The sequence below is a fragment of the Clostridium frigidicarnis genome, assembly GCF_900111985.1.
Classification (GTDB): Bacteria; Bacillota; Clostridia; order Clostridiales; family Clostridiaceae; genus Clostridium_Z; species Clostridium_Z frigidicarnis.
Window position 1 is genome coordinate 1 of sequence record NZ_FOKI01000022.1, and the last position, 56,824, is coordinate 56,824.

The window sequence follows — 56,824 nt, forward strand, 5'->3', positions numbered from 1 at the left end:
TTCCACAATCATCTTCATGTTTTCCGCACTCATCTTCATGTTTTCCATATTCATCTTCAGTTCTGTCTTCATTTCCGTCAAATTTATTATAAAAACCATTATTACACATAGTTTATCTCTCCTTTGTTAATTTATAATATATCCCCATCTAATATAATAATATACATAGTTATAGGTTAATGTGACATTTTATTTTATTTTTCATTGTTATATTTATATATTAATTGTAATTCATTAAACTTTTTTAGTACTATAATTATTTTTCTACTTGTTTTTGTGTTAATATATATATATTTGTATAAATATCTATTTATTGTAATCAATATTTTGTATAAATTATATTTTATCTCCTTTTAAAATATAATTTATTTATTTGTCGAATAATTATTATTTACAAATAATAATTATTGTTATATACTTATATTATCAAATAATTTTTAATTTCTTATTTAATTTTCTATATACAACCTATTATGTAAATGAAGTTATTAAATTATTAGATATTATTTTAAAAATTTGTGGGTTGTTAATTAAAGTAATTCATAATTTTACATTAGTATAAGTTAAAAATAGTATGTAACTTTATTTAAATTTAAAATAAATTAATGGAGATGATTAAATGTCAATTTACGATTTCAAAGTTAAAAACATAGACGGTGAAGAAGTTTCTTTAGAGGAATTTAAAGGAAAAGTTATAATAATAGTGAATACAGCTAGCAAATGTGGATTTACTCCTCAATTTGCAGATTTAGAAAAACTTTACGAAAAATATAATGATAAAGGATTAGTAATTTTAGGATTCCCATCTAACCAATTTTTAGAGCAAGAACCTGGTTCCAACTCTGATGTTAAAAGTTTTTGTATGTTAAATTATGGGGTAAACTTCCCAATGTTTGAGAAAGTAGATGTCCGTGGTAAGAATGCTTTACCTTTGTTCAACTTCCTAACTGTTGCTAAAGGGTTTAAGGGGTTTGATTTAACTAAACCTCAAGAAAAATTATTACATTCAATAACAAGTGAAAACTATCCTGAGTATCTTGTTGATGATTCAATAAAATGGAACTTCACAAAATTCCTTATTGATAGATCTGGTAATATTGTTGAAAGATTTGAGTCTATTGTTGACCCTATGTCTATGGAAGAATCCATAAAATCTTTATTATCACTATAATAAAGATTTTCATCTAAACAGAAAAGAGAGGTGTAATCAACACAAACTTACACCTCTCTTTTCTTTATAGAATTCTTTATATTAGAAAATGTATTGTAGTTTAAAAAGTATAATATATAAACATGAAAATACAATTACAGCCACCCTCAACAATCAAAGTTCACATAATGTTGTAAAGCAAAAAAACTTGTGAATTTTCTAACCCACAAGTTTATATGATTAACTCACTTTTATATAAAGTTAAATATTTTTATCACATAAGAGGTGCAAATACCCTTAATATAGATCTTATAAACCTATTTGACCATTTAACATTTTTACATTCTTCTAAAGTTATGTTCTGGCTTAATTCTAATGTCTTTGAAAAATCTTCTTTAATTTCAAATACTGATTTTGTTTTGTACAACCAAACTCCGCATTCAAAATGTAAATATAAACTTCTATAATCCATGTTAATAGTTCCAACTACCCCTACTTCATCATCTGCTACAAAGGTTTTTGAATGCATAAATCCGGGAATATATTCATATATTTTCACTCCTGCTTCTATAAGTTGATAATAGTAAGCTCTCGTAACTATATGTGCATACCACTTATCCTCTATATGAGGTGTTATTATCCTTACATCCACACCACTTTTAGCGGCTAATATAAGAGCTGTTATTAGTTCATTATCTACTATCAAATAAGGTGTAGTTATGTACACATAATTTTTTGCTCTATTTATTATATTTAAATATACACTTTCACCAACCATTTCATTATCTAAGGGACTATCACCATAAGGTTGAACATATCCATCACCATGAAACTTCTCTGTACTGTGGATATGTGGTCTATATTTTTCGTAGTTTTCTCTTATTCCTTTATTAAAATCCCATGCCTGTAAAAACATCATTGTTAAGTTCCATACAGCTTCCCCTTTTATCATAATGGAGGCATCCTTCCAATGACCAAATCTTTCTATTTCATTTATATATTCATCTGCTAAATTTATTCCTCCAGTAAATGCTGTATGTCCATCTATAACAGTTATTTTCCTATGATCACGATTGTTCATTATTAATGAAAGAAATGGAACAAATTTATTGAATACTATACACTGAATACCTTTACTTTCTAGTATTTTATAATATTTATTTGGCAATGTTCTTAAACATCCCACATCATCATATATTATTCTTACATCTATCCCCTCTTTAACCTTGTCCTCCAGTATATCCAATATACTATTCCACATTAAACCTTCTTGCATTATAAAATATTCCATAAATATATAATGTCTAGCCTTTTTAAGCTCTTTTTTTAATTTATAAAAAAACACTTCTCCTGGAGATAAATATTCTGTTTCCGTATTTTTATGTATAGGATAAGTTGAAAATTTAGCTATATACTTTGATTGATTAGCTATGGATTTATCTTTTTTCTCAAGTTCATCTATAATACTTTTATCTTGTTGTAATAATGGTTCTGTATAATAAGAAACTCTAGCTATTTGTTTTTTTAATGTTTTACTTATTCTTTTTCCTCCGAATAAAAGATAAAATAGCCCCCCAAATACTGGTAATAACAAAACAGGTATTGTCCAAGCAAGCTTATATGATGGGTTGTCTGTTCTACTAATAATATATATAACAACAGCAACACTTATTATTATTAATAACACATATAAATATACAAATGTTTCAGATAATTTCCATATTGCAGTAATTAAAAATACTAGTTGAATACAAATAAGAAATCCTACTACAACCATTCTACTAAGTAACAAATCTAAAATTTTCCTCATATTATACCGCCTTAATTTTTACTATATCAGTTCTAAAATTCATAACATATTATAATTCATAACCTGAATATGCTACCCTTAAGTTAGAATTTTAGGATTATGTAGATCTTATTTTACTTAAGTTTACTGATTTTATAACACTTAAATCTATTTTAATACTTAATTTTATAAAATTATAGTATTTAACTTTAATTTCTAAACTTAAATACTCTTCTTCATTCCATATTATCTCAAGTGATTTCTAGGTTTAACCGAGGTTTGCTTATGAAAAAATATCTCTATCCACCTAGTCATCAGACTAAATAAAGAAGCTATAGATATGGTTTTTCACTTTATCTATAGCCCTAATCTGATACTATAAGAATTAAAACCTAAAATACTAAGGATAGTACTAATGCTCACCGTTATCAATCATTCTTTGTTTTGTTTTTGTTAAATTTAAGAGTTCCCCAACGATAAAAATAACTATTATAATATTAGCAATTAAAATTGTCATTTCTATCTTACTAACTCCTTCAAATGAATTAGCTATATACTCTTTTAATATACCATTATCAATAATAATTTTAAGAGTTATTCCTTCCATAACAAATACACTTAGTATAAGAGTAAATCTAAAATAATGTTTTCCTAGAAAGGTCATATACTTTTTTCTTTTATCATCATCATTAAAATTAATTCTATCCTTAAAGAAATTCAAATTAAATTCTGTAAACTTATTCTTCTTATCAAAATAATAATTAAAAGCAACAAATGTAAAATAAATTATTATAGAAATCATACTTACTATAAAAATTGTACCCTCCATAATTCACCTCCTCATATCCCACTTGAAAATTTCTACTTATATATATTTAATTCCATACTATAGAACAAATCTTCATTCAGTGTTTTTCTTAAAAAGCATTTCTTATTTCACAAAGTTATTCACAAGAAGATTTATCCGCAACTTGTCACTTGCCACTTGTAATTTTTCACTCATTAAAGTTTTCAACTAAAAAATCTATATATTTTAATAGTCATCAAAGTTATCCACAGATTTGAACTTTTATAGTATCCTATAAAGTAAAAAAATAGTATAATGCTATTTATATAATAACATTATACTATTTATGATGTTTTATGTTAATACTTACATATATATAATTCCATATTACTCTTTACCTCAATATAGCTTTTCTTCCCTTATCAGTAAGCTTCCATATTACTAAATCTATATTACTACTATCTCCACAACAACCACATTTTTTTGAGCATGTCCCACATCCTGAAGAACATGTATCCATAGTATCTTTTTCTATATAGTTTAAGTTTTTAAGTTGTTCAATCATTTGTTCAACTAAAGATTCATCTACACCTAATTCCTTAGCAACTAGTTTATTTGAATATATTCCGCCCTCAGCTAATCTTTTTAGTATTTTAATCAACACCTCTTAATCATTCCCTTCTATTAATTATTTTTACTTATCTTATCTTTTATCTCATATATTTTCTCAACAGTATTTAATACATCAAATGACATCTCTGTAACCCTATCAGAAGAACCATTAATTGTTGTTGATACATGATTTACAACTTTAGTTAATCCCTCTATCGATGTGCTTATCTCTTCTGTAGAAGAACTTATTTCATTCATAACACTATGAATTTTTTCTGTATTCTCATCATATCTTTCGCATGTATGTATAATATTGTCGTAATCCTTATTTACAACTTCTGATAAATATTCAACTACTTCTTGTGAACACCTATTTAGTTTATTAAATGAAGAACTTACATTATTTATTATTGTGTCTATATTTTTTACAACTTTACTTGATTCCTCTGCAAGCTTTCTTACCTCACCTGCAACCACTGCAAATCCCTTGCCTGCTTCTCCAGCTCTTGCAGCTTCAATTGATGCATTAAGAGCTAAAAGGTTAGTTTGTTTTGCTATATCCATAATAGCATGAGAAAATCCATATATTTTTTCTACTTCCTTTGATCCTTCTATTGCTTCATTTAGTTCTAACTCTATTTTTCCTAACATTTTTTTAGAGTTATTTATTGATTCTACCATTTTATCTTTAATACCATTGGATCTCTTACTAAATACTTCAGTTTCTTTAAAGCTTTCTAGAGTCCTTTCCGCTATAATACCTGTAGAACTCTGTATCTCCTTTATTGAAAGATACATTTCTTTTCCTTTGTCAGATATGCTTTCCATTTCCTCCATTAACTTTTCAGATACATTTAAATTGTTATTAGCCGATACCTGAACTTCATCAATTAATTCTTCTATATCATTAAAATTCTTTTCAATATGTTTTTCTTCTTCCTCAGTATTGTTTAGATTTTCTTCTATATTATATTCATAAAGATTAATGCTTTTTTTATCATCATACTCTTTACATCTATCTTTAATAAACAAAGATCTTATTCTTCTTCCAATACCATTACTCTTAAGTAACATTTAAAAATTCCCCCGATAACATGTAATGTTGTACATTAATGAATTATTTATTTGTGTTCTAATTTTTTATAGATATTAATTCTCTCATAAATTGCAAATTATCTTGTATATACTCAACTATAACTGGATCAAACATTAGTCCCTTATTTAATAATACTTCTTTTATACATTCCTCAAAGCTCATGGCATCTCTATATGGTCTATTTGATGTCATAGCATCTATAGAATCACATACAGCAATTATTCTAGAACCTAAAGGTATACTAGTTGATGCTATCCCACTTGGATATCCCTTACCATCCCAACGTTCATGGTGATAATATACAATCCTACTTATACTTTTCAATTTTTTTGATTTACTCAAAATATCAAAACCTATTTTAGGATGCATTTTTATATATTCCCACTCATGTGGTAAAAGTTCATCTTTTTTATTTAAAATTATATCTGGTACGCCTATTTTACCTATATCATGTAAATGAGCTGCTATATGAATGTTCTCCAATTCTCTTCCCTTAATACCTAGTTCTTTTGATATTTCATGACTCATAAATGCAACTCTTTCAGAATGCCCTTTTGTGTAAAAATCCTTTGCCTCTAAAGCTGTTATCAAGCTTTCTATTATGTCATGATACATCTCTTTTTCTATAGATCTAAATAGTAATTCCCTTATTGACATTTATTTTTTCAATTGCTCCTCTACATATCTTTTAACAGGCTCTTCCATACAAGACCAACATCTTTTAGAGAAAACAACTTTTTTATCACACTTCTTTGATTCTTCTTTTATAAGTTCAACCACTCTGTGACCTACATAATCAGTCAAAACTAATACTAAATCAGTTTTATAAGGTATCTTAACCTTTTTATCACTTTTCTTTCTTCCACTAACATGTTCTATTATGTCAAAACCACTTTCCCTTAATTTGTCTTTTATGTTTTGAATTCTATCTCCACCTATGACTAAAACACTCATAAAAATTCTCCTTTTTGATTTAATTTTCTAATTATTATTAATGTAATTTTAGCTGAAGCCTAAATTTCTTTATTAACTTCAGCTAAAACAACTTCAAAGAAATCAATAATCATTATCAATTAAAATTCATAATTATCCTTAATTAAATCCCATTAATCTTCCTACTTGATAAACTATAACTGCTGCTCCCCAACCAATTAAACATGTGTATCCAACTGTTATGGCTGCCCATTTTCTTGAATTTGTTTCTCTTCTTATAGCTCCTATAGTTGCTGCACATGGACAATATAGAAGTGTCATTACCATAAATGAAAGAGCTGATAATGGTGTAAATATTTGTTGTATAGCACCAGTTAAATCTGGACCCTCTGCTACTCCGTATACTGTTGCCAATGTTCCTACAACAGCCTCTTTAGCTCCAAGACCAGTTATAAGTGCTACTGATGATTGCCAATTATCAAATCCTGCCCATGTAAATATTGGTGCTATAGATGATCCAATTATCCCAATTAAACTTTCTGAGCTTCCTGGTTCAACTCCACCTGGTAAGTTTGAAAGAACCCAAACAACAACAACTGTTCCTAATATAATAGTACCTGCTTTCTTTAAGAACGCTTCTGATTTTTCCCACATATGAATTATAATACTCTTAACTGTTGGTATACGATAAGGTGGTAATTCCATTATGAAATAAGACTCTTCCCCTTTAAATACCCTCTTACTAAAGAATTTTCCCATTAATATAGCTACTACTATTCCTAATACATAAAGCGAAAATACAACTATTCCACTTGCATCAAAAATACCTATTCTTCTTCCTTCAAAGAATGCCCCTGCAAACAAAGCATATACTGGTAGCCTTGCTCCACATGAAACAAATGGATTTATAAGTATAGCTATCATTCTATCTTTCTTACTATCTAAAGTTCTAGTTGACATTATTCCCGCAACATTACAACCACTAGATATTATAAGTGATACAGCTGTTTTTCCATGAAGTCCTATGTAATTCATAAACTTATCCATTACATATGCTGCTCTAGCCATATAACCAGTATCTTCAAGTATAGATATAAGAATATACATAACAAACAACATTGGAACAAATACCATTACTGCTCCTAATCCACCAATTAATCCGTCAACAATAAAGGATGTTAGTAACTCTGATGTTCCTATAGTTTCTAGCAACGGCTCTACCCATTCACCTAATGCTGTAAAGGCATCACCTACATATCCACCTAAAAATTCATTACCAAAAGTCATTGTTACTTGATATATTAAAAACATTATTATTGCAAATATAGGAATTCCAAACCACTTATGAGTAACAACTTTATCAATTTTATCAGATGTACTTTCTTTTCTAACAACTTGTTTCTTTACACTCTTTTGAATTATTTCACTGATTAATTCATATCTTTTATCTATTATAAATGTATCTGGTTCATACCCTATTATGTCCGTTAAATTATTTATACTTTTTTCTATTTTGTTATTAACACTTTTATCTTGATTATATTCTTCCATAAGTTTCTTTATATATTCATCATTTTCTAAAAGTTTTATTGCTGTCCATTTAGGCGGATATTCTAATGATGCACAACTCTGTGCCAGTGTTTCTTCTAGTATATCTACCTCTCTTTCAATATCATCACCATAATTTATATTAAAAGATTTAACTTGTTTCTTATCCCCTAGCCTTATAGCTTCATCTATAAGTTCCTCCATACCTTGTCCCTTTGTTGCTACTGTAGTAATAACAGGAATATTTAAAAGCTGTGCTAATTTCTTTGTATTTATCTCAATGTTTTTGTTTTTAGCTTCATCCATCATATTAAGAGCTAAAACAACATTAGCACCAGTTTCTAGAATTTGCATTGTTAAATATAGATTTCTTTCTATATTGCTAGAATCAATTACATTTATAACTACATCAGGATTATCTTTTAAGATAAAGTTTCTTGCAACTACTTCATCCTCTGAATATGCTCCTAAACTATAAGTTCCTGGTAAATCCACTACAGTTATTTCTTTGCCTCCAGCCTTTAATTTACCTTCTTTTTTCTCAACTGTAACACCTGGCCAGTTCCCAACATGTTGCTTTGAACCTGTTAATGCATTAAATATTGTTGTTTTTCCACAATTGGGATTACCCGCTAGTGCTATTACTAAATTCTTATTCATTTTACCCCTCCAAATTAAACTTCCCTAACCATTACTTTTTGTGCCATACCTCTTCCTAACACAAGTCTTGTTTCTCCTACTTTAATAATTAAAGGACCTGCATCATTTCTTATTATTTCTAGTATGGCTCCTTTGTTTACGCCCATTTCCATAAGCTTTTTTCCCATAAGTTCGCCACCATCTAAATTGTTTACTTCTGCATATTTACCAATTCCAATAGCGTTTAAAGGCATACAACTACAGGTCATAATCTCATCCTCCCTTTTCTGATCGAAAACTATAGCAAAAAGTGGCTATGCCACGTTATAATTGAGAATTAACAGTTGTTGTTGAAAATCACAGATTTTCTTTAATAATATTTTTTTATTTCAGAAATCTTCTCAACAAGATTTCAACCAACATTGTCACTTATCAGTTTTCAATCGTCAATTAACATAAGCTTTTAACTATTTCAATTGTCAATTTTTCTAAATGACCTCTACAAGAACATGTTGAGCTTCACTTTTTCTAAGGCTTAGGTTGTAACCTCTAACTGATATCTCTATAGGATCACCCATTGGTGCCTTTCCTTCTACTATTATCTCCGTACCTTTTGTTATACCCATGTCCATAATTCTTCTTCTGACTTTACTTTCATGAGCTATTTCCGAAACTTTAGCTTTTGATTTAACAGCCACTTCATTTAACCCTATTAATTTAGTCATAATTACACTTCCTTATTTAATATTGATACTCATTATCACCATTACACTAAAAAAATAAGCCCACATAATATAGACTTAAAATTCAATTGATAATGACTTTCATTTATATTGTAACTTATAATTCCTTATCTGTAAATAGACTATTAGTTTTTTATACAAATTTATTTTATTTATCCTTTATTTTCCTATGATTTTCTTTATTTTACATATAAATGATACTACATAAATAAATAGAATAAAATCTAAATAATACACATCCATAATAAAAGTTCCAAGTTTACTTGACAAATAAAAGTCAGAACAACATGATTTTAAAAAAATAAGTACCACTGAATTTTCTATGAGTGCCCCAAGGAAAATGCCTATTGCTAAGTGGTATTTTCCAATTGTTTGTAATTCTGTTTTACTTATAGCTCCTTTAGATTTCTTACTCCAAAATAAATCGTATTTTAAAATTTCTTTTTTATTATTGAAATAACATTTGTACCCTAGTATAAACTCATAAGCTACCAGTACCATTACAAAAACTGTAAGACCAATTAGCCATGAATAGTTCATAAAATTCCACACCTCATTCTTTATTAATACTTTAAAGTACGGTTTAGCTTTAAACCACAACTTATATACCTATTTATCCATTCTCTAACATACTTAACCAACATATTAGTATTTACATATGATAGACCTTAAATGAAAACCAAGTACTAATTTATACTTATGATTAATTATATGCAATTATGAGCACTTCTGTGTATTTAGGTGTATCTCCACAATATTATTCATCTTATGGATATGCCACACTTTAATTAAAAATTGAGAGTGGAAAGTTATAGTAATAAAATGTACTCTATAGCGTAGCCATTAAAAAAGACTACCTTATAGAGTACATTTTAATTATAAAACCTCTTTTTATTTAAATTCATTGCAATTGTTTATTAAAATCATAAATTTCTTTTAAAAAGCTTGTGCCATTTTCTGGTAAACCAACATTAAAAAATTCTGCAACTGTTGCACCGACATCTGAAAGAGTGTCTCTCTCACCAATATTAATACCACTTTTTACTTTCTTTCCTTTAATCATTAAAGGAACCATTTCCCTTGTATGCTTACTGTGTCCAATAGTTGGATCATTACCATGGTCAGCCATTACAATAAGTATATCTTCTTCATTTAATATACTTATAAGCTTTCCAATTAATTCATCTGCAATCTTTAACTTTTGCCCATATCTTTCTACATTTTCACTATGTCCTGCTAAATCTGTTTCTTGAACATTGCAGCAGATAAAGCCATTTTCTGTTTCTTTTGCAACTTCAATAGTTTTTTCTAAAACACCTTTTGTATCAACCATAGGTATACTTACACCTTTTTCATTTATAACTACATCTGCAACCTTACCTAAAAGATATACTGGAATTCCTTCAGTTGATAAAATTGTTGTTACTTGAGTATCTGGATTAACACCATAGCCTAAATGTATACATTCATATCCCTTATCATACACACCTGACTTTGGAGCATTTATTCCTATAAAACTTCCATCTTTTTCTTCTACTGCATCTAATATATTATCAAGGGTTATATCCTTACCACCAAAAGTTATAACTCTTGGTACCTTAGCTATCTTTCTTGTTATATTACCTATTTCTAAAGCTTTTGAAAAAGGTATAATATCTAATGCAGCTGTAATATTAAAAGCTTGTCCTAAATCGCATTCTATATTATCTGCTATAGTTAATGCTTCTTCAACAATAAGGAACCTTTCTTTATATCCTTCTGAATACCTTACCTGGTATCCTTTATTTATCAATGCTTCATATATATCTTCAATCTTATTTTTAATAGGCTCTGTAAAAGGTTTTTTAGGCTTTGTTCCCATTATTTCTTGATGTCCAAAAAATGTATCTGCTCCAAAATGGGTTAATTTACCCTTACCCCAGGTTGCTTTCTCATTAAATTTCATGCCATTTACTTCTTTTGATAATATATTCATAAGCCCCATAGACTCTAAATTTTTTAACACTAAATTTTTTTCTTTATCTAGTATATGCAAGCAAGTATTTGAACCTATATCTTTTGGTCTACAGTATTTAGCATCATCCATTTCACCAATACCAAATCCATCTAATACAACAACAATAAATTTTTTCATTTTTTCACTTCCTACATTAGTTTATTTTCATACCTAAAGAATTATATAAACCAACAACCTCAGGAGTATTTGATGATATTCCTTTAACTACTGCTACATTGCTTCTCGTAACAAAAATTTGGGCTCTAAAAGCCATTACAACTGTATCACCAACATTGCAGTTATCCTTCAACTCAATGTGATAATCTATACTTTCATCAGTAGGTGGAACTACCTTTACCAACTTAGAATTCTCCATATTTTTACCCACTATAGCATTATCCATATGAGATCTTCTATAATGTCCTCCACCATAGCAATAAGAATTTTCATTTAAATTATGTGAAACTTCTGATACATAAACTATTGATGGTATTTCAACAGCATCATTGTATTTATGATAAGGTGTTGTCCCTATTAATCCATGTCCTGGTTCACCATGAGTCCCACCATTTTCACTTATTAGCTTAATTGATTCTGTGCAAGTTGCCGATGGCATATTTAATTGTTCAATCTTTATAGAAAACTTTTCTTCAATAATATCTTTAGCTTTTTTTATAGTAGAAATATTGTTTGTAGGTTCTATTTTATTAGTTTCTTCTTTATATAAGAAACAAGGAAAAGATGCTACACCTGCAATTACTAAATAATCTAGTTTAATTAATTCAGCTACCTTTTCTTCAAGTTCTTCAATAAAGAACCCACCATATTGTCCTGAATAAAGATTATCATTATTATCTAATACTCTTAACATTATTTTTTGTTTAATTCCCAATTCTTTACATGCATCATTTATTTCTTTTGCCTTTTCTATAGAATAAACAGTTATATAATCTGGTTTACTGCTTACCACTTTTTTTACTAATTTGCTTGGAATTTGAACAAGATGTCCAACGTGTCCTATCTTTATTCCGTTATCAATCATAATTTCTGCTTCTTTGAAGTCTACTACTACTGCTCCTTCATAGCCAAGTTTCATAATTTCTTTGCAAATAAGAGGGTTTCTTCCAAACTGCTTTGACATAAAATATAGCTTTATTCCATATTTATCTGCTTCTTTTTTTATATTTCTTGAGTTTTCTATTGTTTTATCTAAATCTATAACATATGTGTCTGGCTCTATTATTCCTTTTTCATGTAGACTAAAAGCAGTATTAATTAATCCTTTATTCTTCTCAATTGTCTTCTCTAAAAACACTTTACCACCTCATCTTATTGCTACTTTTTTGCATCATTTATTGCATTTTTTAGTATTCTAATTATCGTATCCGCTCCACTTCTCATTGGATTTATTCTAATCATTCTCTTTTCTAACGTTGGATCTGATGCCCTAAATGTCCCTGATACTCTATACATCATTGGTGCAAATTCATATTTTGATTCAGATCCAACTGGATGAGCTGCTGCTCCATAATTAGGTGTTATTTCTAATACTTTTTCTGCAATATTTTCTGTTAGCTCTACAATCAAAACCTTGGATTGTGCATTTACTAGAAAAGCATCTTTTATTTCTGGTATCTCACCATTTTTCAATCTTTTCACAAGTTCTTCATTAACTTGTGATTGTATAGCTAATGATACTGGAGCATAGATTAATCCTCTTAAAGCTTCCATAGCCTCAAAACCTTGAACTTGACTTCCACCTGAATAATTTAAAGAATATACTTTATCAATAAGTTCCTTTTTACCAATAAGTATTCCTACACCTTCTGGACCTAAAATTTTAAAACAAGAAAAACTACTTAACTCTGCTCCACATTGATTTCCAATCTTTTCAACCTTTAATGCTGCATAATTATCATCTGTAATAATATTTATATTTGGGTTTTCCTTTTTTATTGTTTGAATTACTTCTTCTAAATCATAACAATCCTCTAGTTGTTGTCTTGTATTTTGAACTAGTGAACCTTTTATATCTGGATTTTCAGAAACAATCTTTTTTATGCTTTCTAAATCATTGAAATTTACTTTTACCACCTTAAGCCCCATTGTTTCAATGGTTACCTTTGATGTTGGGTAAATTGGTGCATCATGGACTAATATTTTATCTCCGCAATTCATGAAACTTATTAATCCCCATCTTATAGCACCTGTGCCTGCCCCTCTAACTAAAATAGCAGATTCTGCATTAAAAACATCTGCAAACACTTTTTCTACTTTTTGAGTATAAGTTGGTTTATTTAATCCCTTTACCACACCTAAATCTCCAAGTGAAAGGACTTCTATGCCATTAAAATATTTTGTAACTGTATCTATAATTTTAAATTGCAAATTCATCGCTTCTTGCAATGAAATTGAATGTAAAGGAAATGTCTTCATATGTGTCCCTCCCAAATTATAATTTATAAATCCTTTTTATATTATTAACTATCATATTTTCAACATGTTCATCTTTGATCTCTGTCTTATATAACATTGGTAGGAATTTATCAATTAAATATGAATATCCTAGTCCTCCATTTTCTTTAAAATGAGACTTTCTAGTTATATCCATTGACATAACTATTTGATCCGAATATCCTAAAGAACATAATTCCTTTAACCATTCCACTCTATTTTCATCTGACTGATAGTTATTTTTACCTACTGTGTCAAAAGCAATATTGATCCCTTTATCCAAGAGTGATTTCATATATTCTATATCTCCACTTAGATCTATATGACTTAAGATAACTTTGCTTAAATCAATATTAAATTTATTGAAAGTTTTTATTTGCTCATGTCCTAACTTTCCTAAAGTTGTATGTGTAACTATTGGTACTCCTGTTTCAATTTGAGCTTTACATCCGGCTTGTAAAACTTTTTCTTCCATAGGCTCAATTTTCTTTAAACTAGTTCCAATTTCTCCAATTACAGAAGCTTTTATTCCTGTATCTTCAACACCATAGATTATGTCTGCTACCATTATTTTTGCAAGTTCATTTTCATCTAATTCATAAACTTCTTTAGGTAGAAAAGGTTCTTTATAATATCCTGTTGCATTTAAAATCTTCACTCCGCTTTTTTCACTTACTTCATTTACGTACTGAACATTTCTAGCTATACCTCTATTTGTCATATCTATAATAGTTGATACACCTTTAGATAAGAGCTCTTTAAACTCCTCAATAGTTTGATCTTTATTATTTAAGTTACAATCACTATCTTTTTTAACTCCAGATAAATCTATAGTAGTATGTTCATGAGCATATATAATTTCTTTTATATCTTTCATATAGGACCTCCATTATTGAAATTGAGTTATCTATAGAAGCAATCTTTATTTAGGTGAGCTTAACACCCATTATCCATCATCTCTTGTAAGAGAATGAAGTGTTACAGGTGGTAGCCATCATATATACTTATAGAAATTCAACAATTTAAACTATCCTGGTATATTCATCAAATTTAACATTACTAATATATTAGAGATTATCCCTACTAATATTGCTCCAACAGGTCCAATTGCAAGACTAACTATCTTCTTCTTAAATGTATTATTTAACACATATAACCCAACTACAAACATTGCTCCCCAAGTTGGTGCAATTGCAGCAGCAGCTGTGATACCACCAACTAATAATGCTACTTCAAGAACTTTAGTTATAGCTGTACGTATTTGATCTCCACAATCCTTAACCCCTGGGAACTTATCTAATACTTTTGCAAATGAATCAAGTAAGAATACTTCCATAGTCATCCAACATGCTCCAAAGATTAAAGCTAATATTGGATTTCCAGCTAATGCTGATAAAGATCCAATAACAAATACCATCTTTACTCCTGCTGGTGAATATACTCCAGTTGCTATACCTGTTGTAACTACTAAAGGAATAAAACCTATAACACGAGCTATCTCAGTAATTGCTGCTGAATTAAAGTCTCCTGATTGATATAAAGGTGCGGACATTGGTGATTCAGCTGTTATAATTAATGCTGATGATAATGCTATTAAACCACCTGAAAGTGCAAATAAATACCAGTTTTTCTTTATATGTTTTATTCTTTCAGCGAAAAGTGATACTAAAGTTGCCTGGGTATTGGTAGCTTCCCTCTTATCTCTTATAGCGAAGAAGATCATTACAACCATTCCTGCAAATAGTGCCATTGCATTAGCATTTATAACTATTTTTTGACCATTATTCAGTGTAAATATACCAAACTGCGAAACTAAAATTTGGGCTAAAATTGTAATACCAAATGTTGTAACACCTTTTTTCCATCCATACTGTAGTGATACAACTAAACATGGGAATACAGCAAAAGCTACTAATATTACGCTTGAAACTTGTCCAAGTTGTGTTAAAAAGTTGTATGGTAACATATCAAATAACTTTTCAATTACTGGGATACCAAAGGCCATAACAACTCCATATGCAGCACCTGCAACTAATGAAATTGGTGTTTGATATTTATTTTCTGGTATGTATGCTCCTATAATATCTGTTCCAAGTAAAACAACATGAATTATAATTACTCCTGTTGCAATTGATTGTGGAATAAATCCTAATATATATCCAATCCCAAAAGCAAATGCAGAAGTACCAAGCGCTGAACGAGTTAATCTTTTTTCTCTATGTTCTAACACCATAGGACGAGTTGCATCATTAAATACAGCTATACCTTTTGATGCCATAAGAGTAGTTACTGCACATAACGCCATCATTACAAACATTGGCAAAAAATTATTCATTATAATTCCTCCTCATATGTGATTAAAATTTATTTAAATAGCTCATTAATTATGATAGGAAGTACTACATCAGCATCATTTGGTATCAATCCAAAAGCAATCTTTCCTAAATTTATTTCACTAATAATCTCTTCCTTTGATTTAATATTACCTGGCATAGAAACTGTACAACATTTATCTGCACCTGCTAATGCTATAGCAAGGGCTAGTGCACCGCCACCACCAGTATTACAAGCTCCAAAGTAGTAGTCTGCTTCTCCACTCTTTATTGCCATTGCAGCATCAATATCACCTTTTATTACTACAGTTGCTTTGTCTCCTACTAATTCTGTAACCATATCAGCTATCATTTGTTTTTCAATTTGTCCACCTATAACTATTTTTTTCATTTCAATTCCTCCTAATAATTAATTATTTGTTTAATAGAGTGCATATGTGCATCTCAATAAAGTCTCTTTCTTCTCTTGGTAACTTTCCTATTGTTTCTTCCATGTCATCTGTAATTTCTACAACTTTTTTATAGTTTATGTCTTTTTTAATTTCTTCAAATATTATTTCCTCAATGCTGTTCACTAACTCATTTTTTTCAATTCTTGCCAGTGCAGAAGATAAATGTGTTATTAACATAGCCCCATTTTCTTCCGTTAATTCAATATTTCTTTTTTCTTTAAAGTACCTAATTACTTTTAATAATTGGTTATACGTTTTCTCTGATACTTGACCTGCATCTCTTAAAATGTTTAATCTCACTATTAAATCCATCTTTACACCTCAATGTACAAAATTTTGTATATTAATCTATAAACATGCCTTAATAATTTGGCATGATTATTCCTTCTAAAACTTCCTTTTGGAACCTTAATACTTTTCCTCTATCTAAGTTCTTAGAGAACAACTTAGGTAAAATTGTGTTCTTATTTGCAGTTATTATTACTGCTTCAGTATCAGATATACCAATATGCTTTTTACTTATATCTATGGTTTTTATTTCATTACCATCAATATCATCTTTATTCCATATAGCTGCATCCACTTTTCTTGTTTTTATTGCAGTTTTAAATGAACTATATGACATATCAATATATTCTACTTCGTAATTCTTAAAATACGAAAGTGTTAACAATGCTTGGTCTATAGAAGATCTATCTATACCAACCTTCATTCCCTTATTAATTTGCCCATTATATTCTTCTCTTACTACAAGAACGTGCTCATTAACATATGAGAAATCTCCAAAACCTACTACTATTTCTATAGGCTCATGATTTTTTATATAATAATCAGCTGTAAGTCTTGAAGTAACAGCAAAATCATATCTTCCATCTAATAAGGCCTTTAATCTATGGTTAGAGCCTCTCATAAAAGCTAGATTAACTGCTAGACCTCTATGATTTAATGTATTGAATATTCCTGTAGCTAACCCTTCATATCTTTTTGAATATGGAAGTGGCATAACACCTACAAGTGACTTTATTCCTGCAATTTCTAATAACTTTAGGTAGTCTATATAAGTTATAAACGTACCTAAATGACCTCTAGATTCTAATTTTATAGCATTATAGTCTTGAAGTAATTTTAAAGCACTTTGAACTGTACCCCTAGCTGTCTGATATTTTTCTGATAGTAATGCAACTGTTGGAATTCTATCGTCTACATCAAGTTGAATAAATTCTGTTGAAAGATTTGCTGACATAATACCAATTTTTTGCATTAACTTACTTTTTATATCCATACTTTAGCCCCTTCAATGTACAATATTTTGTATATTCATAATAACATATTGTGTTTTCGTTTTCAACTATTTATTTTTAATTTTGAAAAAATTTTTAAAGAAATAAATGGAAGAATCAATATACCAAAGGTAAAACCCTATTCAATCTACACACTGAATAGGGTTTTGCCTTTAAACTTATACTAAAAACTCAACTTAAAAACACTTAGTTTTTTAAGCCAAACATAACTAACGCTCAATAACCTAATAATAAAAAATTCAATAAATAAATTAAAATTTATTATCTTTAACTGAAATATTATTAATTAGTGAGATCCAACGTTACATTTTAATCCTATATCTTCTACTATCTTTTTAAGTTCTAACATAACATCTTCACTTGGTGTTTTAATATTATCATTTACATTATACTTTCTTCCTAAACATTCATATTTGTTTAATCCAAACTTATGATATGGCAATAAATGAATTTCTTTTACATTACCTAATGCTTTTGTAAACTCAGCTATATTATAAATACTTTCTTTATCACAATTAAATTCAGGAATAACTGGTACTCTAACAATAGTGTTTATTCCTAAGTCTGAGATTCTTTTTGCATTTTCTAAAATTCTTTTATTACTTGCACCTATATATTTCAAATGTTTCTCTTCATCCATTGTCTTAATATCTAAAAGTACTAAATCAACCCAAGGCACTATTTCCTCTACTATTTTTCTATTTATATATCCAGTAGTTTCTATAGTAGTATGAAATCCCATGGTTTTACATCCTTTTAACAGTTCTAAAGCAAATTCTTCTTGCAGTAGTGGTTCTCCTCCTGAAAGAGTAACTCCCCCATTTGAATGTCTAAATTGAACAGAATCCTTGTTTAATTCATCTAAAATTTCTTTAACACTCATTTCTTCTCCTGAAATAACAAGTGCTCCTGGATAACAGCTTTCTACACACTCTCCACAATTAACACACTTGTCTTTATCTATTCTATTATCAAGGTTGAAATTAATGGCATCCATTTTACACATAGTTTCACATTTATGACATGCTGTACAATTTTTAACATTGAAAAGCAATTCTTTATTTCTATTTTGAGATTCTGGATTGCTACACCAACTGCAAGATAATGGACATCCTTTTAGAAACACTATAGTACGTATACCAGGACCATCGTTTACTGAAAATCTTTGAATGTTAAAGACAGTTCCTTTTTTTTTAAAATCCACTTGGTTTTTTAGCATAGCTTTTTCCTTTCATTTTAAAGAGTATTTATTTCATATCTTAGTTCTGTTTTAAAGAAAATAATAAATTAAATATACTAGCATACTGACTAGTTATTTTTTTGAATATGACTAATTCTATTAAAACAGAACCTTACTATGATCTAGCTATTATAAACTTTGTTCTGTTCTCTTAATAATATCTTCTTGAACACCCTTGTCTAAACAAATAAATTGTGCACTGTATCCTGCAACACGCACTATTAAATCTCTGTATTGTTCTGGATGTTTTTGAGCTTCAATAAGAATCTTCCTATCTACTACATTAAATTGTATGTGCATACCCTTTTTATCAAAATAACTTCTTATTAAAGAACCTAGATTTTTTAATCCATTATCTCCTTGTAAAGAACTTGGATTAAATTTTTGATTAAATAAAGTACCACTTGGTGCAGAAAAATGATCTAACTTTGCTACGGAATTTGCAGCAGCGGTTGGTCCTTTAATATCTGCTCCTCTAGTTGGAGATACCCCATCTGCTAAAGGTTCATATGCATTTCTACCATCTGGAGTTGCTCCAACTAAGCTTCCTAAATGCACATTATTTGAAACTGGATACAATCCTGGAATAAATTTTCCACCACGTTGATTTGTGTATTTTTCAACTTCTTTACAATAAATAAGTGCTCCTTCACATGTAAATTCATCAACCTCATCTATATCATTACCAAACTTAGGTGCTCTGTGAAGGATTAATTGTTTTATATCTTCATATTCAGATTTTTTACTTAAATCATTTTCCTCTTCTCCAAAATTACTGTTAATAGCTTCTTTTAGCTTATCTAAAGTAATTTTATGTTCATCAAATATAAGCTTTTTAATAGCCATAAATGAATCCCCTACATTTGCAATTCCAACCCCTAAAGGTCCTGAGAAACGATAATGTCCGCCACCCTCTTGAATTGATTTACCTTTACTTATACAATCATCAAGCATACAAGATAAGAATGGAAGAGGTGCTCTTTCAGCATGCGCAATATCAACACAATTGTCAGCTGCAACCATTTGAGATACAAAATATTCAGTTTGTTTTTTATATGCTTCTATAAATTCATCTATATTAGTAAATGAATTAAAGTCACCTGTCTTAGGACCAATTTGATTTCCATAAGCCTTACCATTATTTATGCATAGTTCTAAAATTTTTGCTAAATTAAAGAATGCTGCATCATACCATCCATCGGTTTTTCCTGGTTTTTGTGGCTCAACACATCCTACAATTGCATAGTCTCTTGCATCTTCTAATGTTAATCCTTGATTAACTAACATAGGGATAACAACTTCATCATTATAAAATGCTGGAAGCCCTGTTCCTAAACGAGTTAATTCACAGGTTCTAATTAAAAATTCCTCTGGGGTCTTACTCCATATTCTAACTGAAAGTGAAGGTTGAGGTAACTTTAAGCTTCCAGTAGCTTCGAGACACATATAAGATAGTTCATTAGTAGCATCTCTTCCCTCTGGCGTTTGACCACCTACAATTAAATTTTGAAACATTGAATATCCACTAAAAGCTTTTGTTGTTGTTTCATCACGAACCTTAGTAAGGTCATTAAACTTAACCCATAAACAATGAAGTATTTCTCTGTTTACTTCTTTATTTTCCATTTTAGTGTCTATATCATTTTTATAATAAGGATACATATATTGATCAAAACGTGCTGGAGATATAGCATGTCCATTAGATTCTAAACTAATAATTATTTGTACAAACCAAAATGACTGACATGCTTCATGAAATGTCTGTGCTGGATTTTCTGGAACATTATCACATACTCTAGCAATATTTAACAATTCATTTTTTCTAGTATTATCTGTTGTTTTTTCTGCCAATTCCCTAGCTAATTTGGCATATCTTTTAGCATAGTTTATTGCAGCATTACAAGAAATGATTATTGAATCCCAGAATATTTTCTTTTTAACATACTCCGGATTAGTTGTATCTGCATTTTTTATAGCTTCTTCAGTTTCTTTAATAATTCCTCTAAAACCCTTTTCTAATACTTTAGAGTAATCTACTGAAACATGTCCTAAACCATTAAAATGATAATTTGCAACTGTAAATACTTTTGCTCCCATGGCATTAATAGTTTCATCTGACATATAAGATGAAGCTAATTCGCTTACAGTTTTACCTTTCCAATATTTAAAAACTTCTTTAAGTTTAGATTTTGTATCTTCTGAGATCTTAAATAAATCTGATGTTCTTTTTTCAAGTGTATCAAACTCATCTACCAACCATTGATTTGAAAATTCAGGGAACACTTGAGATGATCTAGGATTTTTAGTTAAACTACCCACTATAAGTTCATCATCTCTAATTATTATAGGTAACTCATTTAACATCTTTTCAAGTGCTTTAGCCTTACGGATAATAACAGGTTGATTTTCAGTTTCCTTAAATGATTCAGTTAATATTATGGCTCTATCTGCCTCAATACACGGAACTGCTGAAAGTATTTCATCTTTTAGTTTCCTTACTCTTTTACTAGGTTCCATAAATCCTTTTGCTAATATATCCATTTTTATCCCCCTTGTCTTATAATATATTTTTATAATTAGGCACATGAAAGAAAATAACAAGTATATTTTTTTGAATGTGCCTTAAACAAGCATCTAGGCTATATTAGGAATACGTTTACCAGTTTCCAATAGTCTTATCTACTTCTTATATATTATAATACAGGTTAATTTGCATATTTTTTTAATACTTATCTGTCCACTTCTGTTATATTATTTTTCCAAATACTATAATAATTAATATTTTTCATGATTATTATAGTAAATTTTTAATCTTCGACTATACTTTTATGCCAAATTTCTCTCTATACTCTGAAGGAGTAATTCCCTCCATTTTCTTAAATACTTTACAAAAATAGTTTGGTTCATTATATCCCATATCAAATGCTAAATCATTTATACTAATACTAGTTTTTTCTAGCAATCTTTTTGCTTCCTTTATCCTTATTTCTGTTATATATTTATTAAAATTAACCCCTACATATTTTTTAAAACTTTTACTGAAATATGTGTTGCTAAAATTCATATAGTCAGCTACATCCTTCAATGTTATATTGTTTTTAAAGTTTTTTTCTATATACCTTACTGCATGTTTTAACTTATCTTCATTAGATAAATCTTTTCTTAAAAAATATTCTTCATTACTTTTAATATACTCATCTAATATTTCTATTACTTTCTCTGGTTTAATTGGTTTTAACAAATAGTCATCAACCTTTATTTTTAATGCCCTTTGTAAAAATTCAAAATTATCATAAATACTCATCAATATTATTTTTTTATCTTTATCTTGTTTCTTTATAATTTTGGCTGCTTCGAATCCATCTATGCCAGGCATTATTGCATCCATAAAAATTATATCTGGATTTAAAGTATCATTCATTTTAATAACTTCATCACCATTATGTGCTACTCCAACAACACTAACATTCTTAATTTTTTTATCTATAATCATTTTTAAAGCTTCAAGTTCTAACTCTTCATCATCAGCAATTATAACCTTACACATATCTTGCCCCCCTATTTACATTAATTAAATAAAAATCAAACTTGTCACTTGCAATATATCACTACTATAAACTTATATCTCTAATATAAAGTGATTCTTAGGTTCAGATATAGTTTAAGAACTTATCCTTAGATGTGGTTACTGTTCATCAGCACCTAAACATCAGATAAAGGAATTTTTAAAATAATTGTAGTTCCTACATTAATCTCACTTGTTATTTGAGCTTTATAATTTTCCCCATAATAATCAATTAATAGTTTATTAGAATTATATATTCCTGCTTCTAAAGAACCTCTTTTACATTTTCCATTTAATATTAAAAATAATTCATCTTTAGATATTCCTATTCCATTATCTTCAATGGAAATAAAGGCATTATTTTCATTACAATATCCTTTAATCTTAATAGTTCCGCCTTCTCTTTTAGGGCATAAACCATTTAATACAGCATATTCTATAAATGGTAGTAAAACCATAGTAGGTATTTTAAGTTTATTTAGTGTATCATCTATGTTAATCTCATAGTGTATTCTTTCTCCAAATCTTGTTGATTGTATCTTTAAATACACACTAATGTTTTCTATAACTTTTTCTAGAGAAACTAAATTCTCTATATTTTTAGAGTTATATCTAAATAATTCTGATAATAAACAAATCATTTCTTGGGTTTTAGGTGCATCTTCTATTAATGCAAGACTAGATATTACGTTTAATGTATTAAGTACAAAATCATCATTTATAGGAGTTTGTAAAGAATTTAATTCGGAAACTTTAAGCTGTTGTTCCAATTTTGTTTTTTCTTCTTTTTCTCTAAGCAATTTAAGATTATTAAAACTTAACTCCTCTTGTATTGAACTTAATTCTGACTTTTCAACTAATAGTTTTACTACTATATCAACTAAAGAATAAATAGATTTAATTTTAGAATAATCAACATACTTAGTTTCGTTAAAATCATTCAATAATTCAGGATTTATTTTGCACATCTTAGAATAATAATTTGATTTTTTAATAGGTTCAAGGTTATTTTTATTGGTTCTAACCTGACCAAAAAAAACAGCACCAAGGTAGTTATTATTAACGATAATAGGAGTCGCAACATCTACTAATCCTGCTGGACACTTAAAAACATATGGTTCTTGCCTTATGGCGGCTTCTAGCCCTGCATGGGCATTTGCGTCATAACATATTTTCATTCCCTCTGGAGTGCTTCTCATTTTATTACAAAAACTACAAAAGTTTGAATAGCTATTAATAGGATTACCTTTAAAATCAACTATATTATAAGCAAGACCTGTAATTTCTGCCAGCCTATCTTGTATACACTGTAACAATTTAACATCTATTATTTCATTTAAATTTTTACTATTAACCACTATAAATCAACTACTTTCTATAAAGTATAATTATTATTCTAACATACTATACAACAAAAAAATTGACTTTTAGAGAGCTTTAAAAATCCTCTAAAAGTCAACTTTCATTGTGTTATTTATAAAAATTTTCTATAACATTATACCAGTGGCAATTATAGCACCTACTTACCAAGTTTTTACCACCATCTCCACCCCTCCATCTTGTAATGTTAGGGTTATCACATCCACATATAGGTAATGCTAATGTTTTCACCGGTTTCATAAAAGTGCACATTCCTAATGCTAAAGCTACTACTATTAAAACAGTTGATACTCTTTTAGTTATTTTTTTCATAACTTCGCCTCCTTAATATTTATCCATATTTAACTATATAAGTAATTATATTTCAAAATAATTAAGTTTATGTACATTTTAAAGATTATTCACCTAAAAATTCCATTAATTTGTTATATAAATTTTTAGCATCATCATATCCTTGTTCATAAGCATTATTTAATTTTTCTGTATTTCTTTCAAGTCTACCTATATTTAACGGTTCACTTGGTCTTATTATAAAACACTTTCCTTCTTTCTCTAATTCATCTAAAAGTTCCAATGTTTCATTATAAACCTCATGTCTTTTCTCTAAAGCTTCTATAAGTTTTGGGAACCTCTTATATTTTCTTCTTATAAAGGATAATGCTTTATTTTTTCCTTTTGTATAGCCTTTATGTTGGGTAAGAACAATTACATGTTTTTCATTTCCATCCTCTATAGATTTTTTTATTGGGATAGGATCTGTTATACCACCATCTAATAATTTTTTACCTTCATATTCCACAATAGGAGCTACTAAAGGTAATGATATTGTAGCTCTTAATGCATCGAAGCCATTATCTAAATCATTTAAGTTATAATATTCTGGCCTTCCTGTTTCACAATTTGTTACTCCTACAACTAAAGTTGCATCATGTTCTTTAAACTCTTTATAATCAAATGGATCTAGCTTATTTGGTATAATATCAAATAACATATCCATGCCAAAAATAGATCCCGTTTTCATTAAATTTCTAAAACTCAAATATCTCTTATCTCTTATATAATCTATATTTACTCTATAATTTCTTTTATACTGCTTAGACAGATATGAAACTGTTTGGGTTGCTCCTGCTGAAACCCCTATACAATATTTCATATCAATATCCTTCTCTAAAAACAGATCTAATACTCCTGCTGTATAAACTCCTCTCATTCCCCCACCTTCAAGGACAAGTGCTTTTTTATCCATACCTATTCCTCCATTTTATTCCTCTTTTATCTATATAATTATATCACTTAGGCATCTTAATACAAAATCACTAAACCCTATATAGCCATATCTTTTACTAAACAAAACAAGCTCACTCTAAAACGAAAGAATAAGCTTGTTTCAATTTTTTAATATATATAAATGACTACGCCATTCTTTAACCCTATCTTTATATACGAAAAAAACCTATAAGAGAAACCCTTATAGGTTTGAAGTTACAAATATTATCTATCGTATCTTCTGTTGTTGTTTTGTTGTTTTCTTGCTCTTCTGCAATCAACACATCTAGTTGGCTCGTTATCGAATCCTTTTTCTTTGTAAAACTCTTGTTCTCCTTCAGTGAATACGAACTCTTTTCCACAATCTCTACATACTAAAGTTTTATCTGTCATATTAAATTCCTCCAATTAAAGACTTATTTATATTAACCAATCCTTAAATGGAGAGAGTTAGTATCAATTAAATCTTTATTTCTTATTTTTTTTTTGTATTGCTACCCACTTAGTATATCACAGGCCCAAATTATGTGCAAGAATATTTTACAATAATTTTGATTAAAATTATTGAGTATCCATAGGTACTTCAAAAACCTCTAAAACGAATATAAATAGCGGTATTCCAAATAATAATCCCCATACCCCTGCAAAGTGTTCTGAAATTATAAGAACCACAAAAGTATAAAATACAGGCAGTTTTGTTTTAGATGCCATAAGTTTTGGATTTAATACATAACTTTCAAATGCATGTACTATGATTATCATAATAAACACATATGCCACGTACACAAACCCTCCAAAATTAAATGCAACCAAAGATAAAGGAACTAAGGATATCATTACCCCTGCAACAGGTATAAGCCCTAGAATCATTATCATTATCCCAAAACCCAGTAAATTAGGGAATCCTATAATACTTAGAAATATAGTAGATATTATCCCATTAACGAGTGCTATTATTACCTGGACCTCTATAACCTTTCCAAAAGAAGATAGAAATTTAACACCGAAAAATTCAACTTCTTTATATAAAGGATACATTTTGCTTTGCTTCATTCTTAAAGTAAACCTAATCACTGTATCTTTTCCCAACAAGAAAAATAAAGTTAAAATCAATGACAATATAAAGTCTACTCCAAATTTACTTATATATGTAATAGATGTTGTAATATAATTCAAGCCTTGAGCTGAGAATATAGATTCATATGCATTATCTATTATCTTTTGAAAATACTTGATAATTGCACTGCTACTTCCACTTACATACAGCCCATTTATCTCTTCTACTATTTGTTTAGTTTGTTCAATAATCAGTGGTAAAAAATCCACCATTATAAAAACAATAGTAGCCACAAAGAAAATAAATATTAGTATAATCTTAATCTTTGAATTTATTCTTATATTTTTCCGTTCTAAGAAGTTTGTTAAAATATTTTCACATCTATTTATAAAATATATAAACACAAATGTCATAAGTATTAGGTTTAACATACCTTTCATTAAAAACAGTAATATAATAACTCCCAATAACACTAAAAGTCTGTTAAAACTTTGTTTTTTAAAGAATTGAACAATACTATTCAACCTAGTCATCTCCCTATGTAAAAAATTACTTTATAACTTTAAATATACAAATTTTTTATAGTATTAGCAATTCAAATTTCAAATTTAATGATTTATATTTAATTAATTCATAAATTTCTCTCTTTTTTAAAATAAATCTTTATAAATACTTAATTATTTTTAAGTTTAATGTTAGAATGTACTTGTACATAGAACTTATTGAATGTTACAACAATTTTAAAATTTAGTTGTATAATGTATATGTACTTATTTCATATATTTTTAGGAGGGTTTTATTGATGAGTAAAAATGTTAATATCGATTGGGGTAATCTTGGTTTTAATTACATTAAAACAGACCTACGTTATGTTTCAACTTGGAAAGACGGAAACTGGGATAATGGAAATCTTGTAGAAGATAATAAGCTTGCTATTAGCGAAGCTTCAACTGCACTACATTATGGACAACAATGCTTTGAAGGCTTAAAAGCTTATAGAACTAAAGAAAATAAAATCCAATTATTTAGACCAGATCAAAACTCAAAAAGATTAAACAACAGCTGTAAACGTTTATTAATGCCTGAAGTTCCTGAAGAAAAATTCATAGATGCTTGTAAACAAGTTGTTAAAGCAAATGAACACTTTGTACCACCTTATGGAACTGGTGCTACACTATACTTAAGACCAATGGTTATAGGTGTAGGGGATAACATGGGTGTTAAACCTGCTCCAGAATATATATTCTGTGTATTCTGTGTGCCTGTTGGACCATACTTCAAAGGAAAAATGGCACCTGTAAACTTTATGATAGCTGATTACGATAGAGCTGCTCCTCAAGGAACTGGAGCTCAAAAAGTTGGTGGAAACTACGCTGCAAGTCTTTACCCTCACTTATTAGCAGTTAAAAGAGGATTTGCTGATTGTATTTACTTAGATCCAGCTACTCATACAAAAATAGAAGAAGTAGGAGCTGCAAACTTCTTTGGAATAACTAAAGACAATAAATTTATTACTCCAAAATCACCTTCTATACTTCCAAGTATAACTAAGTATTCATTATTATATATTGCTAAAGAATACTTAAAAATGGATGTTGAAGAAAGAGATGTTTTAATCGATAATATCTCTGAATTCAAAGAAGCTGGTGCTTGTGGTACTGCTGCTGTTATAACTGCAATAGGAGGAATTGAATATAAAGAAAACCTTCATGTGTTCCATAGTGAAACAGAAGTTGGCCCTATAACTAAGAAACTTTATGATACACTTTGTGGTATTCAAATTGGGGAAGTTGAAGCTCCAGAAGGATGGATATACGAGGTATAAATTTAATATACATTAATAAGAAATGTGAAGCACTTAGGGTCTTCACATTTTTTTCTTATCATATAATTCTTTATATTGAAAAATCATGTAAACTTAAATTGCAAATTTTTTCACTAAGAATACTTACGGTTTATCTAATGGCTAGCACCTATAACCCTCTGTCCTCTTACAATGCGTGGGATAAACAATAAACTTATATGGCTTCAATACCTCAATGATGATAAAGAAATAATTATAACTAAAAATATCTTAATGCATGGTACAATTCCATTTGTATACACTAAATTTAAGAATTATAAGATAAATATGGCTATATTTATTTAGTATTAATCATAATGAAGAACTATTAATTAAGTTTTAGTACAACCTATTTACATTCAATTACATATTTAATACAATTTATATAGAGGAATGCATATATGATAGTTGTATCCTTTTATACAAAATTGTAACAGGAGTTGGTTTTATGAAAAGTTTTATAAATGGAGATAAGGTGGTTTATTACTTAAATTAAATTTACAGGTATTAATCCACCTTTATTTCTATAAGTAATTTTTTATATTGAAAGGTGGAAAATAAGATGAATTTAAAAAATATACACACAAATAGGTTAATATTAATACCTATAACATTGGAAATAACTAAATCTTTAATAAATGGAAGTAGTAAAGAAATTGAGAAACTTGGAATTAAATGTGATAAAAAATGGCCTACAAAAGATACAATGGATATTTTACCCATCATAAATAATTCATTAGAAAAGAGTAAAATATCAACTGGATTTGAAACTTGGATGATAGTAGACAAAAATAATAAGAGAATAATTGGAGATATAGGTTTTCATGGAAGACCTAATGAAAATGGCGAAGTTGAGGTTGGATTTGGATTAGTAGAGCATGAAAGAGGAAAAGGTTTTGGTTCTGAATCCTTAAATGCCATTATGGATTGGTTAAACTTTCAAGAAAGTGTTAAAGTTATTAATGCTGAGTGTTTGATTAGCAACAAGCCTTCTGCTCGAATATTAAAAAAGGCTGGATTGAAAGAAGTTAATAGAGATAATGAATTAATTTACTGGGAATTTATTAAATCAGTATGCTAATAACCTGATTTAATAAAATTTTTGAGTATACGAACAAATAGATAATCCGTTTTCGGATTACCTATTTTAAATGCGTAAATCAACAATTTAGTCTAACAGAGCCCAAAATTAAAAGTGAGGCACAAGCTTTAATCGGTTTTATTTTCCAAGTATTTCTTCAGCAATTATTTTCTCAAGTTTATCAAATTCCATATAACCTTGAGAAATTAATGTATATTTATCATCTTTATCTACCACTACGCTTGGAAAACTTTGAACACCTAGTTGGCTTATAAATTTAAAGTAGTTCTTAGTTATGGTTTCTATTTTTTGTGAGTTAAAATGTTCTTTAAAAGTTTCTTTATCAATTCCAAAACTATTAGCTATATCTGAAACTAAGTCTAAATCATCGAGACTTTTTCCATAAACATATACTTGTTCTTGTAATTTTTTTACAAACTGAAACAAAACATCTTTATTTATATTTTGTACAACAGCAATTGCTTTTTAACCAGGCATGCTATCTAAAATAGCCTCTTCATTTTCTAAAATATTCTTTTCAAAACCTTCTCCAAAATGTTTATTAGTTAAACTTTCAATTTGCTTATTATGAGATTTAATATAAGAAGCTAACTCACTATTCATCTTTTTAACATTTTCATCACGCCACATTCCACCAGGTAAAATAGTAAATTCAAAATCTTCCTTATACCTATCATTTATTTTTGTAATAACATCACTAAAACCGTAGCACCATCCACACATTGGATCCATAATATAATATATTTTATTTTTCATTTAATTTTCCTCCTTGTATCTATCAGACAAACCATTAAAAATTTAACCTATACTTATATATTCTCTAATACTCAATATTAATTATTATTTAATATTTAATAAACTTACTTTATGTAAGTATAATACTATAAGTAAGTTATATCGTCAAGCTGTTTTTTATCTCCTGCTAATCTTTCAATTGTTAATATATGATAGTTATATACTTATATGTTTCTCCTAATATCTTTACAAATGGTATATATTCAGATAAAATATAATTGCAAACGTTTGCACTACTTTTGATTTAATAATTAAATACAAAAATAAATTTATTATAACTATAAAACTATCTTATTAAATATTAACGAAATTTAAAGGGGGGCAATCTATGAATACTAAAAGAAAATCTTTAAAAACATATGGAAAGGTTATTTTATGTTTTCTACTCTCAATTTCTTTAAACTTATCATTTAGTTCTAAAACATACGCATCATCTATTAATTCTGATTATAATTCTTTTGTAATGGCACCACTTGAAAAAATAAAGGATTGGAATGAATTTAAGAATCAATTAACAACACTTAAAAATAATGGAGTGTATGCTCTTACTACAGATATATGGTGGGGTGATGTTGAAGGCAATGGTGATAATGAATTTGATTGGAGCTATTATAAAAAATATGCAGATACTGTCCGTGATTCTGGTTTAAAATGGGTACCTATTCTTTCTACTCATAAATGTGGTGAAAACGTAGGTGATCCTGCTAATATACCATTACCATCTTGGTTATGGTCAAAAGATACTACCGAGAACATGCAATTTAAAGATGAATCAGGAAATTTCAATAATGAATCTCTTAGTCCATGGTGGTCTGGTACTACTAAACAATATGATGAGCTTTATGCATCTTTTGCTTCAAATTTTAGTAATTATAAAGATATAATTGTTAAAATTTATCTTTCTGGAGGAGCAGCAGGTGAATTAAGATTTCCTTCATATAACTCAAAAACTTATCCTAAAAGAGGAAAATTACAATGCTATAGTCAAGCAGCCGAAAAAGATTTTCAAAATGAAATGAAACATAAATACAGTACTATTGCTCTACTTAATAATGCCTGGGGTACAACCCTACCTAGTTTTGATGAAATTACCCCCCCAACAGATGGAGATAATTTCTTTATAAATGGTTATAAATCAAAATATGGTGAAGACTTTTTGACTTGGTATCAAGGTGTGCTTTCAAGACATTTAGGTAGTATAGCAGCTAAGGCACATAAAAATTTCGATTCAGTTTTCAATGTTAGAATAGGCGCAAAAATAGCAGGTATTCACTGGCTTATGAATAGTCCAACTATGCCACATGCAGCTGAATATAGTGCTGGTTACTACAACTATAGCACCCTACTAGATCAATTTAAAATATCAGATTTAGACTTAACCTTTACTTGTCTTGAAATGGATGATTCTAAAATAAATACTAATCCTTATTACTCTGCTCCAAAAAGCCTTGTAATAGAGGTTGCTACTTTAGCTTCATCAAAGGGCATAAAACACTACGGAGAAAATGGACTACCTATTTGTAACAATAATCAATCGTACCAAAATCTTGGTGAAATGCTGTTTAATTATAAATTTTCAGGATTCGCACTTTTAAGACTTTCAAATATCGTTGATTCAAATGGAAATGCTACACCTGAAATGAAACCATTTAAAGATACCTTAATAATGAAACCTGTACCTGTAAACTTTACAGTTAATGATGTTAATACCACCTCTAATGAAAATATGTATATAACTGGTGATAGATGGGAAATGTCTAATTGGACTACTGGATTATATCCATTACAACTTAAAAATAATAATGGCAAATTTGAAGGAACTACGTATCTTGGAGCAGGTACCACTTATCAATTTAAAGCCATCAAAAAAGATTCAACTGGAAATATAACCTGGGAAAGTGGGAACAACAAATCTTATACTGTTCCATATAGTGGAGGTTCCTATACTTGGAACTTAAATAATTAAATGTAAAGACCATATTATATAAAAAATAAGAAAGCAAGGCACATGAAATAAAATAACAAGTCAAATATACTAGCATACTGACTTGTTATTTTTTTGAATGTGCCTAAAACTACAAAATAATTTTACTTGCTTATTTATTAATTACTAATCCACAACTCCTTAAAGTTAAAATAACCTCTTAAAAACTTTTAACTTGTCATTATCATGAGTTTTGGATCTTGTTACTAAATTAATTTTATTATTTAATGTCTACAGTTCTTTCAAGAAGTACCTCCTGTCCAAGGTTATCATAATTTGTCTCAATTGATCCATCATGATGTTTAATAGTCTCTTTCTTAATTAATTTATCTCTATATATTATTATTTTTACGCTTTTAATATCTTTATCTAATGAGCTAAAATAACTTGTTTGATGATTATTGTCTATTTTACCACTATAATTCTTAAGTTCATTGTTTTTATCATCAACTATTATTATTCCGTAGCTTGAGTTAGTAGGGTTAGTAGTTTTTATTATTGTCTGAATAGGAGTAATTAACATAGAATCTAAAGAGAATCCATTATATTCATAGTTTAAATCTATATTTTTACTTATAGTCTTATCAACTTTAACTGGTACTTTAAATGCCCATGTACCTTTAAAATTCTGATCTTTTTCTCCTTCTTTTAAAGCACCTGTGCCTATAGACTTTAACTTAACTTGAAAATCAAATTCATCTGGTATATCGGTTTTAAGAGAATTTAAATAATATCTTTCCATTCCAATAAATGTTTTATCATCTATAAATCCACCTTCCAAACCAGCAAATCCCGTATTGTCTAGCTCCTTATCTGAAAAACTCACTTTATTGTACGCTTCTTTAGTTAAAAGTTGATTCATAGTTAATGGGGAGTCTCCCCATGATGTATATTTGAATGGCTTTTCACTTTCAACTATATAAGTAACGTAAAGACCTTCTCCATCACACAAAATATCTGACAATGTAATTTTTACATCTTTATCTGATACTGTCTCATTAACAGAAGTAGCATATTGGGAATAATCCCCTGGGAAAATAATGTTTTTTTCTATAGCTTCAAAGGCACTTCCTATAAAAGGAATACTTGAAGCTAATGCGGGATTTACAATTCCAAATGTTAATATCATTACTAGACATGCTACTATAGTTCCAATAATTATTTTCATTTTCTTATGTTTCTTTCTTTTAATTTCTCTTAAAGCTCTTTCTATTCCTTTATCTATAGAATCATCAATATTAAGTGGAATCTGTATATTTGAAAATTCATTTTTATTCATTTAGATAGCCCTCCTTTAAAATTTTACTAAGGATATCCCTTGCTCTTTTTAAGTAGGTCTTAACCGTATTTTCAGGTATGTCCATAACTTTTGATATATTTTCAATGGTCATATCATTAAAATACTTTAATATGATTACTGTTTTATAGTTATCTCTCAACAAATCATAGCATTATATAAATCTAATTTCTCCTCTAAATAAGCCTCTTCATAATTTGTTACGACTTCATCATTAAATTGCACTACCTTGCTATCTTTATTTATAAAATCTATAGAGCAATTTATAATTATCCTAGTTATCCAAGTCTTGAAATAATTAGAATTTTTTAATTTTCCTATATTAAGTAATGCCCTATAAGTGCATTCTTGTAATATCTCTAAGGCATAATCTTCATTTTTTACATAGCTATAAGCTGTTCTATATAAATAGCCTTTGTGCTTCTTAATTAATTCACTAAAAGATTGTTTATCTCCATAAATAGCCTTATTTATAAGATAATCTTCATCATTGCATTTAAAATTTAATATTTTTAACTTTATATTATTCACCCTATTCACAATGCCTTTCTACATATTAAAACTTTTAACATCGATGTTACACCTATTAGACTATTACTACCTGTATAAGGTTTCAAGTTTTTCAATTTTATTTACACCTAATTTTTTATATAAAACTAAGCCAGGACATACTTCATTGCCCTGACTCCTAATATATACATAATTAATGGTACTATATATATTATTAACACAGTGACAATGGCCATTCACATACCCAGAGAGCCAAATTTATTAACGTGCTTTCCAAAATCAGCTAAAGCCGATAATGAAATAGCTAAAGATCTTAACACATCTAGACAAGCTGTATATAAAATTAGAATTTTAGCTCTAAAAAATTTAAGAAATGAATTGTTAGATTTAAAAGGAGGAATTGCTTAATGAGAGACGAAATTTTAAGAATGGTTTCAACTGAAGGTGTTTGGGCTTTATTAAGTTTTTTACTTATTTATTATATTTTACAGATGCAAGGAAGGCGAGATTGTAAACAAGAGGAGAGAGAAGAACAGTATAGATCTTTGCTTTTGGAATTAACAGACAAATTTGAAAAACTACATTTAGATATAACAGAGATTAAAAACAAAATGAATTTTTAAATCTACTAAAAGTAATATCTGTATTCCTTTGATTTACAAGTCAACTTATTCTACAATTTATATTGAGCAAAAAAATTTACAATGCTTTTAAAGTTAAAATAAAAATTAAGGTTACAATATGAAAACCTCGCAATTAAATACGAGGTTTTCATAAAAATATTTTTTTAAATTCTCTGTTTTTATTATAATTTAGGAGAATTTTATTTGCTCTTAATACGATATTATAAAATATTAACTTATATTTATTTTGCTTTCATATCCGTATTTTAACTTTTACCTATTTGATTAACTTTCTTCACAAAATCATTATATGATAAATCTTTTGCATCTCCCCATAGCTTAGAGCTAAATGCTGGTAATGCATCAATAAAACGAGAAAATATATCATTATCAGTCATATGATTATCTTTTTTATCAATCATATCATTCCAAATAGCATAAGAAGAGCCTAACATCTGTTCATGCCCTGCCGGTATCATAGTATTTCCCATAACATTAGGTTGCCAACTATTGTATAAGAATTCTTTGTTTAAATAATCATAATAATAACCTGCTCCTGGAACAATATATAAAGTTCCATCAACCATATTAATTAAATCGAACCCATCTTCAAACATTTCCTTAGGATTTGAATATCCAGTGTTCCAAATATTCATTTGAACATTTTTAGAACGAACAGGTGTATTACCTGAATATACTGTTAAACCTCCCCAGAGACGTACTGTACGACCTTTTTCATTCTGCATAAAGCCTAACAAATCATCTGTATATTTTCTGAACTCTTCTTTATAACCACCATCATATTCATCTGTTCCTATATTTACAACTGTATCCTTATCAAATATTGGATTATCTCCATCTAAATATTCATTCCATAAATTTTTAACGAACTTTAATGTTTGAGAATTATTAATATTAAGGTGGTCAACTGAATTTCCTAGTTTTAAATCTGGACGCACTTTTATAAATGCTAAAGAGTGAGCTGGTGTATCAAATTCAGGAACTATATTTACACCTATATTTCTTGAATCTCTTATAAATTTATTAAACTGAGCTTTAGTATAAAAGGTATCTTTACTAGTTAAATCAGCTTTGTTTAATCCATTATTTCCACCTTTTTTAATATTTGATTCTAGACGGAATCCTGAATAAGCATTTATTGGATTTTCACCATTTTGAGTATAATCACCTAAGAAAATATAATTATCATTTAAGTGAATTTGAAAATCATTCATTTTATACCAGGCCATTGTTTTAGCTGTTTTATATAGATATTCTAATGAAAATGGTTTTCTACCAACATCTAACATAAATCCACGAACTTTATATTTAGGATAATCTCTTACTATACCTTGAGGAATAGTTGTTTTGTTTTGCTGTAATATTTGTAATATACTTCTAGTTGCCCAAAAAGCACCAATACTATCTTGAGCTTCTACCTTAACCAAATCAGTAATGGTCATTAGATGACCTTCTTTTCCTAATCCTTTATCATTTGTAGATAATGTAAAGTAAAGGTCACCTGGTGAAGGAGAAGTAGATTCTACAACGCTAATATCTCTATTAGTTATTTCTTTATAATCCTTAGCAAAGGTACTAGCCATCTTACTTAATTGATTCTTATAAGCTGGGTCGATTACTATTTTGCTAGAATCACTAATATAGAAATTATTTTTACTTCCAAACCACTCCCTAACTTCTGGTATTACTACTGGTTTTGAATTTGAACCACTTTGTTGCTTGTATTTTCCAGGAACTATAATTTCCATAGGATCGGTTAAAGCGTTCTTTCCATCTTTAGAAATTTCAAATGTAACAGAAATCTTGGTATCGACAATAGGTTTATGAATTGTTAGATCTTTATCAATTACCTGTTCATAATCCGCTCCAACAAATTTTATATTATATCCTTCTGCAACTTTTGGCATAGTTAACTTTTCGTCATCTGGACCTACTTTTGGTGGTGATATATTATCTAGAATATCTTCTACTGATGCTTTTAAATCACCAGAATATACTGAAAATTCTAATATAGAAACATTGTTCCAACTTATTCCACCAATTACTTGATCAGCTTGTGCATGAGATTTAATAAGTACTCTAATATATCTTCCTTCTACAGGCCTATCTAATACTATTTTATTACTTAAAGACTTAGGATAAGTATTTATCGTCTTAACGGTTGTCCAATTCCTATCATCATCAGATATCTGAATAGAATAATTAGTAGCATTTCTTCTTTCCCAATCAATAACCACTGTCTTAATTGTACTTCTTTTTTGTAAGTCTACTCTTAACCATTCTTCATTACTTCTTACTGCACTTGCCCAACGACTATCTTGATTTTTAACTCCATCAACAGCCTTTTCTGGAATCAAATTATTTGCCTCTTGACTTGATGCAGTTGCAGGTTTATTTAATGCTATATTTTCAGTTGAATATACAGTTCCACCAGTCTCTGTATCTAAATTACCACCATATACTTCAAATTCATATACTGAAACTGCATTCCAATTTACACTCACTTTACCTTGAGGAGATCCGCTTGCAACAAAATTAGCAATATATAATCTTACATACCTCGCCGAAACAGCTTGGTCTAAGATGATTTTTTGGGTATAATCTACTGGATAATTTTTGTAAGATTTAACTTCAGTCCAGTTTTCCCCATCATTTGATGTTTCTATACTATAATCAGTTGCATTTTTACGTTCCCATTCAATTACAAGCGTTTGGAATTTTTTAGCTTGACCAAAATCTAAAGCTAAATATTTAGGCGATATTCCTAAATCACTTGACCATCTAGATTGTTTGTTATTTGTAGTTTCTCCTCTGTTAACTATTCCATCAATAGCTTTATTCGGTCCAAAAATTGATGGGTCTTCGCTTCCACTTGCACTTACCTTAGCACTTTTTGCTAAATTAATATTTTCTGAATCTGTATTTGTTACCGTACCAATAACCTCAAATTCATATAATGATATCGATTTCCAATTTATATCTCCACCATCATACTCAGTTACAGATAACTTTACGTATCTACCTGAAACAGCTGAATCTAATTTAATATTAGTTCTTAACTCAGTAATATTTAATTTATTAGGTTTTGAATATACTTCAGTATAATTTATATTATCATTAGATACTTTAATATTGAAACTTTTAATATTAGTTCTTTCCCATTCAATATTAAACTCATCAAATATTCTTTCTTTTTTTAAATCTACAGTTAAAACTCTTTCCTCATTCCCTACATCGGTAGACCACCTTGATTGTTTACTCTTCCCTCCTTCATTTCGATTAGTAATACCGTCTATTGCTTTATCAGGTCCCCATATATTTTCCTGTCCTGATTCAATATTACTTGCAGTAGCAATGCCTTCTAAAGCAAAATTTACACGTTGATCTTCTGAATTAACTTTTGTTTGTGCTCTACTTAATACTGGAATATTGAAAAAAATAAAAGTAACTATCATAAACAAAGTTAATAATGATTTGGTTTTTTTCCTCATATGTATACTCCCCTACTATAATTATTTGTAAAAAACAGGTATAATTCACCCCTTAACAGTATAATTTTCTATTTTTACATAAACTATAAAAGTCAAATATTTGGTATCTTATAGATTATATAAGTTGATTATTTGTTAAAATAATAACAAATAAAAGAGAAACATAACAACAATTAATTTTATATACAAATATTAAGACCGAATTTATATAATAAACAATAAATTATACTGCTATGACTTTATTATTTATAATATCAAAGTAGTACAAGCTATGCAATGTTTTAGCAATAATTATTTACCTAAATTGACTTAGGACAGTTCTTCTCTCATAAATTTAGACAATACTAATTTAAGCTATCTTAAGATAAAAATAATTTCTATTTTAAGATAGCTTAGTGAAACTTAGTATATATTTGATTTTTCTATATTTTACTTTCTAATTTTAATAATTTCATTAATTTTTGAATACTTTAGTTTATTTAATTTTGATTACATTTAGTTAAATTGCATCTGCTTTTTTAAAGCCCATTAATTTTCTTAATCTATACCAAATAATTATTGAATTTTAATTCTATAATCTAGCTATTCTAACTCATTTATATTTAGCTTTAAATAAATTATTAGATACTAACTCTTTAACTAAATCTTGATTTCATTATTATAATTAAAACTATAGCTATTGCTATTAGAATAGAAGTCCTAAGCACAAATTATAAAGCTTTTTCGCCTTTGGTAGATAGTCTTTTTGTTCAACGTTATATTTAAATCTTTCTACTATATCATCTATTGATTCTTCCATATGCTCCTCTATAAATATTGCATATTCATCTCCTTCCTTAGGTGTTACTTTAATATTTTTCTTTTATCAGTTTTAAAATAAGTTACTCTTTTAATTTCCTCATTATAAAATATTTTTACTGGCTTATTTATCACTTACTAATCTCCTACTTGTCATTAAGCTAGGCTTGTCACCTTTGAAGCCTTTAACCTTTTACTCATATAAACCTTTGATAATTTTAAAACAGCATAAGACCCAAATATTATTGTATAAGTACTTAACTTTAGCCAGTCCATGCTTTTACCATTTAATAATATTAGTAAAACATGGATATATGCTAAAAAATAAAAAAGATATGACCATCTCTGCAACTTTTTCCATTGTGTTGCTTTCATTTTTCGTCTTACTTTTTTAAATGACGTAATAAATAATGGTATCATTAAAATAAAAGCTATAATTCCAATTACTATAAAGCTTAAATATGTTATCGGAAAAGGTTTTTGTGCAAAGGCCTTTGGAATAGAATAAATTATAAAACGAACTAAATATATAATGCCATGTGGCAACATAAGTATTGATGCTATAATAGCTAATTCAGCTCTTATATTTAGTAATTTTCTTGTTATCGACCACTTTGTGTTTAACGCTCCAGCAAACATTACTAAAACAAAAAATGCAATTGAAAATATGCCCTTTATTGATGCTTTTTCAAAATAAGAAATAAGCCCATACAACTTCATATCTGAAGTCATCCTTAAAATTTCATATCCTATTGTACTAATAGCTATTATTGTAGCTATAGAATAATAAATATGGTTGTTTTTTTTAATACTTTTTGTAAAGACTAAAGCTAGTCCTATTACAAAGATTAATGAGTAAATTAAATTCATATTAACTCTCCTTTAATATCTATTGATAACGAATATCAATATCATTTTACTTGAATATTTTTACAAAGTCAACAAAAAAATATCTTCATCAAATCTTCATAACTTTAATAATAAAGTCTTCATAACCAACAGGTAGAATTTTCTATATAAGATAATTTTATTTTATACAATGGCATTATTAATAATGATTTAATTGGAGGTAATTTTATAATGGAGATCTTAAAAGCTAAAAATATTTGTAAACGATATGGGGCTAAAGACACTAACGTTACTGCACTTGATAATGTTAGTATTTCAATTTCTAAAGGAGAATTTGTTTGTATTTTAGGGGAAAGTGGTTCTGGTAAAAGTACCCTCTTAAATATATTAGGTTCATTGGATACACCTACATCTGGAAGTATTTTTGTAGATGGTGTAGAACTTCTAAATGAATCTGAAGAGAATCTCTCTATATTTCGAAGAAGAAAAATAGGATTTATATTTCAATCTTATAATTTAATACCGGTTTTAAATGTTGAAGAAAATATATGCCTTCCCGTATTGTTAGATAATAAAAAAGTTGATACTGGCTATATCTATGATATTATTGTAACCTTAGGTCTTAAAGACAGAAAAAAACATCTTCCATCTGAGCTTTCTGGTGGACAAAAGCAACGCGTTGCTATAGCTAGAGCTCTTGCTAACAAACCATCTATACTCTTAGCTGATGAACCTACTGGTAATCTAGATAGCAAAAACTCTAAAGAAGTATTAAAACTGCTTAAATTATCAATAAAAAAATATAATCAAACCTTATTGATGATTACGCACAACTTAGAAATAGCAAAAGAAGCTGATAGAATTATAACTTTATCCGATGGAAAGATAATAAGAAATGAGGTGAATTGCTAGTGAATAATTACAAAACTCTTTCTATTAAATATCTGTTAAATCAAAAGAAACAAAGCTTGTTAACAATATCCTCAATAGTATTATCTATCACCTTGATAACTTCTCTTTTAACAGGTTTTTTAACATTTAATAATATGCAAAAAGAAAATGCAATTAATACTTCTGGCTTATATCATACTAAAATCCTTGATTTAACTAGTGATGAGTCAAATTCTTTAAAGACTAATGATAAAGTGTCTAATGTTGGTAATGAAACCTTTATAGACAAAGTCCAATTAAGTGATAAAACATTTTTAGATGTTTTTGCTTATGATTCTAATCTTTTTACTATGAAAGAAAAAACCTTAGAATCAGGACGAATGCCTATTAATTCTAATGAAATAGCCTTAGAACACTGGGTTTTAAATTTAATTAATAAGAATTTACAATTAAATGATACTGTAACACTAGATATAGCTGGTGTTAAAAAGAACTTTACTTTTGTAGGTTTAATTCGTACCAATTCTTCATCAACACTCTATGACCGTACTGGAACCGCCATTATTAATGACTCTAATATAAAAGATTTTACTCACTTAGATAATCCTAATTATAATAGTTATATTTTAATTAAGGATGACTTAAAAATTCAAAAAAGTATTGAGAATGTTATAGCTAACTCTAATTTATCTAGTAAAACTTTAGAAGATAATAACAAGCTTTTAAATATTTTATTTGAAAATAAAGATAGTGATACTTTCATGACACTTATAGCTATTATTTTTATTTGTCTTCTTATTATATTTGCATCAATTGCAGTTATTCATAACGCTTTTAGTATATCGGTATTAGAAAGAATCAAAGAATTGGGAGCATTACGTTCTATTGGATGTACAAAAAAACAAATTAAAAGAATGCTTAAATACGAAGCTTTACTTTTAGGATTAGTTGCTATACCTATTGGATTATGTATTGGGCTTTTAATAATGACAATATTAGTTGTTATTATTAATCATACATACTCTGGAAATACTTCATTAATAATAAATCCTTGCGTTTTATTATTTATATCCTTACTTGGACTTGTTTCCGTTTTAATATCATCCAGGTCACCTTTGTCTATTGCATCAAAATTATCTCCAATTGAAGCTATGAATAATTCTAGTACTACAATAAAAGAAAATATAAACAAAAAGCATAGTTTTCTCTATAATAGGTCATCTATTATTGGAAAAATATCTTTAAAAAATATGAAAAGAAATAAGAAACGTTTCAGATCTACTGTGTTTTCAATAAGCCTTAGTATTATTCTTTTTATATCTTTCTACTCTATTATTAATTATTCTTTTACCATGGTAAATCTACTATCTAATAATGGTGATTTTCAAAGCGATTTAAGAATATCTCATGAAAGTATTGTTGGAAGTGAAAGTAAGAATAATTCATCCTTTGTAGCTGAAGAAGGATTTACTAATGATTTTTATAATAAGCTTAAAAATATAGATGGTGTGGACAATGTTTATAAAAGAAATTTTAGACACGTAGTTTCTTTTTTTGATTTTGGTAAATTAGATAATGAATATATAAATTTCTTAAAAGATACTAAATCATTACCTAACACATTTAAAAACAAAGAATATTTTCTCACTACTAGCAGTGGTTTTTATGGTTATGAAGATGACCAATTAAAAGATTGTAATCAATACTTAAAGAATGGATCAATAGATATTGATGAAATGAACTCTAATAATGGAGTATTGATTATACAAAATAGTTTAATTCTTAATTCAAATAATAATAAAATTAAAAACATAAATCTATGTAATCTTAAAGTTGGGGATGAAATTTTTCTAGATTTTGACCTGTCTAGTGATGTTGATGGATATACTGAAATGATAAATAGTTCTGAGGATCATAATATAAATAAGTTTCAAAAAGTTAAGGTTGTTGGAATATTAAACAATGTACCTTATGATAGAAAATGTCCTTCTGGAGGATTAGGACTTATATCCACAAGTAAAGTTTATAAAAATCTTTCTAGACGTGATACTTCTGAAGGATTTGATGTGAAAATCAATTCTAAATCTGATAAAAATTATGTTAGTAAAACTGTAGAAGATATTTGTAATGATACCCCTAACTCAATATTTGAGGACTTCAATAAAACAAATGCTACACAAAAACAATATTATATAAAAATTTCTATATTCTTATATGGAATTGTTGCTATTATAGTTTTAATTAGTATATTAAATATTGCTAACACTATAAATACTAATATTTTCTTAAAAACCAAAGAGTTTGCAACCTTAAAATCCATAGGAATAACACCAAAACAATTAAAGAAAATGATTGTTTTGGAATCCACATCTTATGGAATTTTGGGTTCTATTTATGGATGCATAATTGGCTTTTTAATATCTATTGCAGCTTACCAATTACTTTTTTCTATTATCAAAGGATTCTTTATTCATGGCAATATAATGGATTTTAGTTTTAATTTTCCTTGGCTAGCTATACTAATATCCTTTTCTACAGCTATAATTATATGTTTACTTTCAACTATTTCTCCACTTAGGAAAATGCTTAAAATTAATATTATTGAAAACTTAAGAACAAACTAGCAATAAAATTTATACAAACCGAAAAATGAGGTCTAAGCACCGTAAACTAGCTAACTGCTTAGACCTCACTTTTCTTTAGATAACACTTTATATTTTGAAAATAAACCTAAAATTTTTAACAGACTCAACACTTTTTCACTAAAAATACTTACATTTTATCTGCTGATTATCACCTAAATGAAGATTTGTTCTATCCGATAGTTTACTAATGCTTATCATTCCATTTCCATTATATAATTTTACTATTTGATTTAACTTCCACTTTTATTTTCAATATTTCTTTTAAATGTATAATAAGTTGCTACAAAATAACATATATAAATAGTTAAAATTAATCCTAATGATATAACAACATTAAATATAAATGCTTTATCTCCTATATAGATGTTTATTTCATTTTTAAATATTTTTGTGTAATTGTATAAGAATATTAAAAATCCTATAACTGCTATGGCTATTGGCATTATAAAGTATAATGATATTTGTTTTAATATTAATCTGTTAATTTCTTTATTGTCTATTCCTAATTTTTTTAGAGTTTTAAATCTCTCTTTATGCTCAATTGAGTCTGATAATTGTTGGAGAGCAAGAACTGTTAAACTAATCATTAATAAAACAGTACCTAGATATATTCCAAGTATCCTCATAGCTAGTGAACCATTTAATATTTCACTGGTTTCTCCTACTTTTATTCTAATAGAACCAGGATATATGCTTTCATTTCTACTAGATATATCATCACCATATTTAGTACATACCTCTCTATAATTTTTTTCAAACCAGTTTGGCACATACTCTTTTCTTAACTTTACTGCTTCATCACAACTCATTTTGATTTTAGTGTTACCAAAAAAATCAGTTTCAGCTAATACCAATGTTTTACATACATCATCTGGTAAAATTATAAGTGTTCCTGTACCCATATTATAAATATATTCACCAATAGTTTCTTTATAATATGGATTTGAACTAATGTTTAACTTAGTTCCATTTACATCAATCGTAGAATTATTATTTATATTATCATTAATATAAATATCATCATCTATTTTTTCCCACTGAGTTGTAAATTCATTGTCCCCTAATGTTATTTCATTATATCCTAGCATTCTTCTTAAATTGTTATAATCACTTAATCCTATTGCTAATGCTGGCATACTCTTACTTTCATATGGATTTTCCTTATTCCTACCCTTGTAGAAATCAGTATCCTTAATAAAATATTTTTCCACCTGGCAATAATCTTTTAATCCATATTTCTCATTACTAAAATAACTAGCAAGGTCACTATAATCTATTTTGGGTATATCTTTTATTTCAGTTATATGAATATATGAATTTGATATATTTATATCAAATGGAAGTCTATAATCTAAAAATCCTACACCCCACTGTGCCATTAAAAGTGTTAAAGTAAAGCTTAATGCAGCTCCTAGAAAAGTTAATGAAATTGTAGCCATTAAAATAGGTGCTGTCTTTATTTTAGAAACTATGGAACCTATTAAAAATAGATTTGTATATTCATATTTGAAACTTGTCCACTTTTCCTTAATTACAACAATTATATATGCCAATGAGTAAAACAATGCATAAGTACCTATAACAAATGTTATTATTGCCACTAATGCACAACTTACTTTTGTGCCTCTTATAATGGTTATATCACTCATTGCTTGCAAGATTTTGTATGAGCAATAACCACAGATTACATAGAACAAAATAGACATGATAAATATAATAATATATACAATATTGCTTCTCTTAAATTGAAATTCAGTTTTCTTTTCATCATTTATCATGTCAATTATTTTAATTTTTGTTAGTGATCTTATATTAAAAACCCCTATTATGCAGAACATAGCTATAAAAAATATAAAAGTTATAATTACAGTGTCTACATATATCTTAAAAGAAAATATTATCTCTTGTTTTGCAGTAATAAGAACTAAGGCAGTAACCAATTGTGAAAATAAAGTACCTATAAAAATCCCTATAAAAATAGAAATAATACCCACCACTAACATTTCAATAAAGAACATAAATGCCACTGTTTTTTGTGGAGCTCCTAATAATATATAGGTTGCAAATTCTCTTTTACGTCTTTTTATCATGTATTTATTTACATATCCTATAAGAATCACCAATAAAGATGTTACTATATAAGTTGAATATTTCAGTATTTGCTTTAACATTTCAAAATTATAAGAGTCCTCTGTTATTAATTTATAATCTGAACTTGATAATGATGTAAATCCATAAAACAAACTTACACATAAAATTAATGTGACAAAGTATATTAAATAATCTTTAATAGAACGTTTTGCATTATTAATAGCTATTTTAGCGTACATCTCTAATATCCCCCCCTAAAAGTGCAACCACATCGAGGATTTGATTGAAAAATTGTTTACGTGTATTTTCACCTTTTACTAACTCTGTGAAAATTTCACCATCTTTAATAAATAAAATTCTATTACAATAACTTGCTGTAAATGAATCATGAGTTACCATTAAAATAGTTGCTCCTAACTCTTTATTTAAATGTGAAATCATTTCTATTAACATTTGAGCTGATCTTGAATCCAGTGCTCCTGTTGGTTCATCTGCTAAAATAAGTTTAGGATTTGTTACTAAAGCTCTCGCACAAGCACAACGTTGTTTTTGCCCTCCTGAAACTTCATAAGGATACTTTGAAAGTATATCTTCTATGCCTAAATCACTAGCCACTTTAATTACCTTCTCATCTATTTCTATCTTTTTAAATCTATTAATTGTTAATGCTAAAGCTATATTTTCCTTAATAGTCAAAGTATCCAATAAATTAAAATCTTGAAATACAAATCCTAAGTTTTCTCTTCTAAATTTTGCAATATCCTTTTGGCTAACCTCTGTTAAATCCTTATCATCTATATAAATATGCCCTGAACTAACATCATCAATAGTAGCTATAATGTTTAATAATGTAGTCTTTCCAGAGCCAGAAGGTCCCATAACGCCAACAAACTCTCCTCTAAAAACATCAAAATTTATATCATCAATTGCCTTTACTATATTCCCTTTGTTCCCATAATATTTTTCCACATTTTTTACACTTAATATTTTATCCATTATTATCACCTCAATGATATTTTACATGAATTCCCCTATTCTCAATTCGATTTAACATTACTTTTACGTTACAGAGTTGTCACAATTACTCAAGTGATAAAAAAGGCTGCGCCCTTTTTTAATTGACGCTTGAGAATTGACAATTGACAATTCTGGTTGAAAGTCACAGACTTTCTGAAAAAGCATTAATATATACTCAAATCTTTTCAAGAAGATTTCTTCCTTCATTCTCAATCTTCAATTATCAATTTGAAAAATCACTCACTATTAGGTTTTACTAACCTTTAAGTCTCTGCAACATAATAATTTCTCTCCACAAAAAAAGAGCATTATACAGCTCCAATTTTACAGAAACTTCCCTTAGGAAATGTAATTACTATTTTGGTATATACTTTTTCCTTTGATTCTACAGTTATTAATAAACCTAACTTATTACATAATTTTTTACAAAGATATAGTCCTATTCCTGTAGATTGATGATTTATCCTACCTTTATTACCTGTAAAACCCTTTTCAAATACACGATTAATTTCATTATCTGGTATTCCTATACCATTATCCTCAATAATCAGTTGAACCCCATCTTTAATATCTTTAGTATATATTTTAACTATTGGGAAATCTTTTGTTCTATACTTCACTGAGTTAACTATTATTTGATTTATTATAAACTCCAACCATTTGCTATCGCAGTAAACATTTTTACATAAATCATTTATATCAATATCTATATTATTTGAAATAAATATTTGTTTATTTCTTATAATAACTTCATTCACACATTGCTCTAGAGAAATCTCTCTTATAAGATAATCCTTTTCAACTTCCTCACTTCTTGCATAAAATAATGCTTGTTCAACAAACCTATCTATGTTTTCCAATTCTTTCAATACTGATCTTGATGTATTTGTCTTATTATTTTCTTCTATTAACTTAATAGAGGATATTGGTGTTTTTACTTCATGAATCCATTGCTCAATATATTCTTTATAATCTTTACGCTGGGTCTTAATGTTATTTATTTCTTCAAGCATAGACTTACTAGCTTTCCTCATTAACATATAGTATGGAACCGCATCAATATAAGGTGGTAAATCTATAATTTCACTGATAAGATATTTTTTATCTAATCTTTCTACTGTTTTTAAAATATCACCAAAATATGCTTTTCTTTTTCTATATTCATATATTAAAAATATAATGAATACTACACTCCAAGTTATTGTAATAGTCATTATAGTATCAAATGTATTTCCTACACTAAAAAGAAATATGCTTAATATAATTAATAATATAACATTTAACAATATGATATTAGATTTTCCTCTTAAATAATCACTTAAACTCATATAATATACCCTTGTCCTCTTTTAGTCTTTATAAAATCTTTAACTCCAATATCTTCGCACTTATTTCTTATTCTAGTTATATTTACAGTAAGAGTATTATCATTTACAAATAAAGCACTATCCCATAAATATTCCATAATATCTACTCTAGATATTATCTTGCCCCTATTAATCAATAAATAATGAAGTATCTTAAGTTCATTTTTAGTAAGCTCAACATCTTTACCATCATACTCTATTTTGCTAGATAATGTATTTAACCTAACACCGTTGTATTCTATAATATCCATTGATTTTTCATTAGGATATGCTCTTTTCAAAAGTGCATTTATTCTAGCCAATAGAATTTGTGTGTTATAAGGTTTTGTGATAAAATCATCCCCACCTAAAGTTATACTCATAAGTTCATCAATATTAGTATTTCTACTTGTAACAAATATAATTGGTATTGATGAAGAACTACGTATTTCTGTACATATCTTAAATCCATCATCATAAGGCAAATTAATATCTAACAAAATCAAATGTGGATTATTCTCTTTAACCTGTTTAGGTATATTATTAAACTCACTAACTCTTATAATGTTATATCCATTATTAACCAAAAGATTCGATATCTCTTTTTGTAATTGTTCATTATCTTCAACTATCATTATATTAAACATATACTGTCTCCTTAATATATTACTTTTCAAAAGCCATTACATAATATATAAGGCTTACTTTTATTATAATAAATATACTAATAATATCAAACTATTCAATTTAAAGTAATAACTTTCATATCTTTTTCATTATCATCACCTTAATCAAAAGTTATAGGACTTTTGATTCTTTTTAAATAGGCTTCTAACCATTCTTCACTAGCAGGTTCATAAGTTGTTTTACCATTTTCATTTTCACACAAATATACTGTTGGCTTTTGCTCTTCTGTAATTACTGAAAATGTGAATCCTTCTATATTTGTAGCAACTCCAAATTTACCTTTATTATTTAAGCAAACTACTGATAAATCTCCTGATTTTCCTCTTCTCTTAGTTAATTTATCATTTAAATCACTTACTGCCTTGTCTGCTGCCTCTTGAGGGTGATATCCTTCCCTCATTAATCTAACAATTTCATAGGATATGCATCCCTTCATTAAATCTTCTCCAAGTCCTGTTGCAGAAGCCCCACCTACTTCACTATCAACATAAAATCCAGATCCTGAAACTGGTGAATCTCCAACTCTCCCTCTTCTCTTCATAAACAATCCACTAGTAGAAGTTCCTGCAACCATCTTTTTATTGCAATCTAGCGCTATCATTCCAACAGTATCATGCCCTGCATAAGGACTTAGACCCTTTTCTATAGTTTCTCTCTTACGCTTTTCGTAATATTGTTTTGCTCTATCTGTAAGCATATTTACTCTTTCAAATCCATTTTTACGAGCATAATCTTCAGCACCTGTCCCAACTAAAAAGCAATTAAATCTTTCTTCACTTAGTTTTTTTGCTATACTTATAGGGTTCTTAAAATCTCTTATTCCTCCTATAGCTCCAATGGAAAGCGTATCACCATCCATGTAAGCAGCATCTAACTCAACTTCACAATTTTCATTAGGAAGTCCTCCATATCCAACAGATTTATAAAATGGATAGTCTTCAACCATTTTAATTGCTGTTTCTACAGCTTCTCCTGCCCTTTTTCCTTCCTTTAATAATTGTGATCCCTCAGTTATTCCATCTATGGCCATTCTCCAAGTTGCTATCATTGCCCACTTCATATATCTTTTCCCCCAATCATTTACTCATCATTTATTAGATTTTTTCTTTTTCATATAGTTCATAAACTAATTTACATATGTGTTCTATGCCGCAAGCTAAAGCTCCTTCCACTTTTCAAAAGTTTGGATAACGAAATACTAGTATTTTCAAACACACAAACTCCTTAAAGGTCATGTTCTTAAAAAATTTTGGATATATTAAAGCATTTTGCTTTATAATAATGATGTGTTAGGCTTAATAATTATATGGCATAAATTGTATGGAGGTGTTCTACATGGATTATGGCAGACTAATATTACTCATAGGACTTTTAGTTTATTATTCTGTTAAATATATTAAAGAAAAAAAAGTAAGAAACTTAGCAATAAGTTTAATTTGTGCCCTGTCGCTTATTTCAGTTTTATTTATAATTAATCCTGATAAAAATATAGAATTCTATAATTTTCTTAATTCAGGTTACATAAAAATCCTAGATATAATATTACTGGTTTTAATATTTATTTTGCCATCTAGAAAAAAAATGAAAGAAAAATCATTTTAAAAAAGCATTACCACGGAATTTCTAATTATACATTAGAATTACCGTGGCAATGCTTTAAGTTTTAATTTAATTACTTATTTAAATATTCATCTATTGCTTTAGCAGCTTTTTTTCCTGCCCCCATTGCAAGTATTACTGTTGCTGCTCCAGTAACAGCATCTCCACCTGCATATACGCCTTCCTTAGTAGTTAATCCGGTTTCCTCTTCTGCAACTATACATTGTCTCTTATTGATTTCAAGACCTTTAGTTGTTGATGATATTAATGGATTTGGTGAAGTTCCAAGGGACATTATAACTGTATCTACATCTAATATAAATTCAGAATTTGGAACTTCAACTGGCTTTCTTCTTCCTGATGCATCTGGTTCACCAAGTTCCATCTTTACACATTTCATGCCCTTAACCCATCCATTTTCATCTGCTAATATCTCTACAGGATTAGTTAAAAGATCAAATACTACCCCTTCTTCCTTAGCATGGTGTACTTCTTCAACTCTTGCTGGAAGTTCTGATTCTGATCTTCTGTAAACTATGTGTGATTCAGAACCTAATCTTAAAGCTGTTCTTGCAGCATCCATAGCAACATTTCCTCCACCAACTACAGCAACCTTAGTTCCTACTTTAACCGGTGTAGAATAGCCATCTTTAAATGCTTTCATAAGGTTTGTCCTTGTTAAAAACTCATTAGCTGAAAATACTCCATTAGAATTTTCACCCTTTATTCCCATGAACTTTGGAAGTCCTGCACCAGATCCTATAAACGCAGCATGGAATCCCTCGTCCTCTAACAATGATTCTATTGTTACAGTTCTTCCTACTATAACATTTGTCTCTATTTTCACTCCTAATTTCTTTATGTTTTCTATTTCTGTTTTAACAACTGTATCCTTTGGGAGTCTAAATTCTGGTATTCCATATACTAAAACTCCACCTGGCTCATGTAATGCCTCAAATATAGTTACATCGTATCCTAGTCTTGCCAAATCTCCTGCACAAGTTAATCCAGCTGGACCACTTCCTATAACTGCAACCTTCTTTTCATTACATTCTTTCTTATCAGCTATAAATACTCCATTTTCTCTGCACCAATCTGCTACAAATCTTTCTAGCTTTCCTATGGCTACAGCCTCACCCTTTATACCAAGTACACATTGTCCCTCACATTGTGATTCCTGAGGACATACTCTTCCACATACCGCTGGAAGGGCTGAATAATTTGATATTACTCTTGCTGCCTCTTCTATATTTCCTTCTTTAACATGTGATACAAATTCTGGTATCATTATGTTTACTGGACATTTTGTTACACACTTTGGATTCTTACAGTTTAAACATCTTGATGCCTCTTCCATAGCCTCATTTATATCATATCCTAAGCAGACTTCCTTAAAATTGGTTGCTCTTACCTTTGGATTTTGTTCTCTTACTGGTACTTTTTTCATCTTAACCATTACTTATCACCTCCGCAATGTCCACATCCACCATGATGAGTATCCCCTTCTTTTTCCTTTAATACAGCTCTTCCCTCTTCTGTTTTATACATTGTTTGTCTTCTCATCGCTTCATTAAAGTTTATAAGGTGACCATCAAATTCCGGACCATCTACACAGGCAAATTTAACCTTATCCCCAACTGTTACTCTACAAGCTCCGCACATACCTGTTCCATCTACCATTATTGGGTTTAAACTTACTATTGTTTTTATATTTAATTCCCTTGTAAGAATAGTTACAAACTTCATCATAATCATTGGTCCTATAGCTATACATAAATCATATTCTTTGGTTTTATTTTCTACTAGGTCTTTTAAAACCTCTGTTACTAACCCTTTACTTCCATAAGAACCATCATCTGTTGCAATATATAGATTTCCAGAAACATTTTTCATTTCTTCTTCTAATATTAATGTATCTTTTGTCTTTGTTCCAACAATAACATCTGCATCTATTCCATTTTCATGTAACCACTTAACCTGTGGATATACAGGAGCTGTACCTACTCCCCCTGCAACGAAAACTATTTTCTTTTTCTTTAATTCTTCTAAAGATTCATCTATCATCTCTGAAGGTCTTCCAAGTGGTCCTACAAAGTCAGAAAAACTATCTCCCTCTTCATAAAACGCCATTTTTTGAGTTGAATCTCCTAAGGTCTGAAATACTATAGTTACACTACCTTTTTCTCTGTTATAATCACAAATAGTTAAAGGAATTCTCTCGCCCTTTTCATCCATTTTTATTATTGCAAACTGTCCTGGATAACAAGATTTTGCAACTCTTGGTGCTTCTATATCCATTAAATATATATTTTGTGCTAAAACTTTTTTGGTTAATATTTTATACATTCTTATTCCTCCAATTTCTTAAAGAAGAGATTTATCTGGTGTTACTAATATTTTTACATGTTTTTTCTTTTCTGGTCCTGTTAATGCTCCAAAACCTTCTTCTACAATATCATCTAAATGTATTCTTTTTGTTATATAACCTTCTGCCTTTATTCTTCCATCATTCATTTGTGCCATTGTTGCAGGAAATTCATGTCTATAAGCTAATGTTCCAACTATCTTCTTCTCCGTAAATACTAATACATTAGGATTAAAGTTTACATCTTTTTCCCATATACTTGTAATAACCATTGTTCCTTCAAACTTTAAGCTGTTAAGTCCTGTATCAAAACCTATTTTAGCTCCTGTTGTTTCAAAGGCTGCATCAACACCTAATCCATTAGTAAGTTTTTTAACTTCTTCTGCTATATCAACTTCATTTGGATCTAATACAAAATCAGCTCCTGCCCTTTTTGCATATTCTTGTCTTATAGATTTTCTTTGAAGTACAACAACTAGTTTTGCTCCTGCAGCTTTTAAACACTCTATAGTTGCTAATCCTATTGGACCTGACCCTAATACTATAGCTGTGTCTCCTATTTTGAAATTAGCCATTCTTATTGAATGTAATGCAACTGCCATTGGTTCTACTAAAGCTGCTTGCTCATAAGACATAGCGTCTGGTATCTTATGCACAAATTCCTCTGGGAATGTAGTATATTCTGCAAGTCCTCCGCCACTTCCACAAAGGCCATGGAATCCTAATGATGAACATAAATTATATTTACCTTCCAAACATGCTGGACATTTTCCACAGGCAACTATAGGTTCAACTATAACTCTATCGCCTACATTAAACTTTGAAACACCTTCTCCGATTTCCACTACTTCTCCTGAAAATTCATGACCTAAAACTACTGGTGCTGTTGTTCCACTTAAAGGATGAGGTTGTCCTACTGGTATAAATATTGGTCCTCCTAAATATTCATGTAAATCAGAGCCACATATTCCACACCACTTAACCTTTATTTTTACATTTCCGTTAGTAACCTTTGGTTCATTTATTTCTTCAACTCTTACATCGTTCTTTCCATACCATAATGCTGCTTTCATAATTTTCCCCTCCAAATTTTTCAAATAATTTTTAACTTTAAATAAAGTTTCTAAGTTTGATTACTTTAATAAAATTCCATATTTTATAAGGTTGCTTAATATTTCTGATACTAAACTCCCCTTATATCGACAAAAATTTAACGTTAATTAATTCACATTTAATTATATAAGCAATAACCATGCCATTTTTCAAAAACAAGGCTATTCGTCTATATTTTTTTGTCAAATACAACACTTTTGTTGAAAACAATAGACTTTAAAAACTTAATAAGCAGAGCTTTTAGTTAAAAATATGTCAATATATTTAAGTACCTAAACAAAAATGTATCAAAATGATACATAATCGAATTCTCATTTTGATACACTTATTATTGAATCTCATTTTGATACACATTTTAGTTGTTAATATTATACTTCTTAATCTTTCTATATAGAGTAGCTCTACCAATATTTAACAATTCAGCAGCTTTCACCATATTTCCATTACTTTTCTTTATTGCAGCTTCTATAGCTTGTTTTTCAAGTTTATCAAGAGATACTGTTTCTGTAAACTCTATGTTTGATTCATTGATTTTATCATTAATATCTAGCTTTATATTACTACCTTCTTCATGGATATAAATCATTTTATCTTCACTTAAATAATAGTCACGTTCAACTACATTTCTAAGTTCTCTGACATTACCCTGCCATTTACTTTTTTTTAATTGTTCTATGTAGTTTTTATCTATATCTTTTACAAATTTACCATCCTTTAATGATAAAGACTTAATAAACTGATTAACTAGAACCTCTATATCCTCTTTTCTTTCTCTTAAGGGTATGGTTTTAATATTCATAACACTTAATCTATAATAAAGATCTTCTCTAAAATTCCTCTTAAGTATCTCAGACTTTAACACCCTATTAGTAGCACCTATTACTCTTACATCTAATTGTTTTTCAAAAGTTCCACCAATCCTTATAAGTTTTCCATTATCAAGAACTCTTAAAAGCTTACTTTGTATATCAAGGGGTAGTTCTCCAATTTCATCTAAAAATATAGTCCCACCATCTGCTAATTCAAACTTACCTGGATGACCTTCCTTCGATGCCCCTGTAAATGCTCCTTTTTCATATCCAAAAAGTTCACTTTCCACCAATTCCCTAGGTATTGACGCACAGTTTACTGCCACAAAAGGCCCCTTTTTTCTATTACTAAAGTTATGTATAGATTGAGCTATTAATTCTTTTCCCGTACCACTTTCCCCTTCAATCAATATATTACAATCGCTTTTGGCTGCTTTTTTGCCAAAGAAAATTAAATCTTTCATTTTATCATTAATCGTAATTATGTCATCAAATGTATAGGACGCCTTATATCCTACAAGCTTATTAACCAACTTATGTACATGTTTTACTTCCCTAAAAGTTATAACTATACCTATGTTTTTTTCATTAACATTCATAGGAACAGCATTTATAAGGCATTTTATTCTAGAATTTTTTATATTAAAATCGCACTCTAAATTATTAACTATTTTAAACTTTTCATCTATCATGTTATTTAAATTTAAGCTTAATAATACTTTATTCATCTCTAAATTAATCGTCTCTTCTAATGTTATACCTAGTATTTCTAAACCTCTACCATTAACTCTTTTAACCTTTAATCTTTCATCAAGTACAATCATACCTTCTGATATTGAGTCAAATGTTATATTTAATAAATTGTAAGAGATAGTTAATGCCAATTGTTTTTGTATTGATTGAGCTGCAGCTGTAACAATCCCTAAAGTATGTGAATGAGCATCGTAATAATTTCCCGACATATTAATACATCCTATTATCTTTCCATCTTCATCATGTATTGGACATGCTGAACAAGTCCAAGAATGTTGATTAATACCAAAATGTTCTGCTCCTATTGTTTGTATAGGTTTATCTAAATATAGTGCTGTACCTACTGCATTGGTACCTACCGCTTCTTCTGTCCATAATTCACCTTTTAAAAAGTTAAGTTCATTAACTCTCTCCATTATAGACTCATCACCTATTACTTCTATTATGTATCCATCCTTATCAGACAAAATTATTGCAAATCCTGAACCTTTAACTATATTGTAAAGCCCCTCCATTATAGGCTTTGATACTGAAATAAGCTCTGAATTCCTTCCTATAAGTTTATCTATAAATGGATGCTTATTACTTCCTTTTCCATTCATAGGATTAACTCCATATTGCCTACATCTTATCCATGAATCTGCAATATCTTTTCTTACATTTTTATGTACATGTCCTGTGTTTATAAATGTTTCCCATGCTTCAGCTATAAAATTCATATATCCATCCACAATAACCTCTCCTATACCCAATATAATAACCTCATCACATAAAATTTACTAATTATAACATTATACCATGAAACCTTTTTAAGGCACATGAAAGAAAATAGACTAGCATAATGACTTGTTATTTTTTTGAATGTGCCTAAAGCAGTAAAAGCACTTATCCAAAGATTAGTGCTTTTTATATTTTAGGTATATTCAAAAAATCAGAAGTCAGTATGCTATCCTCTATTATTTTAATCCATCTCTTAAATTATGTACAAATTCTTTTGCATAATTTTGTTGCTCTATATAAAATTCCTGTGCCTCTGGTAAATAACAGCTTCCTTTATCTAATACGTTATCTTCCATATATTTAATTGTCTCTTCTAGGGTTTGTTTTTTAGAACAACCAATTATCAATGATTTAACAACTAAATATGTTTTTTCTCCTTCAGTCATATATGCATCATGTAATACTTTGCCTTCCAATGTAACTGGCACTTTATCCTTTTGTGCTTCCCATGCTGCGTTAATTATCTTACTTATTTTATCTTCTGCGACTTCTTGTGTTTTTAACCACTCAACTATATCTTTTTCGCTATTATAGATAAATCCGTGAAAATATGCCGCACATGTTACAATCTCCATATCTACATTATATTCACCGTGTTCTAGTAACTTTTCAACAGACTTTAATATTCTACCTATATGGCATAAATTGTGCATTATATCCTTTTTTGCATAATATGGTTGAGCAAATTCTTTAAGATTTTCTATGTTTATCATATTCTCCCCCCGTAAAGTTCACACGATCTGTTAAGTTATATGAACATTGATCTTCTCAACCTAAGGAAATACAATAAGTTTGCGAAACAAAATAATACCCCCTTAAAAGGAGAGAAGAACAATGAACAAAGCTAATATAAAATGTCCTCGCTGCCATTCTAATAAATTGTATAAGTTTGGTTTGAATAAGCAGGCTAATCAAAAGTATCAGTGTACACAATGTAAGCGTCAATTCGCCTTAGGCGATGGCGACGGATTACCTAAATTAAATTATCCTAAATGTCCTATGTGTGGTAAGGGTACATACTTACATCATTCTTATAAATATTACAATCGTTATAAATGTAATAATAAAAAATGT

The 56,824-nt window shown here is 28.5% G+C and carries 51 protein-coding genes and 1 pseudogene; 10 read left to right on the forward strand and 42 right to left on the reverse strand.

Annotation, left to right across the window (positions count from 1 at the left end):
- Nucleotides 1-619: 619 nt before the first annotated feature.
- The gene (locus BM119_RS12730; RefSeq protein ID WP_090042009.1) at nt 620-1,171 is read left to right on the forward strand and encodes a glutathione peroxidase; all 552 of its coding nucleotides are present in this window, start codon (nt 620-622) and stop codon (nt 1,169-1,171) included.
- Between the two features lie 253 nt (nt 1,172-1,424).
- Here the strand turns inward: BM119_RS12730 and cls are convergent, their stop codons facing one another.
- The 26 genes from cls to BM119_RS12860 all read right to left on the reverse strand — a co-directional run bounded on the left by cls (nt 1,425) and on the right by BM119_RS12860 (nt 26,865).
- Nucleotides 1,425-2,960 carry a cardiolipin synthase gene (gene cls / locus BM119_RS12735; protein ID WP_090042010.1) on the reverse strand — a complete coding sequence of 512 codons (1,536 nt, stop codon included), beginning with the start codon at nt 2,958-2,960 and terminating at the stop codon, nt 1,425-1,427.
- Nucleotides 2,961-3,351: 391 nt separating this feature from the next.
- A complete protein-coding gene (locus tag BM119_RS12740; RefSeq protein WP_090042012.1) occupies nt 3,352-3,768 on the reverse strand; it encodes a hypothetical protein in 417 nt (138 codons plus the stop codon).
- 352 nt (nt 3,769-4,120) lie between these two features.
- Entirely contained in the window at nt 4,121-4,390 is a 270-nt protein-coding gene (locus BM119_RS12745; protein ID WP_090042014.1) for a FeoC-like transcriptional regulator, read from the reverse strand.
- Nucleotides 4,391-4,410: 20 nt separating this feature from the next.
- Complete coding sequence (locus BM119_RS12750; RefSeq protein WP_090042015.1) at nt 4,411-5,412, reverse strand: methyl-accepting chemotaxis protein; 1,002 nt, start codon at nt 5,410-5,412, stop codon at nt 4,411-4,413.
- A gap of 58 nt (nt 5,413-5,470) precedes the next feature.
- Complete coding sequence (locus BM119_RS12755) at nt 5,471-6,091, reverse strand: HD-GYP domain-containing protein (RefSeq protein ID WP_090042017.1); 621 nt, start codon at nt 6,089-6,091, stop codon at nt 5,471-5,473.
- Nucleotides 6,092-6,388 (reverse strand): DUF2325 domain-containing protein, encoded by a 297-nt coding sequence (locus tag BM119_RS12760; protein ID WP_090042018.1) that lies wholly within the window; start codon nt 6,386-6,388, stop codon nt 6,092-6,094.
- A 138-nt stretch (nt 6,389-6,526) separates the two neighbouring features.
- Nucleotides 6,527-8,575, reverse strand: a complete 2,049-nt coding sequence (gene feoB, locus BM119_RS12765; protein ID WP_090042020.1) for a ferrous iron transport protein B — start codon at nt 8,573-8,575, stop codon at nt 6,527-6,529.
- A gap of 14 nt (nt 8,576-8,589) precedes the next feature.
- Nucleotides 8,590-8,823: a FeoA family protein gene (locus BM119_RS12770; protein WP_090042022.1), complete on the reverse strand. Its 234-nt coding sequence runs from the start codon at nt 8,821-8,823 to the stop codon at nt 8,590-8,592.
- Nucleotides 8,824-9,042: 219 nt separating this feature from the next.
- Nucleotides 9,043-9,279, reverse strand: coding sequence for a FeoA family protein (locus BM119_RS12775; protein ID WP_090042023.1), 237 nt, complete (start codon nt 9,277-9,279; stop codon nt 9,043-9,045).
- A 177-nt stretch (nt 9,280-9,456) separates the two neighbouring features.
- Complete coding sequence (locus BM119_RS12780; protein ID WP_090042025.1) at nt 9,457-9,837, reverse strand: hypothetical protein; 381 nt, start codon at nt 9,835-9,837, stop codon at nt 9,457-9,459.
- Between the two features lie 361 nt (nt 9,838-10,198).
- A complete protein-coding gene (locus BM119_RS12785; RefSeq protein WP_090042027.1) occupies nt 10,199-11,431 on the reverse strand; it encodes a phosphopentomutase in 1,233 nt (410 codons plus the stop codon).
- Nucleotides 11,432-11,447: 16 nt separating this feature from the next.
- Nucleotides 11,448-12,608: a YhfX family PLP-dependent enzyme gene (locus BM119_RS12790; protein ID WP_090042028.1), complete on the reverse strand. Its 1,161-nt coding sequence runs from the start codon at nt 12,606-12,608 to the stop codon at nt 11,448-11,450.
- Between the two features lie 20 nt (nt 12,609-12,628).
- Nucleotides 12,629-13,729, reverse strand: a complete 1,101-nt coding sequence (locus BM119_RS12795; protein ID WP_090042030.1) for an aminotransferase class V-fold PLP-dependent enzyme — start codon at nt 13,727-13,729, stop codon at nt 12,629-12,631.
- 16 nt (nt 13,730-13,745) lie between these two features.
- Complete coding sequence (locus tag BM119_RS12800; protein WP_090042032.1) at nt 13,746-14,624, reverse strand: phosphotriesterase family protein; 879 nt, start codon at nt 14,622-14,624, stop codon at nt 13,746-13,748.
- Between the two features lie 150 nt (nt 14,625-14,774).
- Entirely contained in the window at nt 14,775-16,082 is a 1,308-nt protein-coding gene (locus tag BM119_RS12805; RefSeq protein WP_090042033.1) for a YhfT family protein, read from the reverse strand.
- Between the two features lie 29 nt (nt 16,083-16,111).
- Nucleotides 16,112-16,471, reverse strand: coding sequence for a DUF2620 family protein (locus tag BM119_RS12810; RefSeq protein WP_090042035.1), 360 nt, complete (start codon nt 16,469-16,471; stop codon nt 16,112-16,114).
- Between the two features lie 22 nt (nt 16,472-16,493).
- Nucleotides 16,494-16,844: a PRD domain-containing protein gene (locus BM119_RS12815; protein WP_090042036.1), complete on the reverse strand. Its 351-nt coding sequence runs from the start codon at nt 16,842-16,844 to the stop codon at nt 16,494-16,496.
- Nucleotides 16,845-16,893: 49 nt separating this feature from the next.
- A complete protein-coding gene (yhfZ, locus tag BM119_RS12820) occupies nt 16,894-17,814 on the reverse strand; it encodes a GntR family transcriptional regulator YhfZ (protein ID WP_090042039.1) in 921 nt (306 codons plus the stop codon).
- Between the two features lie 305 nt (nt 17,815-18,119).
- Entirely contained in the window at nt 18,120-19,052 is a 933-nt protein-coding gene (locus tag BM119_RS12825; RefSeq protein WP_090042040.1) for a glycyl-radical enzyme activating protein, read from the reverse strand.
- A 150-nt stretch (nt 19,053-19,202) separates the two neighbouring features.
- Entirely contained in the window at nt 19,203-21,614 is a 2,412-nt protein-coding gene (locus tag BM119_RS12830; protein ID WP_090042042.1) for a glycyl radical protein, read from the reverse strand.
- A 277-nt stretch (nt 21,615-21,891) separates the two neighbouring features.
- The gene (locus BM119_RS12835) at nt 21,892-22,620 is read right to left on the reverse strand and encodes a response regulator transcription factor (protein WP_090042044.1); all 729 of its coding nucleotides are present in this window, start codon (nt 22,618-22,620) and stop codon (nt 21,892-21,894) included.
- A 155-nt stretch (nt 22,621-22,775) separates the two neighbouring features.
- On the reverse strand, nt 22,776-23,996 hold the full coding sequence (locus tag BM119_RS12840; protein WP_090042046.1) for a sensor histidine kinase: 1,221 nt from the start codon (nt 23,994-23,996) through the stop codon (nt 22,776-22,778).
- 112 nt (nt 23,997-24,108) lie between these two features.
- Nucleotides 24,109-24,330, reverse strand: coding sequence for a hypothetical protein (locus BM119_RS12845; RefSeq protein WP_090042048.1), 222 nt, complete (start codon nt 24,328-24,330; stop codon nt 24,109-24,111).
- A gap of 85 nt (nt 24,331-24,415) precedes the next feature.
- Nucleotides 24,416-25,264: a patatin-like phospholipase family protein gene (locus BM119_RS12850; protein WP_090042049.1), complete on the reverse strand. Its 849-nt coding sequence runs from the start codon at nt 25,262-25,264 to the stop codon at nt 24,416-24,418.
- A gap of 245 nt (nt 25,265-25,509) precedes the next feature.
- Nucleotides 25,510-25,677, reverse strand: a complete 168-nt coding sequence (locus tag BM119_RS12855) for a zinc-ribbon domain-containing protein (RefSeq protein WP_090042051.1) — start codon at nt 25,675-25,677, stop codon at nt 25,510-25,512.
- Nucleotides 25,678-25,845: 168 nt separating this feature from the next.
- A complete protein-coding gene (locus BM119_RS12860) occupies nt 25,846-26,865 on the reverse strand; it encodes an AI-2E family transporter (protein WP_090042052.1) in 1,020 nt (339 codons plus the stop codon).
- A gap of 278 nt (nt 26,866-27,143) precedes the next feature.
- Between BM119_RS12860 and BM119_RS12865 the strand changes: the two genes are divergently transcribed.
- Together BM119_RS12865 and BM119_RS12870 are read left to right on the forward strand one after the other, a co-directional pair.
- On the forward strand, nt 27,144-28,166 hold the full coding sequence (locus BM119_RS12865; RefSeq protein WP_090042053.1) for a branched-chain amino acid aminotransferase: 1,023 nt from the start codon (nt 27,144-27,146) through the stop codon (nt 28,164-28,166).
- 580 nt (nt 28,167-28,746) lie between these two features.
- On the forward strand, nt 28,747-29,265 hold the full coding sequence (locus BM119_RS12870) for a GNAT family N-acetyltransferase (RefSeq protein ID WP_090042055.1): 519 nt from the start codon (nt 28,747-28,749) through the stop codon (nt 29,263-29,265).
- 138 nt (nt 29,266-29,403) lie between these two features.
- Here the strand turns inward: BM119_RS12870 and BM119_RS12875 are convergent, their stop codons facing one another.
- Both BM119_RS12875 and BM119_RS12880 read right to left on the reverse strand, forming a co-directional pair.
- Nucleotides 29,404-29,712: a DsbA family protein gene (locus tag BM119_RS12875; RefSeq protein WP_177199418.1), complete on the reverse strand. Its 309-nt coding sequence runs from the start codon at nt 29,710-29,712 to the stop codon at nt 29,404-29,406.
- A 39-nt stretch (nt 29,713-29,751) separates the two neighbouring features.
- The gene (locus BM119_RS12880; RefSeq protein WP_090042057.1) at nt 29,752-30,042 is read right to left on the reverse strand and encodes a thioredoxin domain-containing protein; all 291 of its coding nucleotides are present in this window, start codon (nt 30,040-30,042) and stop codon (nt 29,752-29,754) included.
- 367 nt (nt 30,043-30,409) lie between these two features.
- On the opposite strand from BM119_RS12880, the gene BM119_RS12885 reads away from it, so the two are divergent.
- Nucleotides 30,410-32,047 carry a family 14 glycosylhydrolase gene (locus BM119_RS12885; RefSeq protein WP_090042059.1) on the forward strand — a complete coding sequence of 546 codons (1,638 nt, stop codon included), beginning with the start codon at nt 30,410-30,412 and terminating at the stop codon, nt 32,045-32,047.
- Nucleotides 32,048-32,285: 238 nt separating this feature from the next.
- On the opposite strand, the gene BM119_RS12890 is transcribed toward BM119_RS12885, so the two are convergent.
- Both BM119_RS12890 and BM119_RS12895 read right to left on the reverse strand, forming a co-directional pair.
- Nucleotides 32,286-33,344, reverse strand: a complete 1,059-nt coding sequence (locus tag BM119_RS12890) for a DUF4179 domain-containing protein (protein WP_090042060.1) — start codon at nt 33,342-33,344, stop codon at nt 32,286-32,288.
- Nucleotides 33,337-33,884: pseudogene (locus BM119_RS12895) on the reverse strand (sigma-70 family RNA polymerase sigma factor). The gene BM119_RS12890 and the pseudogene BM119_RS12895 overlap by 8 nt, the downstream one beginning before the upstream one ends.
- 216 nt (nt 33,885-34,100) lie before the next feature.
- Here BM119_RS12895 and BM119_RS12900 point away from each other — a divergent pair.
- Entirely contained in the window at nt 34,101-34,280 is a 180-nt protein-coding gene (locus BM119_RS12900; protein ID WP_090042062.1) for a hypothetical protein, read from the forward strand.
- Complete coding sequence (locus BM119_RS12905; protein WP_090042064.1) at nt 34,280-34,495, forward strand: BhlA/UviB family holin-like peptide; 216 nt, start codon at nt 34,280-34,282, stop codon at nt 34,493-34,495. The genes BM119_RS12900 and BM119_RS12905 overlap by 1 nt, the downstream gene beginning before the upstream one ends.
- Nucleotides 34,496-34,761: 266 nt before the next feature.
- On the opposite strand, the gene BM119_RS12910 is transcribed toward BM119_RS12905, so the two are convergent.
- On the reverse strand, nt 34,762-38,007 hold the full coding sequence (locus tag BM119_RS12910) for a discoidin domain-containing protein (protein WP_090042066.1): 3,246 nt from the start codon (nt 38,005-38,007) through the stop codon (nt 34,762-34,764).
- 954 nt (nt 38,008-38,961) lie between these two features.
- Entirely contained in the window at nt 38,962-39,675 is a 714-nt protein-coding gene (locus BM119_RS12915; protein WP_090042068.1) for a ferric reductase-like transmembrane domain-containing protein, read from the reverse strand.
- A gap of 210 nt (nt 39,676-39,885) precedes the next feature.
- Here BM119_RS12915 and BM119_RS12920 point away from each other — a divergent pair, with 210 nt between their 5' ends.
- Nucleotides 39,886-40,566 (forward strand): ABC transporter ATP-binding protein, encoded by a 681-nt coding sequence (locus BM119_RS12920; protein ID WP_090042070.1) that lies wholly within the window; start codon nt 39,886-39,888, stop codon nt 40,564-40,566.
- A complete protein-coding gene (locus BM119_RS12925; RefSeq protein ID WP_090042071.1) occupies nt 40,566-43,169 on the forward strand; it encodes an ABC transporter permease in 2,604 nt (867 codons plus the stop codon). Before BM119_RS12920 ends, BM119_RS12925 begins: the two co-directional genes overlap by 1 nt.
- A 251-nt stretch (nt 43,170-43,420) precedes the next feature.
- Here BM119_RS12925 and BM119_RS12930 read toward each other — a convergent pair whose 3' ends face one another.
- From BM119_RS12930 to BM119_RS12950, 5 genes are all read right to left on the reverse strand, one after another.
- Complete coding sequence (locus BM119_RS12930; protein WP_090042073.1) at nt 43,421-45,520, reverse strand: FtsX-like permease family protein; 2,100 nt, start codon at nt 45,518-45,520, stop codon at nt 43,421-43,423.
- On the reverse strand, nt 45,510-46,277 hold the full coding sequence (locus BM119_RS12935) for an ABC transporter ATP-binding protein (protein WP_177199420.1): 768 nt from the start codon (nt 46,275-46,277) through the stop codon (nt 45,510-45,512). Before BM119_RS12935 ends, BM119_RS12930 begins: the two co-directional genes overlap by 11 nt.
- A gap of 329 nt (nt 46,278-46,606) precedes the next feature.
- Nucleotides 46,607-47,626 (reverse strand): sensor histidine kinase, encoded by a 1,020-nt coding sequence (locus tag BM119_RS12940; RefSeq protein ID WP_090042075.1) that lies wholly within the window; start codon nt 47,624-47,626, stop codon nt 46,607-46,609.
- Complete coding sequence (locus BM119_RS12945; protein ID WP_090042077.1) at nt 47,623-48,291, reverse strand: response regulator transcription factor; 669 nt, start codon at nt 48,289-48,291, stop codon at nt 47,623-47,625. Before BM119_RS12945 ends, BM119_RS12940 begins: the two co-directional genes overlap by 4 nt.
- A 140-nt stretch (nt 48,292-48,431) precedes the next feature.
- Entirely contained in the window at nt 48,432-49,391 is a 960-nt protein-coding gene (locus BM119_RS12950; protein WP_090042078.1) for a glycosylasparaginase, read from the reverse strand.
- A gap of 275 nt (nt 49,392-49,666) precedes the next feature.
- Between BM119_RS12950 and BM119_RS12955 the strand changes: the two genes are divergently transcribed.
- Nucleotides 49,667-49,933, forward strand: coding sequence for a hypothetical protein (locus BM119_RS12955; RefSeq protein ID WP_090042080.1), 267 nt, complete (start codon nt 49,667-49,669; stop codon nt 49,931-49,933).
- A gap of 70 nt (nt 49,934-50,003) precedes the next feature.
- Here BM119_RS12955 and gltA read toward each other — a convergent pair whose 3' ends face one another.
- From gltA to BM119_RS12980, 5 genes are all read right to left on the reverse strand, one after another.
- Nucleotides 50,004-51,386: an NADPH-dependent glutamate synthase gene (gene gltA, locus BM119_RS12960; RefSeq protein WP_090042082.1), complete on the reverse strand. Its 1,383-nt coding sequence runs from the start codon at nt 51,384-51,386 to the stop codon at nt 50,004-50,006.
- The gene (locus BM119_RS12965) at nt 51,386-52,276 is read right to left on the reverse strand and encodes a sulfide/dihydroorotate dehydrogenase-like FAD/NAD-binding protein (protein ID WP_090042083.1); all 891 of its coding nucleotides are present in this window, start codon (nt 52,274-52,276) and stop codon (nt 51,386-51,388) included. Before BM119_RS12965 ends, gltA begins: the two co-directional genes overlap by 1 nt.
- A gap of 18 nt (nt 52,277-52,294) precedes the next feature.
- Nucleotides 52,295-53,368, reverse strand: a complete 1,074-nt coding sequence (locus BM119_RS12970) for a 2,3-butanediol dehydrogenase (RefSeq protein WP_090042085.1) — start codon at nt 53,366-53,368, stop codon at nt 52,295-52,297.
- Between the two features lie 395 nt (nt 53,369-53,763).
- A complete protein-coding gene (locus BM119_RS12975; protein ID WP_090042092.1) occupies nt 53,764-55,701 on the reverse strand; it encodes a sigma-54-dependent Fis family transcriptional regulator in 1,938 nt (645 codons plus the stop codon).
- Nucleotides 55,702-55,926: 225 nt separating this feature from the next.
- Nucleotides 55,927-56,463, reverse strand: coding sequence for a hypothetical protein (locus BM119_RS12980; protein WP_090042088.1), 537 nt, complete (start codon nt 56,461-56,463; stop codon nt 55,927-55,929).
- A gap of 121 nt (nt 56,464-56,584) precedes the next feature.
- Here BM119_RS12980 and BM119_RS12985 point away from each other — a divergent pair.
- On the forward strand, nt 56,585-56,824 hold a 240-nt coding region (locus tag BM119_RS12985; protein WP_341465757.1), incomplete at its 3' end, for an IS1/IS1595 family N-terminal zinc-binding domain-containing protein.

What these genes read in the sequence shown, in the direction of transcription:
- BM119_RS12805 (WP_090042033.1), bottom strand. Translation starts at nt 16,082, where the DNA reads ATGAATAATTTTTTGCCAATGTTTGTAATGATGGCGTTATGTGCAGTA.
- BM119_RS12970 (WP_090042085.1), bottom strand. Translation starts at nt 53,368, where the DNA reads ATGAAAGCAGCATTATGGTATGGAAAGAACGATGTAAGAGTTGAAGAA.
- BM119_RS12965 (WP_090042083.1), bottom strand. Translation starts at nt 52,276, where the DNA reads ATGTATAAAATATTAACCAAAAAAGTTTTAGCACAAAATATATATTTA.
- BM119_RS12910 (WP_090042066.1), bottom strand. Translation starts at nt 38,007, where the DNA reads ATGAGGAAAAAAACCAAATCATTATTAACTTTGTTTATGATAGTTACT.
- BM119_RS12755 (WP_090042017.1), bottom strand. Translation starts at nt 6,091, where the DNA reads ATGTCAATAAGGGAATTACTATTTAGATCTATAGAAAAAGAGATGTAT.
- BM119_RS12785 (WP_090042027.1), bottom strand. Translation starts at nt 11,431, where the DNA reads ATGAAAAAATTTATTGTTGTTGTATTAGATGGATTTGGTATTGGTGAA.
- BM119_RS12850 (WP_090042049.1), bottom strand. Translation starts at nt 25,264, where the DNA reads ATGGATAAAAAAGCACTTGTCCTTGAAGGTGGGGGAATGAGAGGAGTT.
- BM119_RS12865 (WP_090042053.1), top strand. Translation starts at nt 27,144, where the DNA reads ATGAGTAAAAATGTTAATATCGATTGGGGTAATCTTGGTTTTAATTAC.
- yhfZ (WP_090042039.1), bottom strand. Translation starts at nt 17,814, where the DNA reads ATGGATATAAAAAGTAAGTTAATGCAAAAAATTGGTATTATGTCAGCA.
- BM119_RS12930 (WP_090042073.1), bottom strand. Translation starts at nt 45,520, where the DNA reads ATGTACGCTAAAATAGCTATTAATAATGCAAAACGTTCTATTAAAGAT.
- BM119_RS12885 (WP_090042059.1), top strand. Translation starts at nt 30,410, where the DNA reads ATGAATACTAAAAGAAAATCTTTAAAAACATATGGAAAGGTTATTTTA.
- BM119_RS12900 (WP_090042062.1), top strand. Translation starts at nt 34,101, where the DNA reads ATGGCCATTCACATACCCAGAGAGCCAAATTTATTAACGTGCTTTCCA.
- gltA (WP_090042082.1), bottom strand. Translation starts at nt 51,386, where the DNA reads ATGGTTAAGATGAAAAAAGTACCAGTAAGAGAACAAAATCCAAAGGTA.
- BM119_RS12935 (WP_177199420.1), bottom strand. Translation starts at nt 46,277, where the DNA reads ATGGATAAAATATTAAGTGTAAAAAATGTGGAAAAATATTATGGGAAC.
- BM119_RS12750 (WP_090042015.1), bottom strand. Translation starts at nt 5,412, where the DNA reads ATGTTACTTAAGAGTAATGGTATTGGAAGAAGAATAAGATCTTTGTTT.
- cls (WP_090042010.1), bottom strand. Translation starts at nt 2,960, where the DNA reads ATGAGGAAAATTTTAGATTTGTTACTTAGTAGAATGGTTGTAGTAGGA.
- feoB (WP_090042020.1), bottom strand. Translation starts at nt 8,575, where the DNA reads ATGAATAAGAATTTAGTAATAGCACTAGCGGGTAATCCCAATTGTGGA.
- BM119_RS12810 (WP_090042035.1), bottom strand. Translation starts at nt 16,471, where the DNA reads ATGAAAAAAATAGTTATAGGTGGACAAATTGAAAAACAAATGATAGCT.
- BM119_RS12795 (WP_090042030.1), bottom strand. Translation starts at nt 13,729, where the DNA reads ATGAAGACATTTCCTTTACATTCAATTTCATTGCAAGAAGCGATGAAT.
- BM119_RS12890 (WP_090042060.1), bottom strand. Translation starts at nt 33,344, where the DNA reads ATGAATAAAAATGAATTTTCAAATATACAGATTCCACTTAATATTGAT.
- BM119_RS12870 (WP_090042055.1), top strand. Translation starts at nt 28,747, where the DNA reads ATGAATTTAAAAAATATACACACAAATAGGTTAATATTAATACCTATA.
- BM119_RS12770 (WP_090042022.1), bottom strand. Translation starts at nt 8,823, where the DNA reads ATGACCTGTAGTTGTATGCCTTTAAACGCTATTGGAATTGGTAAATAT.
- BM119_RS12915 (WP_090042068.1), bottom strand. Translation starts at nt 39,675, where the DNA reads ATGAATTTAATTTACTCATTAATCTTTGTAATAGGACTAGCTTTAGTC.
- BM119_RS12905 (WP_090042064.1), top strand. Translation starts at nt 34,280, where the DNA reads ATGAGAGACGAAATTTTAAGAATGGTTTCAACTGAAGGTGTTTGGGCT.
- BM119_RS12955 (WP_090042080.1), top strand. Translation starts at nt 49,667, where the DNA reads ATGGATTATGGCAGACTAATATTACTCATAGGACTTTTAGTTTATTAT.
- BM119_RS12740 (WP_090042012.1), bottom strand. Translation starts at nt 3,768, where the DNA reads ATGGAGGGTACAATTTTTATAGTAAGTATGATTTCTATAATAATTTAT.
- BM119_RS12780 (WP_090042025.1), bottom strand. Translation starts at nt 9,837, where the DNA reads ATGAACTATTCATGGCTAATTGGTCTTACAGTTTTTGTAATGGTACTG.
- BM119_RS12920 (WP_090042070.1), top strand. Translation starts at nt 39,886, where the DNA reads ATGGAGATCTTAAAAGCTAAAAATATTTGTAAACGATATGGGGCTAAA.
- BM119_RS12835 (WP_090042044.1), bottom strand. Translation starts at nt 22,620, where the DNA reads ATGTGTAAGGTTATAATTGCTGATGATGAAGAGTTAGAACTTGAAGCT.
- BM119_RS12730 (WP_090042009.1), top strand. Translation starts at nt 620, where the DNA reads ATGTCAATTTACGATTTCAAAGTTAAAAACATAGACGGTGAAGAAGTT.
- BM119_RS12880 (WP_090042057.1), bottom strand. Translation starts at nt 30,042, where the DNA reads ATGAAAAATAAAATATATTATATTATGGATCCAATGTGTGGATGGTGC.
- BM119_RS12940 (WP_090042075.1), bottom strand. Translation starts at nt 47,626, where the DNA reads ATGAGTTTAAGTGATTATTTAAGAGGAAAATCTAATATCATATTGTTA.
- BM119_RS12800 (WP_090042032.1), bottom strand. Translation starts at nt 14,624, where the DNA reads ATGAAAGATATAAAAGAAATTATATATGCTCATGAACATACTACTATA.
- BM119_RS12980 (WP_090042088.1), bottom strand. Translation starts at nt 56,463, where the DNA reads ATGATAAACATAGAAAATCTTAAAGAATTTGCTCAACCATATTATGCA.
- BM119_RS12775 (WP_090042023.1), bottom strand. Translation starts at nt 9,279, where the DNA reads ATGACTAAATTAATAGGGTTAAATGAAGTGGCTGTTAAATCAAAAGCT.
- BM119_RS12845 (WP_090042048.1), bottom strand. Translation starts at nt 24,330, where the DNA reads ATGAAAAAAATAACTAAAAGAGTATCAACTGTTTTAATAGTAGTAGCT.
- BM119_RS12760 (WP_090042018.1), bottom strand. Translation starts at nt 6,388, where the DNA reads ATGAGTGTTTTAGTCATAGGTGGAGATAGAATTCAAAACATAAAAGAC.
- BM119_RS12945 (WP_090042077.1), bottom strand. Translation starts at nt 48,291, where the DNA reads ATGTTTAATATAATGATAGTTGAAGATAATGAACAATTACAAAAAGAG.
- BM119_RS12825 (WP_090042040.1), bottom strand. Translation starts at nt 19,052, where the DNA reads ATGCTAAAAAACCAAGTGGATTTTAAAAAAAAAGGAACTGTCTTTAAC.
- BM119_RS12950 (WP_090042078.1), bottom strand. Translation starts at nt 49,391, where the DNA reads ATGAAGTGGGCAATGATAGCAACTTGGAGAATGGCCATAGATGGAATA.
- BM119_RS12830 (WP_090042042.1), bottom strand. Translation starts at nt 21,614, where the DNA reads ATGGATATATTAGCAAAAGGATTTATGGAACCTAGTAAAAGAGTAAGG.
- BM119_RS12855 (WP_090042051.1), bottom strand. Translation starts at nt 25,677, where the DNA reads ATGACAGATAAAACTTTAGTATGTAGAGATTGTGGAAAAGAGTTCGTA.
- BM119_RS12815 (WP_090042036.1), bottom strand. Translation starts at nt 16,844, where the DNA reads ATGGATTTAATAGTGAGATTAAACATTTTAAGAGATGCAGGTCAAGTA.